This window comes from Mesorhizobium sp. M1338 (assembly GCF_040318045.1).
Classification (GTDB): domain Bacteria; phylum Pseudomonadota; class Alphaproteobacteria; order Rhizobiales; family Rhizobiaceae; genus Mesorhizobium.
Map to the genome: position 1 here is coordinate 1 of NZ_JAMYLL010000033.1, position 54,290 is coordinate 54,290.

General features: G+C 63.3%; 60 protein-coding genes, 1 tRNA gene and 1 pseudogene (1 of these 62 running past the window's edge). 34 read left to right on the top strand and 28 right to left on the bottom strand.

Features of this window, described 5'->3' with window-relative positions:
* Positions 1-228: 228 nt before the first annotated feature.
* The 3 genes from NKH19_RS23515 to NKH19_RS23525 all read right to left on the bottom strand — a co-directional run bounded on the left by NKH19_RS23515 (position 229) and on the right by NKH19_RS23525 (position 3,287).
* A complete protein-coding gene (locus NKH19_RS23515) occupies positions 229-879 on the bottom strand; it encodes a dihydrofolate reductase family protein (RefSeq protein ID WP_352863730.1) in 651 nt (216 codons plus the stop codon).
* Between the two features lie 110 nt (positions 880-989).
* Positions 990-1,832 (bottom strand): protein-L-isoaspartate O-methyltransferase family protein, encoded by an 843-nt coding sequence (locus NKH19_RS23520; protein WP_352863728.1) that lies wholly within the window; start codon positions 1,830-1,832, stop codon positions 990-992.
* A gap of 90 nt (positions 1,833-1,922) precedes the next feature.
* Positions 1,923-3,287: an Nramp family divalent metal transporter gene (locus NKH19_RS23525; RefSeq protein ID WP_352863726.1), complete on the bottom strand. Its 1,365-nt coding sequence runs from the start codon at positions 3,285-3,287 to the stop codon at positions 1,923-1,925.
* A 233-nt stretch (positions 3,288-3,520) separates the two neighbouring features.
* Between NKH19_RS23525 and mntR the strand changes: the two genes are divergently transcribed.
* Together mntR and NKH19_RS23535 are read left to right on the top strand one after the other, a co-directional pair.
* Positions 3,521-3,973: a manganese-binding transcriptional regulator MntR gene (gene mntR, locus NKH19_RS23530; RefSeq protein ID WP_352863724.1), complete on the top strand. Its 453-nt coding sequence runs from the start codon at positions 3,521-3,523 to the stop codon at positions 3,971-3,973.
* Between the two features lie 99 nt (positions 3,974-4,072).
* Positions 4,073-4,261, top strand: coding sequence for a hypothetical protein (locus tag NKH19_RS23535; RefSeq protein ID WP_109659990.1), 189 nt, complete (start codon positions 4,073-4,075; stop codon positions 4,259-4,261).
* A 105-nt stretch (positions 4,262-4,366) separates the two neighbouring features.
* Here NKH19_RS23535 and NKH19_RS23540 read toward each other — a convergent pair whose 3' ends face one another.
* The gene (locus NKH19_RS23540; protein ID WP_352863722.1) at positions 4,367-6,445 is read right to left on the bottom strand and encodes a hypothetical protein; all 2,079 of its coding nucleotides are present in this window, start codon (positions 6,443-6,445) and stop codon (positions 4,367-4,369) included.
* A 177-nt stretch (positions 6,446-6,622) separates the two neighbouring features.
* On the opposite strand from NKH19_RS23540, the gene ypfJ reads away from it, so the two are divergent.
* Together ypfJ and NKH19_RS23550 are read left to right on the top strand one after the other, a co-directional pair.
* The gene (ypfJ, locus tag NKH19_RS23545; RefSeq protein WP_352863720.1) at positions 6,623-7,537 is read left to right on the top strand and encodes a KPN_02809 family neutral zinc metallopeptidase; all 915 of its coding nucleotides are present in this window, start codon (positions 6,623-6,625) and stop codon (positions 7,535-7,537) included.
* Positions 7,538-7,693: 156 nt separating this feature from the next.
* Positions 7,694-8,959 carry a TCR/Tet family MFS transporter gene (locus NKH19_RS23550; protein WP_352863718.1) on the top strand — a complete coding sequence of 422 codons (1,266 nt, stop codon included), beginning with the start codon at positions 7,694-7,696 and terminating at the stop codon, positions 8,957-8,959.
* Positions 8,960-9,018: 59 nt separating this feature from the next.
* On the opposite strand, the gene carA is transcribed toward NKH19_RS23550, so the two are convergent.
* Positions 9,019-10,224 carry a glutamine-hydrolyzing carbamoyl-phosphate synthase small subunit gene (carA, locus tag NKH19_RS23555; protein ID WP_352863716.1) on the bottom strand — a complete coding sequence of 402 codons (1,206 nt, stop codon included), beginning with the start codon at positions 10,222-10,224 and terminating at the stop codon, positions 9,019-9,021.
* A gap of 276 nt (positions 10,225-10,500) precedes the next feature.
* Between carA and NKH19_RS23560 the strand changes: the two genes are divergently transcribed.
* From NKH19_RS23560 to NKH19_RS23570, 3 genes are all read left to right on the top strand, one after another.
* Positions 10,501-10,950, top strand: coding sequence for a GatB/YqeY domain-containing protein (locus tag NKH19_RS23560; RefSeq protein ID WP_352863714.1), 450 nt, complete (start codon positions 10,501-10,503; stop codon positions 10,948-10,950).
* A gap of 323 nt (positions 10,951-11,273) precedes the next feature.
* On the top strand, positions 11,274-11,573 hold the full coding sequence (locus tag NKH19_RS23565; protein ID WP_352863712.1) for a hypothetical protein: 300 nt from the start codon (positions 11,274-11,276) through the stop codon (positions 11,571-11,573).
* Between the two features lie 213 nt (positions 11,574-11,786).
* The gene (locus NKH19_RS23570; RefSeq protein ID WP_352863710.1) at positions 11,787-12,002 is read left to right on the top strand and encodes a hypothetical protein; all 216 of its coding nucleotides are present in this window, start codon (positions 11,787-11,789) and stop codon (positions 12,000-12,002) included.
* 56 nt (positions 12,003-12,058) lie between these two features.
* On the opposite strand, the gene NKH19_RS23575 is transcribed toward NKH19_RS23570, so the two are convergent.
* From NKH19_RS23575 to NKH19_RS23600, 6 genes are all read right to left on the bottom strand, one after another.
* Entirely contained in the window at positions 12,059-12,499 is a 441-nt protein-coding gene (locus NKH19_RS23575) for a DUF2267 domain-containing protein (protein WP_352863708.1), read from the bottom strand.
* A 60-nt stretch (positions 12,500-12,559) separates the two neighbouring features.
* Positions 12,560-12,829, bottom strand: a complete 270-nt coding sequence (locus tag NKH19_RS23580) for a hypothetical protein (RefSeq protein WP_352880198.1) — start codon at positions 12,827-12,829, stop codon at positions 12,560-12,562.
* Between the two features lie 7 nt (positions 12,830-12,836).
* Complete coding sequence (locus NKH19_RS23585) at positions 12,837-13,754, bottom strand: NADP-dependent oxidoreductase (RefSeq protein WP_352982885.1); 918 nt, start codon at positions 13,752-13,754, stop codon at positions 12,837-12,839.
* 154 nt (positions 13,755-13,908) lie between these two features.
* Entirely contained in the window at positions 13,909-14,265 is a 357-nt protein-coding gene (locus NKH19_RS23590; RefSeq protein WP_352863701.1) for an SPW repeat protein, read from the bottom strand.
* 200 nt (positions 14,266-14,465) lie between these two features.
* Complete coding sequence (locus NKH19_RS23595) at positions 14,466-15,335, bottom strand: hypothetical protein (protein ID WP_352880200.1); 870 nt, start codon at positions 15,333-15,335, stop codon at positions 14,466-14,468.
* A gap of 169 nt (positions 15,336-15,504) precedes the next feature.
* Entirely contained in the window at positions 15,505-15,939 is a 435-nt protein-coding gene (locus NKH19_RS23600; protein WP_352863697.1) for a CBS domain-containing protein, read from the bottom strand.
* Between the two features lie 200 nt (positions 15,940-16,139).
* Here NKH19_RS23600 and NKH19_RS23605 point away from each other — a divergent pair, with 200 nt between their 5' ends.
* Positions 16,140-16,292 carry a hypothetical protein gene (locus NKH19_RS23605; RefSeq protein WP_352863695.1) on the top strand — a complete coding sequence of 51 codons (153 nt, stop codon included), beginning with the start codon at positions 16,140-16,142 and terminating at the stop codon, positions 16,290-16,292.
* A 39-nt stretch (positions 16,293-16,331) separates the two neighbouring features.
* On the opposite strand, the gene NKH19_RS23610 is transcribed toward NKH19_RS23605, so the two are convergent.
* Positions 16,332-17,309, bottom strand: a complete 978-nt coding sequence (locus tag NKH19_RS23610) for a hypothetical protein (protein ID WP_352863693.1) — start codon at positions 17,307-17,309, stop codon at positions 16,332-16,334.
* A 138-nt stretch (positions 17,310-17,447) separates the two neighbouring features.
* Positions 17,448-18,401 (bottom strand): hydrogen peroxide-inducible genes activator, encoded by a 954-nt coding sequence (locus NKH19_RS23615; RefSeq protein WP_352863691.1) that lies wholly within the window; start codon positions 18,399-18,401, stop codon positions 17,448-17,450.
* Positions 18,402-18,655: 254 nt separating this feature from the next.
* On the opposite strand from NKH19_RS23615, the gene katG reads away from it, so the two are divergent.
* Both katG and NKH19_RS23625 read left to right on the top strand, forming a co-directional pair.
* Complete coding sequence (gene katG / locus NKH19_RS23620) at positions 18,656-20,851, top strand: catalase/peroxidase HPI (RefSeq protein ID WP_352863689.1); 2,196 nt, start codon at positions 18,656-18,658, stop codon at positions 20,849-20,851.
* 283 nt (positions 20,852-21,134) lie between these two features.
* Positions 21,135-21,692 carry a GNAT family N-acetyltransferase gene (locus NKH19_RS23625; protein ID WP_352863687.1) on the top strand — a complete coding sequence of 186 codons (558 nt, stop codon included), beginning with the start codon at positions 21,135-21,137 and terminating at the stop codon, positions 21,690-21,692.
* 280 nt (positions 21,693-21,972) lie between these two features.
* Here the strand turns inward: NKH19_RS23625 and NKH19_RS23630 are convergent.
* The 4 genes and pseudogenes from NKH19_RS23630 to NKH19_RS23645 form a co-directional block, all read right to left on the bottom strand.
* A pseudogene (locus tag NKH19_RS23630) lies at positions 21,973-22,215 on the bottom strand (MerR family DNA-binding protein); the annotation flags it as partial.
* A gap of 17 nt (positions 22,216-22,232) precedes the next feature.
* The gene (locus NKH19_RS23635) at positions 22,233-23,417 is read right to left on the bottom strand and encodes an MFS transporter (protein WP_352863685.1); all 1,185 of its coding nucleotides are present in this window, start codon (positions 23,415-23,417) and stop codon (positions 22,233-22,235) included.
* A 167-nt stretch (positions 23,418-23,584) separates the two neighbouring features.
* Entirely contained in the window at positions 23,585-23,794 is a 210-nt protein-coding gene (locus tag NKH19_RS23640) for a DUF2061 domain-containing protein (protein WP_352863683.1), read from the bottom strand.
* 106 nt (positions 23,795-23,900) lie between these two features.
* Positions 23,901-25,565, bottom strand: coding sequence for a Na/Pi cotransporter family protein (locus tag NKH19_RS23645; protein ID WP_352863681.1), 1,665 nt, complete (start codon positions 25,563-25,565; stop codon positions 23,901-23,903).
* A gap of 385 nt (positions 25,566-25,950) precedes the next feature.
* Here NKH19_RS23645 and NKH19_RS23650 point away from each other — a divergent pair, with 385 nt between their 5' ends.
* The 8 genes from NKH19_RS23650 (at position 25,951) to NKH19_RS23685 (ending at position 33,572) form a co-directional block, all read left to right on the top strand.
* Positions 25,951-26,319: an RcnB family protein gene (locus NKH19_RS23650; RefSeq protein WP_352863680.1), complete on the top strand. Its 369-nt coding sequence runs from the start codon at positions 25,951-25,953 to the stop codon at positions 26,317-26,319.
* A 91-nt stretch (positions 26,320-26,410) separates the two neighbouring features.
* The gene (locus NKH19_RS23655; protein WP_352863678.1) at positions 26,411-26,704 is read left to right on the top strand and encodes a type II toxin-antitoxin system RelE family toxin; all 294 of its coding nucleotides are present in this window, start codon (positions 26,411-26,413) and stop codon (positions 26,702-26,704) included.
* Between the two features lie 12 nt (positions 26,705-26,716).
* Entirely contained in the window at positions 26,717-27,082 is a 366-nt protein-coding gene (locus NKH19_RS23660; RefSeq protein ID WP_352863677.1) for a helix-turn-helix transcriptional regulator, read from the top strand.
* Positions 27,083-27,195: 113 nt separating this feature from the next.
* Positions 27,196-29,157 carry a DNA primase gene (gene dnaG / locus NKH19_RS23665; RefSeq protein ID WP_352863675.1) on the top strand — a complete coding sequence of 654 codons (1,962 nt, stop codon included), beginning with the start codon at positions 27,196-27,198 and terminating at the stop codon, positions 29,155-29,157.
* Between the two features lie 420 nt (positions 29,158-29,577).
* The gene (gene rpoD, locus NKH19_RS23670; RefSeq protein WP_352863673.1) at positions 29,578-31,599 is read left to right on the top strand and encodes an RNA polymerase sigma factor RpoD; all 2,022 of its coding nucleotides are present in this window, start codon (positions 29,578-29,580) and stop codon (positions 31,597-31,599) included.
* A 180-nt stretch (positions 31,600-31,779) separates the two neighbouring features.
* Positions 31,780-32,073, top strand: coding sequence for a GYD domain-containing protein (locus tag NKH19_RS23675; protein ID WP_352863672.1), 294 nt, complete (start codon positions 31,780-31,782; stop codon positions 32,071-32,073).
* 65 nt (positions 32,074-32,138) lie between these two features.
* Positions 32,139-33,203: a DMT family transporter gene (locus NKH19_RS23680; RefSeq protein WP_352863669.1), complete on the top strand. Its 1,065-nt coding sequence runs from the start codon at positions 32,139-32,141 to the stop codon at positions 33,201-33,203.
* Positions 33,204-33,572 carry a thiol-disulfide oxidoreductase DCC family protein gene (locus NKH19_RS23685; RefSeq protein ID WP_352863668.1) on the top strand — a complete coding sequence of 123 codons (369 nt, stop codon included), beginning with the start codon at positions 33,204-33,206 and terminating at the stop codon, positions 33,570-33,572.
* 66 nt (positions 33,573-33,638) lie between these two features.
* Here NKH19_RS23685 and NKH19_RS23690 read toward each other — a convergent pair whose 3' ends face one another.
* Positions 33,639-33,896 carry a DUF2798 domain-containing protein gene (locus NKH19_RS23690; protein WP_352863667.1) on the bottom strand — a complete coding sequence of 86 codons (258 nt, stop codon included), beginning with the start codon at positions 33,894-33,896 and terminating at the stop codon, positions 33,639-33,641.
* A gap of 272 nt (positions 33,897-34,168) precedes the next feature.
* Between NKH19_RS23690 and NKH19_RS23695 the strand changes: the two genes are divergently transcribed.
* From NKH19_RS23695 to NKH19_RS23710, 4 genes are all read left to right on the top strand, one after another.
* Positions 34,169-34,849: a PadR family transcriptional regulator gene (locus NKH19_RS23695; RefSeq protein ID WP_352863666.1), complete on the top strand. Its 681-nt coding sequence runs from the start codon at positions 34,169-34,171 to the stop codon at positions 34,847-34,849.
* 114 nt (positions 34,850-34,963) lie between these two features.
* The gene (locus tag NKH19_RS23700; RefSeq protein ID WP_352863664.1) at positions 34,964-35,260 is read left to right on the top strand and encodes an HlyU family transcriptional regulator; all 297 of its coding nucleotides are present in this window, start codon (positions 34,964-34,966) and stop codon (positions 35,258-35,260) included.
* Between the two features lie 105 nt (positions 35,261-35,365).
* Entirely contained in the window at positions 35,366-35,848 is a 483-nt protein-coding gene (gene greA, locus NKH19_RS23705) for a transcription elongation factor GreA (RefSeq protein ID WP_352863663.1), read from the top strand.
* Positions 35,849-35,981: 133 nt separating this feature from the next.
* A complete protein-coding gene (locus tag NKH19_RS23710) occupies positions 35,982-36,419 on the top strand; it encodes a hypothetical protein (protein WP_502911015.1) in 438 nt (145 codons plus the stop codon).
* A 55-nt stretch (positions 36,420-36,474) separates the two neighbouring features.
* Here NKH19_RS23710 and NKH19_RS23715 read toward each other — a convergent pair whose 3' ends face one another.
* The 3 genes from NKH19_RS23715 to NKH19_RS23725 all read right to left on the bottom strand — a co-directional run bounded on the left by NKH19_RS23715 (position 36,475) and on the right by NKH19_RS23725 (position 39,081).
* Complete coding sequence (locus NKH19_RS23715) at positions 36,475-36,996, bottom strand: hypothetical protein (RefSeq protein WP_352863662.1); 522 nt, start codon at positions 36,994-36,996, stop codon at positions 36,475-36,477.
* A gap of 296 nt (positions 36,997-37,292) precedes the next feature.
* On the bottom strand, positions 37,293-38,495 hold the full coding sequence (locus NKH19_RS23720; protein WP_352863661.1) for an MFS transporter: 1,203 nt from the start codon (positions 38,493-38,495) through the stop codon (positions 37,293-37,295).
* Positions 38,496-38,622: 127 nt separating this feature from the next.
* A complete protein-coding gene (locus NKH19_RS23725; RefSeq protein ID WP_352863660.1) occupies positions 38,623-39,081 on the bottom strand; it encodes an Lrp/AsnC family transcriptional regulator in 459 nt (152 codons plus the stop codon).
* A 169-nt stretch (positions 39,082-39,250) separates the two neighbouring features.
* Between NKH19_RS23725 and NKH19_RS23730 the strand changes: the two genes are divergently transcribed.
* Together NKH19_RS23730 and NKH19_RS23735 are read left to right on the top strand one after the other, a co-directional pair.
* Complete coding sequence (locus tag NKH19_RS23730; RefSeq protein WP_352863658.1) at positions 39,251-39,985, top strand: AzlC family ABC transporter permease; 735 nt, start codon at positions 39,251-39,253, stop codon at positions 39,983-39,985.
* A complete protein-coding gene (locus NKH19_RS23735) occupies positions 39,982-40,281 on the top strand; it encodes an AzlD family protein (protein ID WP_352863657.1) in 300 nt (99 codons plus the stop codon). Before NKH19_RS23730 ends, NKH19_RS23735 begins: the two co-directional genes overlap by 4 nt.
* 59 nt (positions 40,282-40,340) lie before the next feature.
* On the opposite strand, the gene NKH19_RS23740 is transcribed toward NKH19_RS23735, so the two are convergent.
* A complete protein-coding gene (locus tag NKH19_RS23740; protein WP_352863655.1) occupies positions 40,341-40,976 on the bottom strand; it encodes an FMN-dependent NADH-azoreductase in 636 nt (211 codons plus the stop codon).
* Between the two features lie 110 nt (positions 40,977-41,086).
* Here NKH19_RS23740 and NKH19_RS23745 point away from each other — a divergent pair, with 110 nt between their 5' ends.
* The gene (locus NKH19_RS23745) at positions 41,087-42,043 is read left to right on the top strand and encodes a LysR family transcriptional regulator (RefSeq protein ID WP_352863654.1); all 957 of its coding nucleotides are present in this window, start codon (positions 41,087-41,089) and stop codon (positions 42,041-42,043) included.
* Here NKH19_RS23745 and NKH19_RS23750 read toward each other — a convergent pair.
* Complete coding sequence (locus tag NKH19_RS23750; protein ID WP_352863653.1) at positions 41,976-42,602, bottom strand: TetR/AcrR family transcriptional regulator; 627 nt, start codon at positions 42,600-42,602, stop codon at positions 41,976-41,978. The genes NKH19_RS23745 and NKH19_RS23750 overlap by 68 nt on opposite strands.
* Positions 42,603-42,667: 65 nt before the next feature.
* On the opposite strand from NKH19_RS23750, the gene NKH19_RS23755 reads away from it, so the two are divergent.
* A complete protein-coding gene (locus NKH19_RS23755; RefSeq protein ID WP_352863652.1) occupies positions 42,668-43,093 on the top strand; it encodes a VOC family protein in 426 nt (141 codons plus the stop codon).
* 8 nt (positions 43,094-43,101) lie between these two features.
* Here NKH19_RS23755 and NKH19_RS23760 read toward each other — a convergent pair whose 3' ends face one another.
* Positions 43,102-44,067, bottom strand: coding sequence for a S1C family serine protease (locus NKH19_RS23760; RefSeq protein WP_352863651.1), 966 nt, complete (start codon positions 44,065-44,067; stop codon positions 43,102-43,104).
* Positions 44,068-44,235: 168 nt separating this feature from the next.
* Here NKH19_RS23760 and NKH19_RS23765 point away from each other — a divergent pair, with 168 nt between their 5' ends.
* Entirely contained in the window at positions 44,236-45,108 is an 873-nt protein-coding gene (locus NKH19_RS23765; protein WP_352863650.1) for a S1C family serine protease, read from the top strand.
* Positions 45,109-45,116: 8 nt separating this feature from the next.
* Entirely contained in the window at positions 45,117-45,752 is a 636-nt protein-coding gene (locus NKH19_RS23770) for a helix-turn-helix transcriptional regulator (RefSeq protein ID WP_352863648.1), read from the top strand.
* Positions 45,753-45,998: 246 nt separating this feature from the next.
* Here the strand turns inward: NKH19_RS23770 and NKH19_RS23775 are convergent, their stop codons facing one another.
* Entirely contained in the window at positions 45,999-46,265 is a 267-nt protein-coding gene (locus NKH19_RS23775) for a type II toxin-antitoxin system VapB family antitoxin (RefSeq protein WP_352863647.1), read from the bottom strand.
* 133 nt (positions 46,266-46,398) lie between these two features.
* On the opposite strand from NKH19_RS23775, the gene NKH19_RS23780 reads away from it, so the two are divergent.
* Positions 46,399-47,265: an SDR family oxidoreductase gene (locus tag NKH19_RS23780; protein ID WP_352863645.1), complete on the top strand. Its 867-nt coding sequence runs from the start codon at positions 46,399-46,401 to the stop codon at positions 47,263-47,265.
* 365 nt (positions 47,266-47,630) lie between these two features.
* Here NKH19_RS23780 and NKH19_RS23785 read toward each other — a convergent pair whose 3' ends face one another.
* Complete coding sequence (locus NKH19_RS23785; RefSeq protein ID WP_352863644.1) at positions 47,631-49,826, bottom strand: OmpA family protein; 2,196 nt, start codon at positions 49,824-49,826, stop codon at positions 47,631-47,633.
* Between the two features lie 197 nt (positions 49,827-50,023).
* Between NKH19_RS23785 and NKH19_RS23790 the strand changes: the two genes are divergently transcribed.
* The 3 genes from NKH19_RS23790 (at position 50,024) to NKH19_RS23800 (ending at position 51,354) form a co-directional block, all read left to right on the top strand.
* Positions 50,024-50,470, top strand: a complete 447-nt coding sequence (locus NKH19_RS23790; RefSeq protein WP_352863966.1) for a YcgN family cysteine cluster protein — start codon at positions 50,024-50,026, stop codon at positions 50,468-50,470.
* 285 nt (positions 50,471-50,755) lie between these two features.
* Complete coding sequence (locus tag NKH19_RS23795) at positions 50,756-51,136, top strand: hypothetical protein (protein WP_352863643.1); 381 nt, start codon at positions 50,756-50,758, stop codon at positions 51,134-51,136.
* An 80-nt stretch (positions 51,137-51,216) separates the two neighbouring features.
* Entirely contained in the window at positions 51,217-51,354 is a 138-nt protein-coding gene (locus NKH19_RS23800) for a hypothetical protein (RefSeq protein ID WP_352863641.1), read from the top strand.
* A gap of 97 nt (positions 51,355-51,451) precedes the next feature.
* Here the strand turns inward: NKH19_RS23800 and NKH19_RS23805 are convergent, their stop codons facing one another.
* Positions 51,452-52,165 (bottom strand): SIMPL domain-containing protein, encoded by a 714-nt coding sequence (locus tag NKH19_RS23805; RefSeq protein ID WP_352863639.1) that lies wholly within the window; start codon positions 52,163-52,165, stop codon positions 51,452-51,454.
* A 134-nt stretch (positions 52,166-52,299) separates the two neighbouring features.
* Between NKH19_RS23805 and NKH19_RS23810 the strand changes: the two genes are divergently transcribed.
* Positions 52,300-52,375: transfer RNA gene (locus tag NKH19_RS23810), tRNA-Ile, on the top strand.
* 401 nt (positions 52,376-52,776) lie between these two features.
* Here the strand turns inward: NKH19_RS23810 and NKH19_RS23815 are convergent.
* On the bottom strand, positions 52,777-53,898 hold the full coding sequence (locus NKH19_RS23815) for an NAD(P)/FAD-dependent oxidoreductase (RefSeq protein WP_352863638.1): 1,122 nt from the start codon (positions 53,896-53,898) through the stop codon (positions 52,777-52,779).
* 111 nt (positions 53,899-54,009) lie between these two features.
* On the opposite strand from NKH19_RS23815, the gene NKH19_RS23820 reads away from it, so the two are divergent.
* Positions 54,010-54,290 carry the 5' portion of a LysR family transcriptional regulator gene (locus tag NKH19_RS23820; RefSeq protein ID WP_352863637.1) on the top strand. It continues 625 nt past the right edge of the window, so 281 of the gene's 906 nt are visible here — the first part of the coding sequence; its start codon is at positions 54,010-54,012; its stop codon lies off the right edge, out of view.

The following is a 54,290-nucleotide window of genomic DNA, read 5'->3' on the forward strand; positions in this document are numbered from 1 at the left end:
GCAACCATCCGGGCCACGATGAAGAGCCGATCGCGATCTTGCTTCTCCTTAACCCCACGGGTTCGGGTGGCCCGCGATCCGACGAGGGGCGCAACCGGCCGGGGGGCCACCGGGCCTTTGGCGTCCCTTACGAGACGACCACTTCATACAACGTCGCTTATGCAAGGTGGCCGAGCGAAGCTCGGTCGGATGAGGGGTGGTCCAGCTTGGCGCCATGTTCCGGCTCTGCTACTTCCAGTTCTTGCGCCGCTCGATCTCGGCCTCGGACGGCTTCTCCGTCGCAAACGACCCGACCTTGATTTCGCCCGCGCGCTCGTAGGTCGCCATGATGACGCCGGTGCTGGAGACCTGCGACTTGGCAAGCCTGAAGGCGGCCGGCATCGCGTCATCGCCGAACAGCCGCTTGCCCTTGCCCAGCAATAGCGGGAAGATCATCAGCCTGATCTCGTCGATCAGCCCGTTGGCGAGCAAGGTCTGGATCAGATTGGCCGATCCCTGGATGAGCAGGTCGGGTCCATCCTCCTGCTTGAGGCGGCGCAACGTCGCGACGATATCCGGCCCAAGCGATTGCGTGTTCCGCCAGGTGAGCGAATCCGGCCGATGCGTCGCCACATATTTGGTCGCGGGGTTGAAGGCATCCGCGATCGAATCTTTCTGATACGGCCAGTACGCGGCGAAGATGTCGTAGGTTCTGCGGCCGAGCAGCAGGGCGAAGGGTTTGGAGAATAATTCATCTATTGCCGCGCCCGCCACGTCGTCGAAGTAATGGAACGTCCAGCCGCCGAACTTGAAGCCGCCGACAGGATCCTCTTCCGGACCGCCCGGTGCCTGCATGACGCCGTCGAGGCTGACGAATGTCGCGGCGATGATCTTTCTCATTCCAATGCTCCCTTTAACTCAATCCACGCCGTCGCGGCGGGACTTCAGCCCAAGGACGGGCGAGCGCTAATCGGTCCGACAGGACATGTGAAAATTTTGGCAGACCACCGTCATTTGCGCGGTCCGGCGTCGAGATTTTTCGATGAGAACCAGACATCGCCGAAGATCGCGGTGGCAGTGCGGTCCGGCGTTTTGTCCCGCACCAGCCAGATCGAGCGGCTGCGCGCGGCCTGCTCGCGCGTCGGGATCGTCGCCGCGGGGCCCGCAACCGAGGCGCCGACACAGGGAATGAACCACGATCGCATAAACGGATCGCAAGCGAAGCCCTTTTCGGTGCGGGTCACCATCACCGCCAGAGGGACACGCTCGGCCGGGCGCCAGGGAAAGATCATGCGGCCGCCTGGGCGCAGCGCCTTCAGCCATCCGGCTGGCGGGGCGACGACGCCGGCATTGACATAGATGATGTCGGACGACGGCAAGGGCATCGTCACCGCATTGCCATGGACGACGGTTACATTGCCATAGGCTTCGAGATTTCGTTGCGCGAGGTTGGCTAGATTTTCATCGAGTTCGAAAGCGGTGGCGGTGCCGCCTGGTGAAACCAGCCTGGCCAGCACAGCGGTGTAGTAGCCGGTGCCGGCGCCGATATGGCAAACGGCTTCGCCGGGTCTCGGTGCAAGCTTTCCGATCCACATGGCGTGCAGGAACGGCTCGCCATTGTTGATGCCCTTGTCGTCGTCGAGCGCCACCAGCACGTTTTGGTAGATGTGGGCCGGATCGGCGCTCGGCGTCGTGATCTTGCCGTTACCGGCGATGATCGTCCACGGCCCGGGACCGAGAAACGTTTCGCGCGGCACCTCGGTGAAAACCGCCTCCAGGCGCGGGTCGGGCGAGCCGGCATTGGCGGCCATCAGCCGCGCGTAGAACTTCCTGATGTCTTCGATCCGCGTCATGATGCCGGAGAAGATAGCGCGGATCGCCGATTTGTCGCTGGACTACCCTTTGCGCGGAGCTGGTATTCGATGTCCCGGCGAGGCGGAAGCTCAGCCGATCCCGAACATGGTATCGTAGAGCAGCTTGAAGTTGAGCGACAGGATGACCGCCGCGACCACCCAGGCAAGGGCCGCGACGCCGCGCGGAATGGCGAGATTGCCCATCTTCTTCTTGTCGGACACGAACTGCACCAGCGGAATGACCGCGAAGGGCAGCTGCATCGACAGGATCACCTGGCTGAACACCAGCAGCTGGCCGGTGCCCTTTTCGCCATAGAGCGCGGTGACGATCACCACCGGGACGATGGCGAGGCCGCGCGTCAGAAGCCGGCGCGCCCAGTTGGGGATGCGCAGGCGCAGAAAGCCTTCCATGACGATCTGGCCGGCCAGCGTCGCCGTCACCGTCGAGTTCAGGCCGGAAGCCAACAGCGCCACCGCGAACAGGATCGAGGCTATGCCGAGGCCGAGCAGCGGCGACAACAGCTCGAAGGCCTGGCTGATCTCGGCGACGTCATGGTGACCGGTGTTATGGAAAGCGACCGCGGATACGATCAAGATCGAGGCGTTGACGAACAGGGCCAGCATCAGGGCGATGGTCGAGTCGGTCGTTGCCCATTTGATGGCGTCGCGCTTGCCCTTGTCGGTGCGTTCATAGGCGCGGGTCTGCACGATCGAGGAGTGCAGGTAGAGATTGTGCGGCATGACGGTGGCGCCGATGATGCCGATGGCGATGTAAAGCATCGCCGGATTGGTGACGATTTCCGACGACGGCACGAACATCGCATGCAGGATTGAGCCGGCCGGCGGGGCGGCAACGAAGATCTGGATGGCAAAGCAGCTGAAGATGATGATCAGAAGCGCGATGACGAAGGCTTCGAGATAGCGGAAGCCCTTGTTCATCAAGAGAAGCACGAGGAAGGCGTCGAGCGCCGTCAGTATCGCGCCGCCGATCAGCGGAATGCCGAACAGAAGCTGCAGCGCGATCGCGGTGCCGATGACCTCGGCCAGGTCGCAAGCGATGATGGCCAGTTCACAGGCGATCCACAGCACGAAGTTGACCGGACGGGGATAGTAGGCGCGGCAGGCCTGGGCAAGGTCGCGGCCGGTGGCGATGCCGAGCCGTGCCGCCAGCGCCTGCAGCAGGATTGCCATCAGGTTGGACAGCATGATGATGAACAGCAGCGTGTAGCCGAACTGCGCGCCGCCGGCGAGGTCGGTCGCCCAGTTGCCGGGATCCATGTAGCCGACCGAGACCATGTAGCCGGGGCCCATGAAGGCGAACAGGCGACGGAACCAGATACCCGAATTCGGCACGGCGATCGAGGAATTGACTTCGCGCAGGCTGGGCTGTTCGTCTTCCTCGGGCCTGGCGAAGCGCCATGAGGAGCGGGGAACTGTGGCTTCGACGTTGGACATGAGGGAGGGCTTTCCGCGAAACTGTACGATGTTGCCTTAAGCTATGCCATGGCTCAACATTATGCAATATGCTATATTTCATTGTTCGTGCTTTTTATATGACGGCCATCAGCGCGCGAAGGGGCAATCGCAAACGCCGGTTGCACCTGTGGCGGAATGCAAATAAACGGCCTGAAGAATCAGAGCCTGTGCTATAAATGCATGGACAGCAAAAGCCTCGGGAGGAGCGCGTATTGGCGCCGAAGAACAGATCAGTCCCGCGTGAGCCGCTGCTCGACGCCGACGTTCATTCGGAGGGCTTCCGGCAGACGCGCGAAGCGCGCCGCAGCGCGCTGGTCGAGGATTATGTCGAGTTGATCGCAGACCTGATCGAGGACGGCAACGAGGCGCGCCAGGTCGATATCGCCGCACGGCTTGGCGTCGCCCAGCCGACAGTGGCCAAGATGCTGACCAGGCTGTGCGCCGACGGGCTGGTGTCGAGAAAGCCCTATCGCGGTGTGTTCCTGACCGATGCCGGCCGCAAGGTCGCGGAGCAAAGCCGCATCCGCCACCAGACGGTGGAAGCCTTCCTGCGCTCGCTCGGCGTCAGCGCCGAGACCGCGCGCATCGATGCCGAGGGCATCGAGCACCATGTCAGCGCAGAGACGCTGGAAGCGTTTCGCAAAGCAATGACGGCGGCGCGCTGAACCGCGTTCGCCGCCGGATTTCCCGAGCCGCGGGAACCGCCGCGCGCTACGCACGTTGCTCCTGAAACCCGCGCAAGTCGCGCGGCAAGGGAGGAAGCGATGGGCGTTGAACAGGCACCGACCGCAAAGGGCAAGCAGGCAGCCAAGGGACTGAAACAGGCGGCGGCGAAGGACGAGCGCAAGACCGAGGCCGAGACCGGCCATCCCCTGAAAAAGGGCGCGGCGCGTTTCGAGGAACGTTCTAAGAGTTCCGACGGCAAGAGCGCCGGCGCCAAGCAGAAAGATTAGACTCGCTGAGGGCAGCACCGCTTGGCCCTCCGCTATGGCTCCGGGCGTTCGGGTCCTTTGAAAGGTCCACTGGACCTTTCAATTTGCCTGCGGCAAACCGGTCCCTCACTCCCTGACATCCTGCACCCAGCTGCGCGGGTGGCCGTCGACGCGGAACTGGAAGATGAAATAGGGCGGAATGCAGGTGCCCTTGCCGGCTTTCGCTTCCGCCAGATCGTCATAGCCGGCGGTGCAGATATAGTCCTCGCGGCAGGGATGGGCCTTGTCGCAAGCACGCAGGCCGGCGGTCTTGGTGAACTCCCTGGTGCAGAATTTGTGGTCCTTGCCCGAGGCGACGCAGTCGTTGAAGCCGGTCTTGGCGAGACGACCGCACGTCGCCTCGTCGGGAAGCTTGTCGCAGCCCGCCTTGCGAAGCATGCCGCCGGGAAAGCCGCCGGTCTTCTGTTCGGGATTGTCGTAGCGCTGGCGCGCCGCGCCATAGCCGGCGAGCTTGACCACCGGCTTCTTGTCCCGCGCCGGGTCGATGGCGCAGGCCTTGGCGGTGGCCGGCGACAGGCGGCAATACTGGTCGTTGCCCCAGGTCGACATCTTGATCTCGCCGAATTCGACGGGATCGCCGACCGCCGTGCCGGCCTCGCTGACGCAGGTGCCGAAGCCCGGATGGATGGCGCTTTCATGGACGCCGGCGCAGCGCAGGCCCGCGCCGCAGGTCCAGTCCTTGAAGCTCAGGTCCTCGCCGCGATAGCAGATCGAGCCCCAGCCATTGTAGAGGTCGGTGTCCTTCAGTGCCTCGGCATATTTCGCGTCCGGACGGGCGGCGAAGCCGCGCGTAAAGTCCGGGTGGCCGCCGGCGGCGAACTGCTCGACGATGGCGCGGCGGCGCGGCAGGTCGCCGAAGAAGACGGCCGAGCCCGGCACGAAGACGGCGTTGCGGCGCGGCTCGCTGGCCGGATCGGCGCCGGTGTAGTGGAAGCCGGCAATGCCATGCGTCTGGTGGCAGCCGGTGCAGCTCATCTCGTTGAGCCGCAAGTCGAAGCCGGCCACCGACTTGATGGTGGCGAGCGTGTTGCCCCTGGCGACATAGTCCTTCAGCGCCTTGTCGATATCGGCGTCGTCGACCAGCCCATGGGCGATGTTGTTCTGCGACCGGCTGAGGCCGCCGGGCGCGACGGAAACGGCGCTTTTGGCCAGGAATTTTTCGTCGATGACCAGCCGGCCATGATCGAGGTCGTAGATGTTTCGGTCGGTGAGCAGCCATTTGGCGAAGGACGGCCTGTCGGCCAGCACTGTGGTCCGATCGATCTGGTTTTCCATCTTCGCTTCATAGAAGCTGGACGTAGCCGGATCCCATTTGAAGATCTTCAGCAGGTACTCGGCGTGGCCGCCGAAATCGCGCCGTGTCGAGGCCGACAGCCGAAGCACCTGCATGTTGAGTTCCAGCCGCATGATCTGCGAGGAATTCAGCATGGCACCCGACAGCGGCCCCTCGTCGGAGCGCAGCCAGGCGGCAAGCTGATCGGGCGGCAGGTCCCGTTTCCCGGCAGCCAGCCAGCGCCGGGCGACATCGGCGCAGGACACATCGGTGGCGCTTGGCAAATCCTTCGAGGCGCGGGCTTGCGCCCGCCTGGGTTTGGCGTTGAACACCAGGCTCATGGTCAGCGGCAGGCGCGAGGAAATGCGCTGGCCAGCCTTTCCCTTGACCGGCTTTTCCGCGACCGAATAGTGGAAGCGGTAGATCAGCCGGATCTCGCCGCATTCGGTGCGCCCGAGATAGCCGCGATCCATGCGGTTGACGACGCCGGTCAGGTCGAGCGTCGAGCCGTCGTCGTCGATGTATTTTGGATTGAATTTCTGGCTGGTGTCCTTCGATTTCGCCATGGCCGCAACATAAGGGTCCGGGCTGGTCTTCGGCTCGTCGGTGATCTCAAGCTTGACGGTGTCGCGCACCGTGGCCAGCGCCGGCACCGAAAACAGGCCGCGATTGTCGACCTCGCGGGTGAGGCCGAGCGCGGGTCCGAGCAGGCGGCTGATCGACAGACCGCCGCGATCCAGCGCCTGCAAGGTGGCGGGATCGGTGACGGCGACACTGGAATCGAGCGTCACCGCGCCGGCGGCCGGCGTGCCGAGACAAAACAACGCCGCAATCAGCGACAGAAACGAACCGATCGTCCTCAAGCCCAACACATCCCCATTGCGGGCAATGCTACAGGCCTTGCGCACTCTCGGCCAGAGTGGTGAGGGCCGCCATGCCAGCACCGCCGCAGTCTGGAAAAATGCTGTGACTTGCCGCAACCATTGGGATAATTGTTTGTTGGGTTGAGCCCCGGAACAGCGGGGAAATTCGCAGCACGAGGAGTTGCCATGCTCTGGAAGGGCCGTCGTCAGAGTGACAATGTCGAGGACGACCGCAGCGACAGCGGCGGCGGGCTCGGCGGCGGCAGCCCCGGCCAGTTCCGCATTCCGATTGGCGGTCGCGCCGGCGGCGGCGGCAGCATCTTCCTCGTCATCCTGGTGGTGCTGGCCGGATGGTATTTCGGCTTCGATCCATCGACGATCCTGGGCGGTGGCGACGGCGGCGGTGGCCTGATCACCGACAACAGCGGCGGTGGCCAGGACAGCGGCGCGGGTACGCCCGCCAATGACGAGATGAAGCAGTTCGTGGCGACCGTGCTGGCCGAGACCGAGGACACCTGGACCGGCATCTTCAAATCGCAGGGCCTGACCTATGAGGATCCGAAGCTGGTGCTGTTCAGCGGCCAGGTCCGCTCGGCCTGCGGCTTTGCCTCCGCGGCGGCCGGACCGTTCTACTGCCCCGGCGACCACAAGGTCTATCTCGACATGACGTTCTTCCAGCAGCTCGATCAGCAATTCGGCGCCTCTGGCGAATTCGCCCGCGCCTATGTGATCGCGCATGAGATCGGCCACCACGTGCAGAACCTGACCGGCATCATGTCCAAGTTCAACCAGATGCGGCAAAGCATGGGCGAGGTCGAGGCCAACCAGATGTCGGTGCGCATCGAGCTTCAGGCAGACTGCTTCGCCGGCGTGTGGGCGCATTACACCGACCAGAAAGGCATATTGGAGCAGGGCGACATCGAAAGCGCGCTGAACGCCGCCAAGCAGATCGGCGACGACACGCTGCAGAAGAAGGCGCAAGGCTATGTCGTGCCGGAAAGCTTCAACCACGGCACCTCGCAGCAGCGGCAGACCTGGCTGGCGCGCGGCTACAAAAGCGGCAAGCTTTCGGATTGCAACACGCTGAGCGGGCCAATTTGAATAGCCGCTTCCGGGCGCTGACCTGACGGCCAAGGCGCCGTCAGGGGCTGTCAGGATGAAAGAATCCGATCTGTTCCCGCATTGTTCCTTACGGCGGACTCGCCTATAAGGTGCGTCCGCCTGCGCCCCAGGGCGACCACGGGAGCCTGAGCCGTCATGATCGACCCCAAAACCGCCAGACGGGGCCTTGCGCTCGTCTTCACCACGCTGCTGCTCGACATCATCGGCTTCGGCATGATCATGCCGGTGCTGCCGGCCTATCTCAGGGAATTGACCGGGGTCAGCATCAGCGAAGCGGCGATCGAAGGCGGCTGGCTGTTCTTCGTCTATGCGGCCATGCAGTTCTTCTTCGCGCCCATCATGGGCGGGTTGAGTGACCGGTTCGGGCGGCGGCCGATCCTGCTTGCCTCGGTGCTGACCTTTTCCATAGACAATTTGATCTGCGCCGTGGCTTGGTCCTACCCGATGCTGTTCATCGGCCGTGTGCTGGCCGGCATTTCGGGCGCCAGCTATTCGACGACATCCGCCTTCGTCGCCGACATTTCGAACGATGAGAACCGGGCGAAGAATTTCGGCCTGCTCGGCATCGCCTTCGGCGTCGGCTTCGTCATCGGGCCGGTCCTGGGCGGGTTGCTCGGCACGTTCGGGCCGCGCGTGCCGTTCTATTTCGCTGCCGGACTCGCCTTCGTGAATTTCCTGATCGCGCTGTTCCTGTTGCCGGAAACGCTCGACGACAAGCATCGCCGCCGCTTCGAGTGGAAGCGCGCCAATCCGGTCGGCACGCTCCTCCAGATGCGCCAATATCAGGGCATCGGCTGGATCGGGCTCGCCTTTTTTCTGATGACGCTCGGGCACATGATGTATCCGGCGGTCTGGTCGTTCGTTTCCAATTACCGTTATGGCTGGAGCGAGCAGCAGATCGGCTTCTCGCTCGGCGCCTTCGGCCTGTGCGGCGCGATCGTCATGGCGACGGTGCTGCCGCGCGTGATCCCCCGGCTTGGCGAGTGGAGGACGGCGGTCATCGGCCTTACCTTCACGGCACTCAGCGCGTTCGGCTACGCGTTCGCGTCGCAGGGCTGGATGATCTATGCGGTGATCGTCGTCGGCTGTCTGGAAGCGCTGGCCGACCCGCCGCTGAGGAGCCTCGCCGCAGCCAAGGTGCCGCCTTCGGCGCAGGGCGAATTGCAGGGCGCGATGACCTCGATCTTCTCGATCACCTCGATCATCACGCCACTGCTCTATACGGCGATCTTTTCCTGGTTCACCGGGCCGAACGCGCCCGTGACCTTCGGCGGCGCGCCCTATTTGCTCGGAGCGTGCTTCCTGACGCTGGCGCTCATCGTCTTCGTCACGAAAGTGGCCAGGCCGGCGGCGCGCACAAATGTCACTACCGGCGTCGCCGAAGATGGAGCACAGATATGAGGCCCCGTCTCAGAAGGAAGTGCCCGGCAGGGCGTTGGGGGCAGCGCTGACGGGTCAAGTCAGGCCCGCTCGGCCAGCAATTCCTCGCCTCGCTTTTCGCGGATCAGGTTGACGAAGCGGCGGAACAGATAGTGCGAATCCTGCGGGCCGGGCGATGCCTCGGGGTGATGCTGGACCGAGAACACCGGCCGGCCGGTGAGCGTGATGCCGCAGTTCGAACCGTCGAACAGCGAGACGTGGGTTTCCTCGACGCCTGACGGTAGCGAGTCGGCATCGACGGCAAAGCCGTGGTTCATCGAGACGATCTCGACCTTGCCGGTGGTGTGGTCCTTGACCGGATGGTTGGCGCCGTGATGGCCCTGATGCATCTTGGCGGTCTTGCCGCCCAGCGCCAGCGCCAGCATCTGGTGGCCGAGGCAAATGCCGAACACCGGAATGTCGGTCTTCAACAGGTCCTGGATAACCGGGACGGCATAGTCGCCTGTGGCCTCCGGGTCGCCGGGACCGTTGGAGAGAAAAATGCCGTCCGGTTGCATGGCGAGGATTTCTTCGGCGCCGGTCTTGGCTGGCACGACTGTGACCCTGGCGCCGAGGCCGGCGAGCAGGCGCAAGATGTTGCGCTTGACGCCGTAGTCGATGGCGACGACGTGCATCGAAGGCTCGGTCTGTTCGCCAAAGCCTTCGTTCCACACCCATGGCGTCTCGCGCCAGACCGAGGACTGGCCCGACGTGACCTCCTTGGCGAGATCGAGCCCGATCAGGCCGGACCACGCGGCGGCGCGACGCTTCAGATCGTCGAGGTCGAACACGCCATCGGGCGCATGGGCGATGACGGCGTTGGGCATGCCCTTTTCGCGGATCAGCGCGGTCAGCGCGCGGGTGTCGATGCCCGACAGGGCGACGATGCCGCGCTTCTTCAGCCACTGGTCGAGTCCGGTACCGGCGCGATAGTTGGACGGGTTGGTGACATCGGCCTTGAACACGGCGCCGACGGCGCCGGCGCGGGCGACCGGATTGAGGTCCTCGATGTCCTCGTCATTGGTGCCGATGTTGCCGATATGCGGGAAGGTGAAGGTGACGATCTGGCCGGCATAGGACGGGTCGGTGAGGATTTCCTGGTAGCCGGTAAGCGCTGTGTTGAAGCAGACTTCGGCGACGGCGGAGCCGGTGGCGCCGAGGCCGCGACCCTCGATGACGGTGCCGTCGGCCAGCACCAGCAGGGCGGTCGGCTTTTCGATTGCCCAGGCGGGCGTCATCTCGGCCATGGCGGCACTCCTATCAAGCTGCGTGGCTCAACGGCCCGGCGGGCCGTCCGCGCAGCAAACGGCGCCAAGCAGCGATTTCGCGGCTTCCACGCAGTCAAGCTTCAGTTCATGCAAGGCCCAGTACATAGGGGAAGGGGGCAGGGCGGTCAATGATCATGCGAAATGCGGCTTCGATTTATTTCATCTAGCAATATCAGAGGCTTGCCCTGGCATTTCTGGGTTTGCGTTGGCTCGCCCCCGACGCTATTGTCCGCGCCGATCGAAGGAGAATGCACCATGCGCGGCAAAATCGCCGAATCCCTGAAGAGCGCGATGAAGGCGCAGGACAAGCACCGGCTGCCGACTTTGCGGCTGATCCAGGCCGCCATTCATGACCGCGACATTGCCAATCGCGGTTCGGGCAAGGAGCCGGCCAGCGACGAGGAAATCCTGCAGATCCTGGCCAAGATGGTGAAGCAGCGCGAGGAATCGGCAAAGGCATTCGACGACGGCAAACGGCCCGAACTGGCCGCGCAGGAGCGCGGCGAGATTGAGATCATCCGCACCTTCCTGCCGGCGCAGCTTGACGATGCCGCCATCCAGGCAGCGGCGCGCGAGGCGATCGCGGCGACAGGCGCGGCCAGCCAGAAGGACATGGGCAAGGTGATCGCCGCGCTGAAGCAGAAATATTCCGGCCAGATGGATTTCGGCAAGGCGAGCGGCATCGTCAAGGGGTTGCTGCAGTAAGGGTTGCTGCCCATCTCGTCGCTGGGGCGGGAAAAATCGGCTGCCCTGCGCCTGTCCGGCTGGCGGTGCGAGGGCAACGGGAATCGCAGATCGGTCTGCTTGTCCTTGGACGGGCGGCGTTTCAGTGGTGAGTTCCGATCCCCTCTGGACGGCAACGCCCTTTGCCGGGTTGGAATTGCCACAAGGCACAAGGTCCGTGGTTCTGTTCCGTTATGCCGAAGGTGAAGAGCCTCATTCGACTGGGCGCTTCCCGAATCCAAGGCCAGGAGCTGGAACTCGGATACCGCCGGGATGTTTATCCGCCATGCAACCGGAGAGATGTCATGGCTGAGAACAAAACCCACTACGAAACCGGTGCGACGAAGTATCCGGCAAAGACCGATGCCGACGCATCCGATGAATTCTCCCAGGATGCGGCCGGCAACAAGAAGCCTGCCGGCGGAGTGGGGCTCACCCGTCGGATGGGCGAAGTGGAAGACCGAACCCACCAGTCGGACGGACAGAACCCGCCGAGGCAAGCCACGCCGGGTACCGCGACGGAAAAAGCATCCGGCGCCAGTCCGGCGGTCGCCGGGCGTTCGAAGGGCACCAAGGCTCCGAAGATCAGGCGGCAGCAGCGCTAAGCCGAACCGAGCCACTTGGCGAGAAGACTATTCGACGCCTTTCGGAACGATCCCGTCGCTTTGCCATTATCAGCACGAGGGCAGGCCCGGACAGGCAAACGCCGTGACACGGCGGCGACGCACCACTTCCTCATCCGGGCGACAACACGAACAAGACCGTGCTGACGACTAGGCACCATCGTGAGACGTTTTGGCATAGATTGGAGGCAGCCCATGGCACGCGGCAGCAAGAAACACATCGGAGCAGGTTCGCAGGGAAAGGGCTCTGGCGCAGGCGCCATGACCGTGACGCCAAAGGATAAGCTCGAAGAAAACAAGGTTCTATCCAATCGCGACAAGGCACAGCATTCCCGAGAACGCGGCTTGGATTCTAGAGAGGTCGCGACCGAGCAGCGCCAGGATCACGTCGCCAACCGGTTGCGGGATTGACGCCCGACAGGGCACCACCTTGGCACGGCTGGGAATCGCCAGAATCGTTGCCGTCGCTACTTGACGCCGACGCTTTCGGGCCAGAGCGCCTGGATTTCCCTCGGCAGCGCATCGCGAACCTTGGCCGATTGGCCAAGATCAATATGCCGTGTAAGAACGCGGAAGACCGTGCGGGCTGCATCCTCGGGATCGACGGGGCGGATTGATTTTAATTCCTCGTCGATGTGCTGCGAGAAGTCTTCCAGCGAGCGCGTTTTGTCTGGCTCAGCTGCGGGCCGGTAGTGATCGTAGTAAGCGCCGCGCACCAGCAGCGGCAATTCCGCCCCAAGCTTCGCCGCAAGTCCGATCTGCAGCCTGTCCCTTACGGCCCGCAAGACCGCGCCCAATATGTGCCATGCAATCCGCCGATCCGGGCCATGATCGGCCATGATCTCATCGAGCCAGATGTTCGTTGTCTGCAGCGTCCTGTCGAAAACGTCCAAACCGGTAGCGCTCATTATCGCCTCCTCATTTATTCGTGCCTGGTTTCGAAACGATGCTCGGGGGCAATCGTTTCGCTATCCGTCGAGAAAATCTCTCCGGCGGCTCGAGATCTGCTTGTCGGCGGAATCCGGGAACGCTCTCGATTGCGCCGGAACCCGCCCGACGTTCCTCAACTGGCGCCCAATGGTCGAGCGGCTGGGCAAAGCGCGGAACACAAACTGAGGCTGCTGTTTCCAAATGCGCGGAATGGCGGCGACCGCGCAGGCGAGGCGCGCATCAGATAAACCGATCGAGAGCGATGGCAGGACCACTGTCCCGTCGGAGAGATCCGCGATCGCTGCCACCAGGTCGCTAGGCCGAGACCTCAAGCACGATCTTGCCGCGCACATGCTCGTTTTCCAGCCGTTCCTCCGCCCTGGCGACCTCTCCAAGAGGATAGGTAGCTTGCACGAAGGGGATGACCTTGCCGGCGTCGATGAGATGGCCGATCTTCGCGAGATGTGCCGCATTCGGCTCGGCCAGATAGGAGACGCCACGCGCCCGACGCACGTTTGCCTTTTCCTGCGAAGGTTGGGAAAGCGTGGAAACGAGCGTCCCGCCTGGCTTGAGCACATCCCAGGAGCGGTCCTGCGTGTCGCCCGCGACAAGGTCGAACACCAGATCGACCTTGTCGACGACCTCTTCGAAACGCTGGTCCTTGTAGTCGATCGTCTGATCCGCGCCGAGCTCGCGGACAAAAACGATGTCCTCGGCGGAAACGGTTGTCGCGACGAACGCGCCCGCGGCCTTGGCCAACTGGATCGCCAGATGACCGACGCCGCCGGCGCCGCCATGGATGAGAACCCTTTGCCCGGATTTGAGGCCGCCATGCTCAAACAGGCCCTGCCACGCAGGAATGCCTGCGAGTGGAACGGCAGCGGCTTCCACATGGCTTAGACGGTCCGGCTTCGCAGCCGCCTCCGTCGCCTTGACCACGACATATTCGGCATTGCCGCCGCGGTCATGCCCAAGCATGGCAAATAGCGGGTCGCCCTTCTTCAACGTATGCGCTCGCGTGCCGCATGTTTCCACCGTGCCGGACACGTCACGACCGAGCGTGACCGGCAGGGGCTGGCTCGTCGAACCTTCGCGGGTCTTGTAGTCGATCGGATTGACGCTCGCCGCGCGAACCCTGAGCAGAACCTCGTCGTCAAGTGGCTGAGGCAAGGGGACTTGATCGATCGAAAGAACCTCGGGTCCGCCAAACGCATGGATGCGGACTGCTTTCATGTCGATACCTCCTCTTGGTTCGGCTGTCGGCGACGCTGTCTGCGGGTCGACGTTAGCGGCTGTGCGGCCCCGATTGCTGTGGCGCCCGCATGTTCATTTGCTCGCGCGGGCCACCCGCCAGATCACAATCGGCGCCGCAAGGACGCCAGTCCTGCTAGGCTGCGGATTGCGTTGGAGGGTTCTGATACATCATCCACAGCTCGATCGCAGCAAGGACCGCGACCAGAACGCCGATTACAACATGCACGCCCATTGCCGTGGTTGCCTGGAATCCAAGCACCCAGGGAGACACGAGTACCCAAAGACCCACAACGAGGTTCAACCACTCCTCCCAAACAGCAAAGGCGGAGAGGGCGGCAACCGAAAGCAAGAAAATCACGATGCCGCTGCCCATGGCGTTCTGGGACTGTGTCCCCGCCGCGAAGGCGAAGATCCACGGAGAGAAGAAGAGAACTGCTCCAAGGATCAGATTTGCCACGTCACAAAGCTTGGCGTTTGACCACTGGTTCATGATTTTTCTCCATCAAGCGTGCTTTCCACGCTTCCGAAGCTCAGTCGGCTGGCCTTGAAACCGCCGATCCACATGGCGGCAGGGCTACAACCGGACTTGCTGGCTCTCTAACTGCGTTGCAGGCCATTGGTTCCAATCAACAAATCTGGAGCACCATCGGCTGTGCGTGGCGCCGAGCCATTTTCCCCGGCTGGAAGCATTCAGCCACTCTTGATCCGTCCGCGGGTTATAAACGCAGCGGGAAGGTGCGAGGCGCAGGCCATCACCCATGTGATCGCCTCTCGATCATATTGGTCACCGGAGCGCCAGTCCTCGAAGTAGGCGTTCAACGTGTCGACACGCTCGGGCCAGACGTCGCTGGCCTGCAGCCCCAGTGACACGCCGAAATTGGTGAAAGCGAACTTCGTGTCGCGCAGCCACGGCGCGCGGCTGAAATAACCCGGCGGGTCGACCCACATTGTTTCCAGGGTTCCAAGCGATCGCCTCGTCTGGGTCTCGGCCCATGGCTCCGCGGGGAAGAAGTGGGCGAGCCACAGCATCATGCCGAGACCGAGATCCTGTTCGATATCGAGCGCTTGCCAATCGCGCTCGATCAGGTCACGCATCTGCGCGATTTCGGGCGCCAGCCCGTCTTCATCGAGCATCCGGTAGGAGACATAGCCATCATAGGCGTCCATGCTGCCGAGGCCATAGCCGGGATAAGGATTGCTCAAGTCCTCCTGCATCTTCCAGATCACACCGCGGCCCGGGATCACAAAAGCCGGGTGAATGTCACGCGCCAGCACGATACCGCGCGCGCGGTATCGCGGCTTCAGATCGCCGAGACGCGCCAAGGCAAACAGCCACATCGCCAGGTAGTGGAAATACTGACCGTCACGATCAGCTGCTTCCCCGATTCTCAGTCCGCGCCGACGGCCGAGCACACGCTCAACATCGGCCACAAGCCGCTCAGCCTCGTCCAGCCAGCGCGCCTCGCCAGTTTCCGTATAGAGTGAGACGTAGAGCACGACCCCGAACGCATCGGTCCAGAGGTAACGCAAGCCGTTAGGCCAGATGCGTTCGGCGCGCATCCAATCGAGTTTTCGCAGCACATAGTCGACGTCACGCAACATTGGCACCAAACCCGAACGGATAGACCATGCGGTTGCGGCATACCAAGCAACATCCGCCTCTGTCTGGGTCGATTATCGCAATCTGGTCGGCAGCGCGCAGCCCGACGCCGGCCTTGTTAAGCCGACCTCAATGCATCTGCGAATGCTGTCCGCCTTGCTGCGAGATGCCGCTCAATGCCTCACCCGCCCTTGCCGATTCGCCATTCATGGCGAGGTCGCCAAGCGAAACAATGCCGATCAGTCGCTTGTCGCGGTTCAACACCGGCAGGCGCCTCACTTGAAGCTCACCCATTTTGTGAAGGACGTCGTCTGCGTCTTCGTCGTCGAAACAATATTCGACGTCAGGGCTCATTACCTCGCGAATTTTGGCGTCGGGTCCTTTGCCCTGGGCGATGCCCCGGATCGCGATATCCCGGTCCGTTATCATGCCGACAAGCCGGTCGTTCTCACCCACCGGCATGACGCCGGCGTCGAGACGGCCCATGGTTCGGGCGGCTTCGCGTATGGTTTGCTCCGGATTGGCGATCTGGACGTCTTTCGTCATACAATCGGCAATTCTCATCGTAACCTCCTCTCGTTCCGCGGCCCCGCGCCACCAGATGCTTGAATGAGCGCCCTTGGAAAACGTTCCATGGTTTCGGTCTTCGCGAGCAAATAGCCTGCCGGCATCTTTGGTACTCTTTTCATGGGCGAACCGCCGTCGGCGGCCGTCGAAGGAGAATGCGCCATGCGCGGCGAAATCGCCGAATCCTGAAGAGCATTATGAAGGCGCAGCACAAGCACCGGCTGCCGACATCGCGGCTGATCCATTCCCGACCGAGGCAGCCGCAGCATCAGGCAAGCGCCGTGGAGGTCGCTTGCTGGCTGGAGTATCCAGCCGAGTTCATGCAGGCCGTGCTCGGTTTTCTACGCTGAGCCTCGGCGTGGTTGAGTGAAGTCCGCAGAGAGCGAACTTCATGGCCCTTTGCAAATCGGCACCGGCTGCGGCGCCGGTGCCGGGTGATCCTTGCTGTACTGAGCGATGATCGGCTCGAGGGTCTTTCTCGGCCAGAATTTCGGAGTGCCGATTTCTTTCAGGCAGGATGCGTTCCAGTAAGCGCCCGACTGCGAACGGCTGGACGCTACAGCGGCGATGTCGCGTGATTCAGGGTAGATGTAGAGCGTCGTCGGGTTGTCCTTGACCATTGGGATGATCTGCTTGGCATCCGCCGGCGACCAGCTGGTGCACCCATTGCTGCGGCCGCTTGCGTAGTCCACCAGCTTGCCGAACGGCACGTAGCCATCATGGTCGGCGTGCGAGCTGTTGGGATTTTTGCGCAGGCACATGCCGTGCAGCACCTGGGCAGCGTGGCCGCCGATCACCCGTTGCCTGGCGTTCGCGGCTTCGCCTTCACCGTCGAACTGTATGAAGGTGCGCTGGAAAACCGCATCCTGTTTCGCGCCGGTACGGTAGTAGCCCTTGAACGAGGTTTTCGCCTCGCTGGTCATATAGGCGCCGCCGGCGGTCAACGATGAATCCATCGCATTGCCGAAGTTCTTCGCGCAGCGTCTGCCGTTGGCGAAATCGACGACGCCTTTCAAATTCCGGCCGCTGCCGTGGCCCGACGAAATCGCGCGAAACGACTGGCTGGCTTCGCAAACGACATAATAGCGGTGTCCGGGCTTGCCATTGCCCAGATCGCTGGGGCGCGTCGCGTCCATGGCGAAGTAGCAGGGGTTTTTGACCGCACCTTGCGCCACCTTCTTGAGGTAGAGCGCGCGCGCCCGTTCCAGCACCACCTGTGATATCTGCCCGTCGCTGTCGCCGACATGGGGCTGTAGCCAGGCCGGAACGTCAGATGGTGCGGCAAAGGATCGGGCCGACACCGCCACGGCGATGACCATGACAAGAAGGCAGGCGACGACACCCAGAGAGACAGATCTCAACCGCACCGGATCAATTCTCCTGTCGAAGCGCTTTGCAATTCCTTGCGGTGTTGCCGCCGAGAATCAATCATAAATGGTCCCGCATCAATCTGCGAAACACATCTTGTTTAGCGCACCCACTAGGACGGATCTGTCAAGCAGCCTTCATTGGGCGGCTGCCGCCAGGTTCAGGAGGTGTGCAACCGATGGTGGATTGTGTTGCGCGCGCAGCGCGTCGGCTGACTGACGAACGACTTCGGAAATCCGCAGCAGCTGTTTGGCGATGGGACTGGTGTTGCGCCAGACCATGCCGATCGTGCGCGAGGGCTGGGGATTTCTGAAGCGCGCGATGGAAACCGGTGCCGAGCGCGTCTCCACCGCCACGGCCATTTCCGGAATCAAGGTGACGCCGATGCCGGCGCCGACCATCTGCACCAAGGTCGACAGCGAGCTACCGTCCAGCAACTCGCGTGGCCGCGCCGAATGCATGCTGCAGAACGACAGCGCCTGGTCGCGAAAGCAATGGCCTTCTTCCAGGAGAAGCAGCCGCATCTCGCGCAGCATTTCGCGATTGGGCACCGGCTTTCCCTCGTCCTCGCCGGGCCGGACCAACACGAAGTTCTCGGCAAACAGCACGACCTCCGTCAACGATGGTTCGGACACCGGCAGCGCGACAATAGCCGCGTCGAGCCGGCCGTCCGCCAGTTCCTGGATCAGCTTCTGCGTCAGCGTCTCGCGCACATGGATATCGAGGCCGTCATGCATGCGCGAGAGATTGCCGATGATGGTCGGCAAAAGGTATGGCGCGACCGTCGGGATGACGCCGATGCGGAGCCGGCCGACCAGCCGGTCACGCGAGGAGCGGGCGAGATCAGTCAGTTCGTCCACCGAACGCAGGATGTCGCGCACGCGCAAGGCAAACTCCTCGCCGAAATTGGTCAGACGGACTTGCCGCGGACCTCTTTCGAACAGCTCGGTGCCGAGCGTCGCCTCCAATTCCTTGATCTGCACCGAGATAGCGGGCTGGGAGATCGCGCATGCATCGGCCGCGCGGCCGAAATGGTTGTGTCGGGCCAGCGCCTCGAAATAACGCAGCTGCTTCAGCGTCAGGTTTGTCATAGTGTGATCTTATCGCTGCAATCAGGAAATCCAACTTAAATTAATCACACGGCTTTGCTATAGGAACTGTAAGGAGGAGCAGCCAGGACCGCCTGGTCCAGGCGCCCGCAGTGACGGGACTTCCAAGATATTCGGTCGCGTATCGGGCACAGGTCATCGCGCCTGCCATGAAACGGACCACCTCCAGGGACATCCAGTGTCCTTGCTCACGCAGCCGTTGAAGCAGCACAACACAGCCACGATCGGAGAAAAACATGGACGCCAACACAGACGACAACAGCAAGGGCAAATGCCCGGTTGCGCATGGGTCCTCCCGCAGGAGCAACCGTGACTGGTGGCCAAACCAACTTGACCTCGGCGTTCTGCATCAGCAATCGAACCTCTCCGACCCGATGGGCGAGGCGTTCGACTATGCCGAGGAATTCAAGTCGCTCGATCTCGATGCGGTGATCAAGGATCTGCACCATGTGATGACGGATTCGCAGGATTGGTGGCCCGCCGATTTCGGCCACTACGGACCGCTGTTCATCCGCATGGCCTGGCACAGTGCCGGCACCTATCGCATCGGCGACGGCCGTGGCGGCGCCGGCGCCGGCCAGCAGCGTTTCGCGCCGCTCAACAGCTGGCCGGACAATGCCAATCTCGACAAGGCGCGCCGGCTGCTGTGGCCGGTCAAGCAGAAATACGGCAGGAAGATCTCCTGGGCCGACCTGTTGATCCTCGCCGGCAATGTCGCGCTCGAATCGATGGGCTTCAAGACCTTCGGCTTCGCCGGCGGCCGTGCCGACGTCTGGGAGCCCGAGCAGGACGTGGACTGGGGTTCGGAAACCAAGTGGCTCGACGACGAGCGCTACTCCGGCGATCGTGAACTCCAAGGCCATCTCGGCGCCGTGCAGATGGGTCTGATCTACGTCAATCCGGAAGGGCCGAACGGCAAGCCGGATCCGCTGGCTTCGGCACGCGACATCCGCGAAACCTTCGGCCGCATGGCGATGAACGACGAGGAGACCGTGGCGCTGATCGCCGGCGGCCACACCTTCGGCAAGACGCACGGCGCCGGCGATGCCTCGTTGGTGGGAGCCGAGCCGGAAGGCGCCGGCATCGAAGCGCAGGGCCTCGGCTGGTCGAGCAAGCATGCCACCGGCATTGCAGGCGACGCGATCACCTCGGGCCTCGAGGTGACCTGGACCACGACGCCGACCAAGTGGAGCAACAACTTCTTCGACAATCTGTTCAACTACGAATGGGAGCTGACGAAGAGCCCGGCGGGCGCCCATCAATGGACGCCGAAGGGCGGCGCCGGTGCCGGCACCGTGCCGGATGCCCACGATCCGTCAAAGCGCCGCGCGCCGTCCATGCTGACCACCGATCTCGCGCTGAGGGTCGATCCGGCCTACGAAAAGATCTCGCGGCGTTTCCACGAGCATCCCGACCAGTTCGCCGACGCGTTTGCCCGCGCCTGGTACAAGCTGACCCACCGCGACATGGGCCCGATCGCTCGCTATCTCGGCCCGCTCGTGCCGAAGGAAGTGCTGATCTGGCAGGATCCGATCCCGGCGGTCGACCACGAATTGGTCAGCGAGCAGGATATCGCATCCCTGAAGTCGAAGATCCTGGCATCGGGCCTGTCGGTCTCCGAGTTGGTTTCGACCGCTTGGGCGTCGGCCTCGACATTCCGCAATTCCGACAAGCGCGGCGGCGCCAACGGTGCCCGCATCCGGCTCGCGCCGCAGAAGGACTGGGAGGTCAACCAGCCGGCCGAACTGTCGAAGGTGTTTGCCAGGCTTGAAGGCATCCAGAACGAGTTCAACGCGGCACAGACCGGCGGCAAGAAGGTCTCACTTGCCGACCTCATCGTGCTCGGCGGCGTCGCCGCGGTCGAAAAAGCCGCGAAAGATGGGGGCCATGAGGTGAAGGTGCCATTCACGCCAGGCCGCATGGACGCCTCTCAGGAACAGACGGATGTTCATTCCTTTGCGCCGCTCGAGCCGAAAGTCGATGGCTTCCGCAACTATGCCAGGGGCAAGCAGCCGATGTCGACCGAAGCCATGCTGGTCGATCGGGCGCAATTGCTGTCGCTGACGGCGCCGGAGATGACGGTGCTGGTCGGCGGCTTGCGGGTGCTTGGCGCCAACACGGCCAAGTCGAAGCACGGCGTGTTCACCGACCGGCCGGGGACGCTGACCAACGACTTCTTCGTCAACCTGCTCAGCATGAACACGGTCTGGGATCCGGCCGCCGGCTCCGACGAAGTCTACGAAGCGCGCGACCGTAAGACCAAGGCGGTCAAGTGGACCGGCACGCGCGCAGATCTGATCTTCGGTTCGCACGCGCAATTGCGTGCACTTGCCGAGGTCTATGGCTCCGCCGACGCCGGGCAGAAATTCGCCAGGGATTTCGTGGCGGCATGGACCAAGGTGATGAACGCCGACCGCTTCGACATCGCCTGAGATCGCTAGAGCGGGATGCATTTGAATTGAACCTGGCATCCCGCTCTAACTGTTTGTTTTAGCCGCATTTCTGCGACGCCAAGCGATTCCGCTTGGCTGCAAAATGCTCTAGTGGCGATCCAGTGCGACCGTGCCGTTGCGCCAGTCCTCCCAAGGACTTGGATCAGGGCCGCGTTTCCAGCGATGGGAACGCGGCCCTGTCGCAAGAGGCTGCCCCTTGGTGGACCGTGCCTCGCCGGGCGATGCTGCTATCTTATCGCCGTAGCGTCTCCGCCGGTGCACCATGGTCGAAATCGTCAAACCCGCGCTTGAACATCTGCCGTCCTATAAGGCGGCGCTTGAGCGCGGCTGGTCGCCGGACAATGTGCGGCTGATGGAAGCGACGCGCGAGCAGCTTGCGGCAATCGAAAAAGATCCAGTGGCCTTTCTCGCCGACCTCGACGATCCCCAAGCCAGGGGCGGCCCGATCACCTTGCCGGATGGCAGGCAAGTACCGCGCCTGCCGGGCTTCCGCCGCTGGATATGGGACGGCGAGGCGTCGGGCTCGATCGGCTTCCGCTGGCAGCCAGGAACGGCGGAGCTGCCGCCACATGTGCTTGGCCATATCGGCTATGCGGTGGTGCCGTGGAAGCGGCGGCGCGGCTACGCCACCGAGGCGCTGCGGCTGATGCTGGACGAGGCGAGGGCGGTCGGGCTGCCCTATGTCGAGATCACCGCCAAGCCGGGCAATCCGGCATCGCACAAGGTGATCCTTGCCAATGGCGGCAAGCTCGTCGAGCGCTTCTTCGAGGACGCCGCCTATGGCGGGGCGGAGAGTTTGCGGTTTCGGATCGAGCTGTAGGTGGGGCGGGGTTGAATCTGCTCGCTCCCTCTCTTCGAGCGTTGCGCCGCCCCTCATCCGCCTGCCGGCACCTTCTCCCCGTATAGCGACGGGGTGAAGGGGGCTGCCGCGACCTCGGCGCCTTTTCTGCAGCGCTGGTGATTGGCGAAACCATTGATGAGGGCGTCCTTCGCCCCGTTTACGGGGAGAAGATGGCGGCAGCCAGATGAGGGGCGGCGCCGACGTAGACATGGGAGCGGTATAGCAACTGCCCGACACGCAAGCTGCCCCGTCGAACCTCTCAATCATGCTCGTCAGCGCACAGCGCGTGGTCGGATAGCGCGCGGATGACGTAGCAGTCGCCGACCTTCTCGCCATTGCAGCAGGTGGCGATGCGTTCGAGTTCGGCCTCCAGCCGCTTCAGCCGGGCGATCTTCTCCCGCACCGAGATCAGTTGTTGCTCGGCGATCCGGTCGGCGTGGCCGCTCAATTCGATCAGCGAGCGGATGTCCTCGACAGCGAAACCGAGGTCGCGGGCGTGGCGGAAAACCGGCGTCCACTCTACTCCGCTGGGGCCGTCAGTGGCGGCGTGGCGTTGCTGCGCCCTTCCCAGACATAAGAGGCGAGCGCCACCGCGACGGCGACCAGCATGGCGATAGCACCGAGCAGCGGCAGGCTGCGGTAGCCATAGCCGGCATTTAGCATGGCGGCGCCCAGCGACGCGGCCAGCGCGATGCCGACATTGAAGCCGGACGGAATGAGCGACGAAGCGAGGTTCGAGGCGTCTGCCGTCCAGGCCAGGATCCGGGTTTGGATCGGTGTGCCGATGGCGAAGTTGAGACCGCCCCAGATGACGATGGCGATAATCAGCAGCAGGGGATAGGGGCTCACGGCATGGATGATGGCTAGCGTCACCGCCTGCAGGGCCAGCATGGTGATCAATGACGGCATCAGCTTCCAGTCGGAGAGCTTGCCGCCGAGAAAGACACCGAGCGTTGCGCCGACGCCGTTGAGCAGCAGCACCCACGGCACCAGGTTCTCGTCGAGCCCGGTGACCTCCAGCAAAGTCGGCGTGATGTAGGTGAACAGGCCGAACTGGCCGATCATCAGCATCAACATCAGGATCAGCGAGGTCCAGACCTGCTGGCGGGCCAGCACGCGAACCTCGCGGGCGAGGCCGGCGGGCTTGACCTGATATCCCGTCGCGCGCGGCAACAGCGCCGCCATGGCAAGCGTTGCCGCCACGCCGAGCGCGCACATCACCCAGAAGGTGGCGCGCCAGCCCCAGATGTTGCCGATCGCGGTGCCGGCGGGCACGCCTATGACGTTGGAGACGGTGAGGCCGGACAGGATGACGGCAACCGCCATGCCGCGCTGGTCCTCGCGCACAAGTCCGACGGCGACGACCATGGCGACGCCGAAATAGGCGCCATGCGCGACCGCGACGGCAATGCGCAACAAAAGCATCGAGGTGAAGTCGGGCGCCAGCGCGCAGGCCGCCTGGCCGATGGTGAAGGCGATGGCGAGGCCGAGCAGCAAGCTCTTGCGCGACAGCGACTTGGTGGCTAGCGCCAGCAGCGGACCGCCGACGGCTATGCCGCAGGCATAGCCGGAGACGAGATAGCCGGCCGAGGGAACCGAAACGCCAAGCCCTTGCGCCACTTGCGGCAGCACGCCGGCAATGACGAATTCGGTGGTGCCGAAGGCAAAGGCGGCGATGAACAAGGCGATGAGCGGAAGCGACATAGCGGGAATTGGATCCTCGAACGCAGGCCTCAAACCACGGATGAGCGTCGCGGGCAATCCAGAAATTGTTGGCGCCGCTTTAGCTTTTCTTGATCGAGTTTCCGCGCGTCACTTGTTCGCGCGACGGCCGGCGAGGGCACGCGAACTCGGTCGTGCACCGAGGGCCGCTATGCCACGGTTTTGCGCCCGTAAGGAATTTTCAGCCACGTCCGCTCGTGAAAATAGTAGAGCAGCGATTTGGTGACGACCTCGGTCAGGCCGATTGCCGCGGCGAGCTTGATGCTTCCGGTCACGACCAGCGAGATGATCATCGTGTCGATGGTGCCGGTCACCCGCCAGGAGAGCGCCTTGGCGAAGCTGCGCGAATGGGTGTCCATCGATTTCCTCCGAAAGGCTGGGCTAATGAACCCTTATCCCGACTGGAGGAAACAGGGCAAAGGTATTTTGCCGCCGAAGCGAGTACGGTGCTTGACGGTGTCGTGATCAGCTCGCCTTCAGCCGCGACCCGGTGAGCAGGCCGCGCTCTTCGAGCACCGGATAGGCCATCGAGGCCAGCAGCGAGTTGATCTGCTTCAGGTCGCGGATGGTGTCGAGATGGATCGAGCTGGTCTCGACGCTCTTGGCGGTGCCATCGCGCAGGCGCTCGAAATGGCTGGTGCTGGTTTCCTTCTCGCGGTCGCGCAGCTGGTCCTTTTCCAGCACCAGCTGGCGGGCGGTTTCGGGATCGCGCGACACCAGCACGTTGAAGGCAAGCCGCGCGTTGGCGAGCACCGAACTGTGGAAGGCGAACAACTCGCTCCAGCCCTCGTCGGTGAATTCCAGTCCGCGCTCGAACTTCTTCTTCACATGCACCAGCATGTTGCGCACGATGATGTCGCCGACCTGCTCGAGCTTGACGCAGGCGCCGATCAACTCCTGGCAGCGCAGCGCCTCGTCCTCGGTCAGCGGGTTCCTGGTCAGCTTGGCCAGATAGAGCTTGATCGCGGCATGCTTCCTGTCGACGCGGTCGTCGAGTGCAGCCAGCGCCATGATCTTGTCGGCGTCGGCACTTTCATAGAGCTCGATGATGCGCTTGAGCATGATCTCGACCGTCTCGCAGACGCGCACCACCTCGCGCGTGGCATTGGCCAGCGCCTGGCTTGGCACGTCGAGCGCGCTCTCGTTGAGCGCGGACAGCTCGACGACGTCGAGCGAGGCGGCCGGCACGGGCCTAGTGCCGAGCGCCACGATCTTCTCCGAGGCGCGGTAGACGAACCCGGCCAGCGGCAGCCCGGCGAGCAGGATCAGCACATTGAACAGGATGTGGGCGTTGACGATCTGGTCCGCGGCCGTCGAACCGAGGAAGGCGAAGTGCGGCCTGAAGATCATGACCAGGATCAGCATGACCAGCGAGCCAAGCCCGCGCATCAGGAGATTGCCGATCGGCACGACGCGCACTTCGGGGCTCGACGAGCGTGTCAGCATCGGCGCGATAATCGAGGAGCCGAGATTGACGCCGAGGATGAGGACGACGCCGAGTTCCGGCGTGATCAGGCCACGACCGGCCAGCGTCGCCATCAAGAGAACCGCCGCGATGCTCGACTGGAACAGCCAGGTGATCAGCGCCGCCAGCAGATAGGCGGTGATGGAATCGGTGGAGAAGTAGTTGATGATGACCGGCAGGAGCTGGCTGTTGCGCAGCGGTTCCGATGCCTGGCCGATCATTTCCAGCGACAGGATCAACAGGCCGATGCCGACCAGGATGCGGCCGGACTGGCGCCAGTCGCGCCGCTCGGTGGCCATGAACATCACCGTGCCGGTGATCAGGCAAAGCGGCACCAGCAGGGTGAGATCGAAGGTCAGCAGCTTGACCACCAGCGCCGAGCCGATCTCGGCCCCACGCACGGCAAGTTGGCCCGCGGCGCCCGAGACGATGCCGGAGCCGGCGAAGGAGCCGACCAGCAGCGTGACGGCGGTGGAACTCTGCAGGGCGATGGCGAGGCCGGTGCCGGCCAGCACCGCCATGATCGGATTGCGCATGGTGGCGCGCAGACGATGGCGCAACACGTCGCCATAGGCACGCTCGACGCCGGTCTTCACCATGCGGGTGGCAAACAGCATCAGCGCCACGGCGCCGGCCAGATGCAGAAGGACGACGGAGCCGCTCATCTTGTCGCCCGCGTGCGAACAGGGCGCGCGACGCGGCCAGCGTGGCGAGCGGGATGAAAAGCGGGGTTACGAATCATGTTCATGGCAGTGGCCGATAATAACTCGAATATTTTAGCCGGATAATAAAATCTTGTGGATTTCAAAGGGCCGTTGCCGCGCGACAGGCAGTGTCGGAAAATGGATTGAGGCGCAAAAGGTTGCATTGCCGGGCTACCGTGGCACGGCGGATTCGCGCGGGTTGCCGCGCTTGTCTCCTACCTTTGCGAGGATGTTCAACTCCCTCGATTAAATGAAGGAATTCATTACACAATTGTAATGCCGGCGTTCAGTTTCGGTTCATCAGTGCCGCGCTATTCCCCTGATGTCGACAACCAGGAGACTTCTGATGAAACGCATTGTCCTTTCCGCCCTCGCTTTCTCGATGCTGGCCGCCACGTCGTTCACCAGCCAGGCCGCACCGCTGACTGCGCAGGTCGCACCACAGTCGAACTATAGCCAGGTCGACTGGCAGAAGCCCGGCCACCATACCGATGTGAAGAAGCGCGTCTTCAAGAAGACGGTCGTCGTGAAGCGCAGCCATTGGCGCAATGGCCAGAAATATTCCAGCTGGAAGCGTCACCAACCGATCCGCGATTATGGCCGCTATGGCCTGCATCGTCCCGGCCGTGGCCAGGAATGGATCCGCGTCGGCAACGACTATGTGCTGGTCGGCATCCTCTCCGGCGTCATCTTCGGCGCGCTTGCCGCTCATTAACCGGCACTTAGCCGGACATTTGAAGGGAGGCGGCCCGCCATGGCCGCTTTTCTGCCGTCCGCGACCAACTCCTCACCAACATTAAGAAGTTTTGAAACAGCTTGCCGAAAATATCACGATGTGCGATATTTTCGAGGTGAAGCGGGTCATTCTCCTTCCTCTGGCTGCCAAGGCGCTGCGAAAGCATCGGGCGGATGCCGAGAGAATTCTGTCGAAGATAGAAGCATATGCCAATGACCCGAGCAGCCTTGCAAACATGGTCAAGGCGTTGCAAGGCTCGACCGCTCTGCGTTTGAGGGTGGGTGACTATCGTGTGATGTTCGAGGAAACGGATCAGGAGATCATCGTCACCAGGATCGGACCGCGCGGGTCGGTTTATGATTGAAGGGATGCCAAGGTGAACAACGTTGCCTATGTCACGACGCCAGGTGGCGAGGAACTGGCCATCTTACCACGCAGCGAACTGGATGCGTTGCGGGAATCGCTGGACCACGCACAGGCGCTGGGCAGCTTTCGCGCAGGCCAGATTCCAGGACTTACTCCGGACGAGGCACGGGCTCTTGTCGCAGCGGTCTCTCCGCTTGCTTTCTGGCGCAGGTATCGCAAGCTTACCCAAGCTGTGCTCTCCGCGTCCGTCGGAGTGACGCAGAACTATCTTTCTGAAATCGAGAACGGAAAGCGTGGAGGGGATGTCGCGCTTTGGCTGCGGCTGGCTCGCGCGCTCGAACTGCCGGTTGAAAGTCTCGTCGACGAAGGCGATTGATCGACAGGCTATAGGCAAGGCCGCCTTTTGCCCTGTGGAAACCGGGTATGGCCCGCATTAGGGGTCGTCGGATTTCGCGGGCATGATTATATGGTGGGGAAACGAGTTCCCCGATGCGCTTTCCGCCTGCTTTCCTCGACGAGATACGCGACCGCGTGCCGATTTCATCGGTTATCGGCCAGCGCGTTGCGTGGGACCGGAAGAAGACCAACGCGCCGCGCGGCGACTATTGGGCCTGCTGCCCGTTCCATGGCGAGAAGAGCCCGTCCTTCCACTGCGAGGACAAGAAGGGCCGCTACCATTGTTTCGGCTGCTCGGTCTCGGGCGATCATTTCAAGTTCCTGACCGAACTCGACGGGATGAGCTTTCCCGAAGCGGTCGAAAAGATCGCCGACATGGCCGGCGTGCAGATGCCGGTTCGCGATGCCCAGGAGGAGCGGCGCGAAAAGGAACGCGCCAGCCTGACCGACGTCATGGAGATGGCGACCACCTTCTTCCAGGAACGGCTGCAGGGACCGGAAGGCGCGAAAGCCCGCGCCTATCTGCGCGATCGTGGACTGACACCGGCGACGCAGCAATCGTTCCGGCTCGGCTTCGCGCCCGATAGCCGCAATGCGCTCAAGGAGCATCTCGCCGCCAAGGGTGTTCCCAAGGCCGATATCGAGGCCTGCGGGCTGGTGCGCCACGGCGACGACATCCCGGTTTCCTATGACTGGTTCCGCGACCGCATCATGTTCCCGATCCCGGATTCGCGCGGCAAGATCATCGCCTTCGGCGGGCGCGCGCTGCAGCCGGATGCGCTGGCCAAATACATGAACTCGCCCGATACCGAGCTCTTCCACAAGGGCAATGTGCTCTATAATTTCGCCCGCGCCCGCCAAGCAATGGGAAAGGGGGCCCTGGCCAAGGGCGGCACGGTCATCGCCGTCGAGGGCTATATGGACGTCATCGCGCTGGCGCAGGCCGGCTTCGAGAATGTCGTGGCGCCGCTCGGCACCGCGCTCACCGAAAACCAGCTTGAATTGCTTTGGCGCATGGCGCCGGAGCCGATGTTGTGTTTCGACGGCGACAAGGCTGGGCTGAAGGCGGCGTGGCGCGCGGCCGACATGGCACTGCCGTCGGTGCAGGCCGGGCGTTCGGCGCGCTTCGCGCTGCTGCCGGAAGGCAAGGATCCCGACGATCTGGTCAAGGCCGAAGGACCGGATGCTTTCCGTCGCGTACTGGCCGACGCACGGCCGCTGGTCGATCTGCTGTGGATGCGTGAGACGGCGGGCGGCGTCTTCGATACGCCGGAGCGGCGGGCCGAGCTTGAGAAGACGCTGCGCGAGCTGACCAGCCGTATCCGCGACGAAAGCCTGCGCTACCATTATCAGCAGGAGATGCGCGAACGCGTGCTGAGCTTCTTCGGCTCGCAGCGCAGTGCGCGCCAAGGGCGTCAAGATGGCGGCCGGCCAGGCGAGCGCGGCCAGGGCAAGACGCCCGCACCCGGCGGACAGTTCGCCAAGAGTGGCGGCGGCCGCATCGCGATCACTGAAAGCCTCGGCCAGTCAGCTTTGGTCAAGCGTGGCAGCGAGGGGATGTCGGTGCGCGAGGCGACGATCATTGTCGCGCTGATCAACCATCCAGCGTTGATCGACGAGAATTTCGCGCATATCGAGTTTCTCGATCTCGCCAACTCCGATCTGCGACGGCTGCATGCGGCGATCCTCGATGCGATGGCGCATGACATGGCCAATGACCGTCATGCCGTTATCGCCACGATCGAACGCGCCGGCTGCGCCGAGATCTGGGAGCGGGCCGTCGGCTTGATCCGGCGTATGCGTCAATGGCCGGCGCTGGAGACCGCTGCCCTTGACGATGCCCGCGACGCTTTCAGCCAGGCACTGCACTTGCAGCGCAGCGCGCGCACCTTACATAAGGAGCTGAAACAGGCGGAAGCGGCGCTCGCCACCGATCCCACGGACGAAAACTACCGGCACCTGATCGAAATTCAGGCGCAATTTCAGGATGTACAGGCAACGGAAGCGCTGATCGAAGGATTCGGCGTGTCCTCGGGCAGGGCCGGGCGGGCTTAGTTTGAAGCGAGTGAAATGTGAAGGCGTTGTTGCGCGTCGAAATGGCGTGCGGCGGGCTAAGTCGGGTAATTGATTCGCTTTTTTAAGGCGAATCATGCGAGAGGCGCTTGACCTTCTGGCAGAATGACGGAATCAGGACGATTCGAAACGTTAACCCGAACCCGCGTCGACGGGAAATAAGCGATGTGAGGGTACTGGTCACTGGACAGGCAGCCTGCCTGCCACAGATACCAGGGTTAATCTGGACTTAATGCATGTTGCCCAAAAGGAAACCGGTTTTGGGGCAACGACATGCACCAAACGATGAGTTGATGCAGTTACTGGCCCGGTGAAGCGCGTTCATAAGCGAGCGCATCCGATTTGACTGGTCCGACAGCTTACGCGGCTTTGATGTTCGGCCGCTAGGAGAAGATAAAGACTATGGCGACAAAGGAAAAGGAAGAGGTCGAAACCGAACGCGAAGGCGCCACCGATGGCCCTCTGCTCGACCTTTCCGATGATGCTGTCAAGAAGATGATCAAGGCCGCCAAGAAGCGCGGCTATGTCACCATGGACGAGCTGAATTCGGTGCTGCCCTCCGAGGAAGTCACCTCCGAGCAGATCGAGGACACGATGGCGATGCTGTCCGACATGGGCATCAACGTGGTCGAGGACGACGAGCAGGGCGAGGAGCCCGAAGCCGCCGACACCGCGGCCGATGCCGAGGAAGACGCCAACGAACTGGCCGAGCAGACCGGCACCGCCGTTGCCGCCACCACGACGAAGAAAGAGCCGACCGACCGCACCGACGATCCGGTGCGCATGTATCTGCGCGAGATGGGCTCGGTCGAGTTGCTGTCGCGCGAGGGCGAAATCGCCATCGCCAAGCGCATCGAGGCCGGCCGCGAGACGATGATCGCGGGCCTGTGCGAAAGTCCGCTGACTTTCCAGGCCATCATCATCTGGCGCGACGAACTCAACGAATCCAAGATCCTGCTGCGCGAGATCATCGACCTCGAAGCCACCTATGCCGGACCGGAAGCCAAGCAGGCGCCGGTCGTCGAGCGCATCGAGGAAGCCAAGGTCGAGGATAAGCCGCGCCGTTCGCGCGACGAGGAAGACGACATCACCAATGTCGCCGCCGATACGCGCGGGCTGGTGGATGACGACGAGGAAGACGAGGACGAAGCGAGCCTTTCGCTGGCGGCCATGGAAGCGGAACTCCGCCCGCAGGTGATGGAGACGCTCGACGTCATCGCCGACACTTACAAGAAGCTGCGCAAGCTGCAGGACCAGCAGGTCGAGAACCGTCTGGCCGCCGCCGGCACGCTGTCGCCCAGCCAGGACCGCCGGCTGAAGGAGCTGAAGGACCAGCTGATCAAGGCGGTGAAGTCGCTGTCGCTCAACACGGCGCGCATCGAGGCGCTGGTCGAGCAGCTCTACGACATCAACAAGCGCCTGGTGCAGAACGAGGGCAAGTTGCTCAGGCTCGCCGAAAGCTATGGCGTGCGCCGCGAGGAGTTCCTGAAGGAATATCAGGGTTCCGAGCTCGACCCGAACTGGACGCGCGCGATCGGCAACCTGACCTCGCGCGGCTGGAAGGAATTCACCAAGAACGAGAAGGACGCGATCAAGGACCTGCGCGCCGAGATCCAGAACCTCGCCACCGAAACGGCGATCTCGATCCTGGAATTCCGCAAGATCGTCAACCAGGTGCAGAAGGGCGAGCGCGAAGCGGCGATCGCCAAGAAGGAAATGGTCGAGGCCAATCTGCGCCTCGTCATCTCCATCGCCAAGAAATACACCAATCGCGGCCTGCAGTTCCTCGACCTGATCCAGGAAGGCAATATCGGCCTGATGAAGGCGGTGGACAAATTCGAATACCGCCGTGGCTACAAGTTCTCGACCTACGCGACATGGTGGATCAGGCAGGCGATCACCCGTTCGATCGCCGATCAGGCGCGCACCATCCGCATTCCGGTGCACATGATCGAAACGATCAACAAGATCGTGCGCACCTCGCGCCAGATGCTGCACGAGATCGGCCGCGAGCCGACGCCGGAAGAACTGGCCGAAAAGCTCGCCATGCCGCTCGAAAAAGTGCGCAAGGTGCTGAAGATCGCCAAGGAGCCGATCTCGCTCGAAACGCCGGTCGGCGACGAGGAGGATTCGCATCTGGGCGATTTCATCGAGGACAAGATGGCGATCCTGCCGATCGACGCGGCGATCCAGGCCAATTTGCGCGAGACCACCACGCGCGTGCTGGCCTCGCTGACGCCGCGCGAGGAGCGCGTTCTGCGCATGCGCTTCGGCATCGGCATGAACACCGACCATACGCTTGAAGAGGTCGGCCAGCAGTTCTCGGTCACCCGCGAACGTATCCGCCAGATCGAGGCCAAGGCGTTGCGCAAGCTGAAGCACCCGAGCCGCAGCCGCAAGCTCAGGAGCTTCCTGGATAGCTAGGACCTCCGACATCAAAGAGTTCAAGGGCGCCACTGGCGCCCTTTTTCGGTTTCGGGGCATGCTCTTGCGGCTCGGACGCTTCGGGAGGATAATTTCGTATCGGATGCATTTTCTGGGCGACAACCCGGATGCCCGCCCCGGCGAAGCCGCCGTGCTCCGTGGCCCCGGAGGAGGTGTGCCATGACAAGCTACATCGTGCTGATGAACTGGACCGAGCAGGGCGCCAAAAACGTGCGCGATTCACCGAAGCGGCTCGACGCCGCCAGGAAGCAGCTGGGAGATATGGGCGGATCGTTCAAGGCGTTCTACCTGACCATGGGCGAGTACGACATGGTGGCGCTGGTCGAAGCCCCCGACGACGCGGTCCTGGCGCGTTTCTCGCTGATGCTGGCGGCGGCCGGCAACGTCAGGACGCGAACGTTGAAGGCCTTCCCCGAATTCGCCTACCGCGAGATCATCACCTCGCTCGGATAGAGCCGTGACGAGACAGCGCGTAAAGCGCGTCGCCACTTTTGGGTAACGTGCGTTAGGATGTGGCCATGTCCGAACCGCATTCCCATTCGCATCTGTGGCCCGGCGTGCCGCTCGCGCTTGGCTCCGCCGCCTTGTTCGGGGCGACGCCGCCGCTCAGCAAGCTGCTGCTCGACGGCGTCAATCCCTTCATGCTGGCCGGACTGCTCTATCTCGGTGCCGGTCTCGGCCTCGCCTTGTATCGTTTGCTTCGGGGCAGGCAGGCCGCAGCCGAGGAAGCGCAGCTGACCGCTGGGGATATTCCCTGGTTGACGTTGGCAATCGGCATGGGCGGCATCATCGCGCCGGTGCTGCTGATGTTCGGTTTGACCCTCAACACGGCGTCCAGTTCGGCGCTGCTGCTCAATCTGGAAGGGCTGTCGACGATGACGATCGCCTGGCTCGTCTATCGCGAGAATGTCGACCGGCGTCTGCTTTTTGGCGCCTTCGCCATTCTGGCCGGCGCCGTTCTGCTGTCCTGGCAAGGTGACGGCATCGCCTTCAACCGTGGCGCCCTGCTGGTGGCGGGGGCTTGTGTGGCCTGGGGGCTCGACAACAATTTCACGCGCAGGATCTCGGCCACCGACCCGGTGATGATCGCCATGCTGAAGGGTCTGGTGGCGGGCGTCGTCAATGTCGGGCTGGCGCTTGCCGGCGGGGCTTCGTTTCCCCCAGCATCAATCGTCGCGGCCACCGCGGCCGTCGGCTTCTTCGGCATCGGCGTCAGCCTAGTGATGTTCATCGTGGCACTGCGTCATCTGGGCACCGCACGGACGGGAGCCTATTACTCGCTCGCCCCTTTTATCGGCGCGTTGCTGGCAATCGCCATCCTGGGTGACGCCGTCACGCTCAAGCTGGCGGTCGCAGGGCTTCTGATGGGCATCGGCCTCTGGCTGCATCTGTCGGAACGCCATGAGCACGAGCACGAACACGAGGAACTTGAACACGAGCACAGCCATGTGCATGACGAGCACCACCAGCACCATCATGACGAGCCGGTGAGCGAACCGCATTCGCACTGGCACCGGCATGCGCCGATGCGCCACCGGCATCCGCATTATCCCGACCTGCACCATAGGCATGGCCACGGGTAAATGCTCACCGTCTGGTACAACACGCGCTGCCCGGTTTGCGATACCGGCATCAGCAGGCAGAAGCGGCGGTTGATCGAAGCGGTCAAGGCCGGACGGATCGAGTTTCGCGACATCAACCTTGAACCGGCAGCGCTTGCCGGATTTGGCGCGTCCCTTGAGGATATCCGCCGCCGGCTGCACGCCACCGACGCGGGTGGCCAACTGCTGGTCGGCGCCGACGTGGCGATTGCCGTGTGGAAGGTCACGCCGGGCGAGGGCTGGCTGGCGACTTTGTTCGGCAATCCGGTTGTCTTGCCGCTGACACGCTTTGCCTATGATCGTTTCGCCGACCTGCTCTATGCCTGGAACCGACGCAAGGGTCGCTGGTAGCAGCTCGTCATTGATGGCCAGGAGCGCGAAGGTCCGGAGGACATCTCCGGACCTTTTTCGTGCGAGCTATCGGCTGGCCGGTTCGCACAGCGTGCCGACAATGCGGCGTACCATCGGCAGCACCAGCAGCAGCGTCGGAAACGCCACCAGCCAGGACAGGCCCCAGGCGGTCAACCAGATGGAAGCCAGGCCGGGATGGAAACCGAGGCTTTTCAGCGTCGAGATGAACGAGACGATGAAGGTCATCAACAGCGACAGCACCAGCGGGCTGAGAACAGCGGCATAGTGCGCAGGCAGCTTCCTGCGCTGATGTCTTGCAGTCATTTTGGGAGTTTCCCTGAATTGTCCGGTCCGTCGCATTGGCATCCATTCGCCGGTGACCGGCTGAATTGCCCGGAAAGGCCGGGGTTGGATGCGTTGCTTGACGTCAGACGCTTACGGAGCAGCCGAGGCGCTCGCGGGCCTTCTAGCGGCACGTTCCGGTGAAAGCAAGCCTCTTGGCATCGTTTCGAGATACATCGTAAGATATATCTTGACTCCAGCGATTGGCTTGCCTAATTAAGATATATCGTAAGATAGAACTCAAGGAGCAATCAATGCACAAGCAATTCGGGCACAATCATTTCGGCGAGCGCATGTTCATGCACATGGCCGGCAAATTTGGTGGCAGAGGAGGCGGCGGTTTCGGCCCGTTCGGGCATGGTGGTCGTGGCGGTGGACGCGGCGGCCCGGGCGACATGTTCCGCGCAGGCCGCATGCTGGCCGACGGCGACCTCAAGCTGATCACGCTGTCGCTGCTGGCCGAGGCACCGCGCCACGGCTACGACATCATCAAGGCACTGGAAGAGCGCACCAGCGGCATCTACAGCCCGAGCCCGGGCGTGGTCTACCCGACCCTGACCTTCCTGGAAGAGGCCGGCTACGCCGCCTCCGCCGCCGACGGCAACAAGAAGGTGTTCTCGATCACCGAGGCGGGCCAAGCGCATCTTGCCGACAATCGCGAGATGATCGACGGCGTGCTCGACCATCTCGAGCGTTTCGGCCGCAAGATGGCCAAGGCGCGCGACTGGTTCGGCTGGAACGACGAGAGCGAAGAGGGCGGTCGTCGTGGCGGTCGTGGTGGCCGTTCGGAAGCACGCGACGAGTTCCGTGCCGTGCGCCACCGGCTGCGCGCGGCTCTGGGCGACTTCGTCGATGCCCCGGCCGACAAGCAGGCCGAGGCGATCGCCATCCTCGAAGCCGCCGCCGAGGCGCTGGAAGCGCTGTCGCACAAGTAAGGTCTTCCGGCACGGCCGGACGCAGCCCTTGCCCGCCGGGCCAAGGACCGATAGTGAAATTCATCCCGCGCCACGCTACATGGTGTGGGATGAATGCTGTTGGAGGAAGCCCCGATGTCTTTTCTGAAGCGTCTTTTCGGCGGTGGTGGCGGCAATGAAGCGGCCGAGCCAAAAAACGCGGCACCAGCCAAGCAGGTCGAGCACAAGGGCTTTCTGATCAGCGCCACGCCCTACAAGGCGGACGGCCAATACCAGACCTGCGGCGTCGTCTCCAAGGAGATCGACGGTGTGGTGAAGGAACACAAATTCATCCGCGCCGACCGCTTCGCCGGGCTCGATGACGCCGTCGACATCTCGATCAAGAAGGGCATTCAGCTGGTCGACGAGCAGGGCGAGCGGATTTTCGGTTAGGCAGGACTGGTCGAGGCAACGAAATGTCGGCCCTCCGCAGGAAGCAGTTATTCGCCGCCAGTTTCTCGAACAACGGCCGTGGGCCGCAAGCAGAGAGTCTCGACAATGAGCGTAGCATTTGCCAAGGAGGAAAGTGCTGAGGCAGCATCGGAAACCATCCTGCCGGCTCGCCCTGTCTCCGACCGGATCAACCTCGTCACGGAGGCGGGCCTCAAGATGCTGCAGGATGAATTGGCTGGCGCTCAGCAGGCTCTCGAGGCCGCCAACATGCTGGAGGATGTCAACGAGAGGCGACGGCAGTCGGCGGTTCCGGTTCGAGATATGCGCTATTATGCCGAGCGCGTCCGTACGGCTCAGCTTATGTCGGCGCCCACGTCCAATGATGTGATCGCCTTCGGGCACAGCGTCACTTTCAAGCGTGATGATGGACGCATTCAGACCTTCCGTATCGTCGGCGAGGATGAGGCCAACCCGTCTCAAGCTTCGATATCGCATGGTTCGCCGGTTGCTATCGTGCTGACTGGCAAAACCGTTGGCGACTTTGTCCAGCTAGGGCAGCGCGAGCTTGAGATCCTGTCCATTTCTTAGTTGGACATCGGTATGATGCACGACCGGGGCGAGTGCCTGGAACCAATGACGGGTGAGACTGTTCAGTTGTAACTTTGAACCACGCTGACGAGCCCAGCCTTTGGGCAAGCGGCCACCTCAAGGAGCTCTCATCATGACGATTTCCAGAATTCGTTCACTCGCGGTTGCCGTCATCGCGGCAGGGGCAGTCAGCGTTGCCGGCGCCGCGCATGCCGACAGCGGCACGATTCGCTTTGCCATCTACAAGGCGGCCTTTTTCGTTGGTGGATCCGGGGGCGAGGGCACGCTGACCTTCCATGGTCGTCGCTATCCCATCTCGGTCGCCGGCGTCTCGGGCGGCCTCGCCTTCGGGGTCTCCAAGACCTATTTCCACGGGACCGTGCGCCACATCAGGCGCGCCCGGGATGTGACGGGGGTCTACGGTGCGGCGGGCGGTGGTGGCACGCTCGGCAAAGGGGCTCAGGTGATCGTCATGACCAATGACAAGGGCGCCCAACTCGAACTGTCAGGCAAGCAGGTAGGCCTGCAAGTCAACGCCGATCTCAGCGGTATGTCCATCACGGTGAAGTAAGAGGTTCGTCAGTCCTGGAAATGGACCTGGCCGTGGCGCCGCCGCGTGCCCCGGCTTAAACGCGCGCAATCGCCAAAAGCCAAGCCAGGATATCGAGCAACAGTAAGAGCAGCGCAATCTGCAACGCCACCCGAAGCCGCTGGATAATTCGCCAGTTGCTGGCCATGTCCGCCTTGATGCGCAGGGCAAGCGCGCGGCGCATCGCCGACATCGTCGTCGGCTTCTCGCCGTCGACATATTGATAGAGCAGCTCTTCGGGATCGAAGCGGAATGTATATTGGTGATAGGGCCAAAGCATGAAGACGATCAGTCCGCCGATGCCGAACAGCAGGGCCACCGCCGTCCAGTCCCAAGGCCCAAGACCGTTGGCAAGGGCCGCGCCGCCGAGCAACGAGTTGGCGAATGCGGTGGCAAAGATAAGGCTGCCGGCGCGGGTGCTCATGTTCTCCACAAGGGTCTGCTGTTGCGTGAGACCTCTCACCGCCTCCTGATAAATGAACGCAAGACGCGGATCGTCGTCGGCAACACCGCTTTCGACAATTCGGTTGCTTTCTCTTCCACTCGGACGTTCGGCCATAAGGGCGCCTCTCTGGTGTGGCGGGGACGCGCGAGCTTAGCCCCGATCCCTCGTCGCAGAAAATATGCTGGCCGTGGACCACTACACTTCGGCAAGGCCTGGGACGGCTGTAAAGCCGGCAGAACCAGTTGATCCGAACGGGCCAGACTCACACGTGCCTAGCCCGCATGGCTCGGATTCGATCCGGCCGAGGACCATGGCAGTTCACCGTTTCCATGAAACGGTGAACTGCTCTAGCTCTTTATTTTGACACAATTCCGGACGGAAAACCGTTTCACACTTTTCCTGGAATTGCTCTAAGCCGCCTGCAACTCCCGGCGGGGCAGCGGCGGGAAGGCGATGGCGATGCCGACCGCGCCAAGCCCGATGAGGGCCGAGCCGATGAACAGCCAGGAATAGTTGGCGTAGGCATCGAACACCATGCCGCCGGCCAGCGGTCCCAACGCCATGCCGAGGCTGGACAGCATCGTGGCGGCGCCGAACACGGTGCCGAGGATGGGCTGGCCGAAATATTCGCGCGCCAGCACCGCGTAGAGCGGCATGACGCCGCCATAGGTGGCGCCGAAGATGACGGCCAGCATGTAGAACTGCTCGAGCCGGCTGATCGAGAGATAGGCGGCAATGACGATCGCCTGGATCGCTAGGCCCGCGATCAGCACCGGCTTGACGCCAAGCCTGTCGGCCAGCACGCCGTAGAAAAGTCGGCCGCCGAGGCCGGCAAGGCCCTCGACGCTGTAGATCGAGACGGCTGCCATGGGCGCGACGCCGCACAGCATGGCATAGCTGACCATATGGAAGATCGGCCCGGAATGCGCCGCGCAGCAGGCAAAGAAGGTGAGGCCCAGTACGATGAATTGCGGCGAGCGCAGCGCCTGGCCGACCGTCAGGCCGGCGCCCTCGGTAGCCGGCGCTGGACTCGCAGCCGCCGTTGCTGGCTTTGGCGGCTGACGGACCAGCAGCACGGCCGGCAACAGCAGCACCCAGGCGGTGATGCCGATGTCGAACATGGCGGTGCGCCAGTCGTAGGCTGAGATCAGCCAGCGGGCGAAGGGCGAGATCGTCATCGGCGCCACGCCCATGCCGGCCGAGACCAGCGAGACGGCAAGGCCGCGGTTTGTCTCGAACCAGCCCGTGGTCAGCGCGATCATCGGCGCGAAGAAGGCGCTGGCGGCGAGGCCGACCAGCACGCCATAGGTGATCTGGAAGCTGAGCAGCGAACCGGCGCGGCTGGCCAGCACCAGCGCCGACCCGAGCAGCACCGCGCCGATCGTGACGACGATGCGGGCTCCAAAACGGTCCGAAATGGCGCCCCAGGCGAAGCCGCCAAGGCCCATCACCAGGAAGTTAAGGGTCATGGCGCTCGAAATGCCGGCGCGCGACCAGTTGGTGTCGATCGCCATCGGCTCAAGGAAGATCGCCAGCGAAAACATCGTGCCGATGGCGACACAGGACATCAGCGCGCCAGCCGCGACGATGACCCAACGATAGGAAAGGTTCATTCAAATCTCCCATGCCAGAGGGCAGCGCTGCGCGCTGCTTGCCTCCGAAGGACGCTGGCACCGAGGCCGATCCTACAATCCGGTTGCATTTTTTATCCAGTCTGAAATGACGGGGTTTTTCGTTGGCTCAGATCGGCAGTTCCGACGTGTATTTGATCGTCTGGCTGGGAACGTCGGTCTTGACGTTCTGCACGCCCTTGATGCGGCTCAGATGCTCCGACTGGAAGCGGCGGTAGTCGTCGATGCCGGCCGCCACCACGCGCACCATGGCATCGCAGTCGCCGAGCATCAGGTAGCACTCCATCACCTGCGGCAGCTTGGCCACTTCGGTGGCGAAATGCTCGATCGTGTCCTCGTCCTGTGCCTTCAGCCAGATGCGGGTGAAGAAGGTCAGGCCCTTGCCGATGCTGGCCGGGTTGAGCACGGCGACATAGCGGTCGATGATACCGGCTTCCTCCAGCAGCTTCACGCGCCGCAGGCAAGGCGAGGGCGACAGCCCGACTTCATTGGCCAGATCGGTGTTGGCCATGCGGCCGTCGCGTTGCAGCGCTCGCAGGATCCGCTTGTCGATCTCGTCCAGCTTCATGGTTTTGGATTCCATCTATTCGGCAATTTGTGACACTCAATGCCGAAATTCGGTGAAATACAACAATCTTTGCAACCAAATTGCGGACCGATATCGGTATGTTTGCCCCGACATCAGTTGATTTCAAATGCAGGGAAGCGGTGGCCGTGAGGTCAGCCGATGGATAACCATGAGTATTTCACAGGCAGTCGAGACGGCGGGCGACGGTTCGAGATCCGAATTCCGTCGTGGCGTGGCGTCATGCGCACCGGTGCTGTTCGGTACCATCCCCTATGCGCTGGTGCTCGGCGCCCAGGCAACCCAGAAAGGGCTGAGCACGGTCGAACTGTCCGCGATGACCGGGCTGAACTTTGCCGGTGGCTCGGAATTCGCGGCGGTCCAGTTGTGGACGTCGCCGCCGCATATCGCGCTCATCGTTGCCATCACCTTCCTGGTCAACAGCCGTCATTTGCTGATGGGAGCGGCACTGGCGCCGTTCCTGCGCGATCTGCCGAAGCGCAAGGTCTTTCCGGCGCTGTTTTTTATGTGCGATGAAAGCTGGGCACTTGGACTTGCCGATGCCAGGCAGCGTGCCGTTGCAGGCATCACGCCGGCCTTCAGCCCGCACTATTATATGGGCGCCGCACTCGCGATTTATCTCACCTGGGTGGCTTTCACCACGCTGGGTGCCTTGCTCGGCCCGATGCTGGGCCGTGTGGAGACCTACGGTTTCGACATGGCGTTCCCGGCCGTCTTCCTGGTGCTGATGCGCGGCATGTGGACGGACATGGCGGCGGCGCGGCTCTGGCTGATCAGCCTCGTCGTCGCGGCGCTGTTCTATCTCTTCGTCCCGGGCGCCTGGTATGTCGCCGCCGGCGCGGTGTCAGGGCTGGTCGCGGCCTGGCTGATGGCAGGTGATGCATGATCGACGCAACGACCCTTCTCACCATCGTGCTGATGGCCTGCGTTACCTACCTGACCCGGATCGGCGGCTATGTCGTGCTGCGTAATCGCACGCTCGGTGCCCGCGCCACGGCGGTGATGGAGGCGGCACCTGGTTGCGTGCTGATCTCGGTGATCGCGCCGGCCTTCGTGTCGAGGAATCCGGCCGACCTTCTGGCGCTGGGGATCACTCTCGCCGCCGCAACGCGGCTGTCCATGCTGCCAACTGTGTTGATCGGGATCTCTTCGGCGGGGCTGTTGCGGCATCTGATTGGCTAAAACGAAAAAGGCCAGGCGCCGAGGCGTCTGCCTTTTTCAATCCAGATGGTCGGTGTGACTTACGCTGCCGCCGCGACATCGCGGGTAGCTGCAACCACGGCGTCGACCTTGGCGGTCGCCTTGGCGAGCGCTGTGGCTACCGCGTCGGGTCCCATGCCGACGCCTTCGATGCGGATGACGTCTACATCGGTCATGCCGAGGAAGCCGAGCACGCCGCGCAAGTACGGAATGGCGTGATCGAACTGCACGGCGGCGCCCTCCGAATAGATGCCGCCGGAAGCGAGCACGATATAGACCTTCTTGCCGGTGACGAGGCCCTTGGGGCCGTTTTCGCCGTAGGCAAAGCTCTTGCCGGAGCGGGCGATGTGATCGACCCACGACTTCAGCGTCGAGGAAATGTTGAAATTGATGAAGCCGGTGGCGAGGATCACCGTGTCGGCGGCGAACAGTTCGTCGAGCACGACATCGGAGACACCGACGACTTCCGCCTGGCGCGGGGTGCGGGCCTCGACCGGCGTATAGATGCCGGTCGCGTAGTCGGCATCGATGTGCGGCAGCGGGTTGGCGACCAGATCACGCACCACGAGCGTGTTGGACGGATCGGCGGCGAGCAGCTTCTCGGCGAATTCGGTGGCGATACGGGTCGAGTGCGAAGCGGCGCCACGCGGGCTTGAGGTGACAAGAAGAATGGACATTTTGGGCTCTCCAGTGGTTGGAATGATTTGTCCCACCACATATGGGCTATCGATCCATTGGATAAACCAGTATAATTCCTATACGATCCATCAATAAAATAGATACAGCGATGCAACCCAATCCGACGCTCGACCAACTTCAGATCCTGGTGACGGTCGCCGAAACCGGCAGTTTCTCGGCTGCCGGGCGCAAGCTCAACCGGGCGCAGTCCGTGATCAGCTACGGGATCGCCAATCTCGAGGCGCAGCTCGGGCTGAAACTGTTCGAGCGCGAGGGCACGCGCGAGCCGCAGCTGACCGAGATAGGCCGGGCGATGCTGGAAGATGCGCGTCGTATGATCGGCGTGCTGCAGCGCATGCGCTCGCGCGTCGACAGCCATCATCAGGGGCTTGAGGCCGAAGTTGCGCTGTCGGTCGATGCGACGCTGCCGTCACCGGTGCTGGTTCGGGTGCTGAAGGCGTTCGAGGCACAGTTTCCGACCGTGATGTTACGCCTGCACATCGGCACGCTTGGGCTGATCCCCGATCATGTCGTCAGCGGGCAGGCCGACCTTGGCATTGGCGGCCTGCTGGGCGAGGTCGATGTGCATCTCGTGCGTATCGGCTTCATGTCGATCGTGCTGGCAGCCGCGCCCACCCACCCGCTGGCGTTGCTGCCAAAACCAGTGGCGATCGAGGATGCCCGCGAACACACCCAGCTTGTCGTCACCGACCAGTCGGAGCGCACCAAGGGGCGCGACTTTGGCGTCTACGCCTACCGCACCTGGCGGCTGACGGACGTGCGTACCAAGCATACGCTGATGCGCGAGGGGTTGGGCTGGGGCGGGCTGCCGCGCTGGCTGATCGCCGACGATCTGGCGAGCGGCCGGCTGGTGGAACTCGACCTTGAGTCCTTCAGGGAGGTCAGTTCGCCCCTGTTTGCCATGCATCGCAAGGATCGCAGCCCGAAGCCGGCGGCGGCCTGGCTGATCGACCAATTCAAGCGCCAGCTCGGCTGCTTCAACGAGTTCGAGCCTGGCGAGGTGCCCGAGGAAGAGCCGGAGACAGTCCCTCGATCAGCGCCATGAGAACGGCCCGGTAATCCTCGGCCGAGGCGCCGCCCTCGATGGCCAGGGCGGCGCGGTCGAAGGCTGCGCCGAGCAGCGCGGTCAGCGCCTCCGCCGGCAATCTCGTCATCGTCTGCGCCCGCATTGCCGCGACCAGCCCCTCGCGCAGCGAGCGGTTGCCGTGGCGGTTGTCGATCGCATCCATGGCGGCGCGGCCAAGTACGGCGGGACCATCGAGCAGCAGCAGCCGCGTGCGGCCGGGTGCGCGCATGGCGGCGAGATAGGCATCCGAACCGGCAATCAGCGCGTCGCGGGCATCGAGCGATGGCGGCGAGGCGCGCTCGATCTCGTCGGCCACCGCCGCCGCCTCCTGCTCGACGACGGCGGCAAAGAGCGCCTGCTTGTCGGCGAAATGGTGATAGAGCGCGCCGCGCGTGACGCCGGCGGCGGCGACAATCTCGGGCGTGCCGGTCTCGGCATAGGATTTTTCGGTGAACAGCTTTCGCGCCGCGGCGATCAGATCGGCGCGCGTCGCCTCGGTGCGGTCGCGGTTGGAGCGGCGCGCGGAGTCCCGTTGCATACATGCAGCCTGTATGTTAAACAATTTACATACAGATTGTATGTTATCTGAAGGGAGAAAGGAAGATGAGGACCACGAGCTATTACCCGGTCCTGATGACCGGTGACGTTGCCGGTACGGCGGCTTTCTATGTCAGGCATTTCGGCTTCCGGCCGCTGTTCGAGATCGACTGGTACGTGCACCTGCAATCGGTGGACACCAAACGTGTCAATCTCGGCGTTGTCCAGGGCGACCACGAGACGATCCCTGAGGAGGGGCGGGGCCGCACATCGGGCCTGTTGATCAATTTCGAGGTCCGCGACCCGGACGCGGTCTATGAGCGGATCCTTGCCGCCGGCCTGCCGATTCTGTGCTCTCTGCGCGACGAACCCTTCGGTCAGCGCCACTTCATCACCAAGGATCCCAATGGCGTGCTGATCGACGTCATAAAGCCGATACCGCCGAGTGGGGAGTTTCTGGCGCAATATGCGGACGGTGCGGCGGGAGCCTGAACGTCGGCTCAACTCGCCCTCGCCACCGGCGTCACCGTCACCTGGCTGACGCCGGTGCGGCGCACGACGGTGCACAGCGTCTCGCGGCCGATGCGCTCGGCGTCGAGCATACGCACGAGGTCGTCGACGCCGGTGACCGGGCGGCCATCGATGGCGGCGATGATGTCGCCTTCCTTGAAGCCCGCCTTGGCTGCCGGACCGTCCTTTTCGACGCCGCGCAGCCGCACCGCCGTACTGGTCGAGACTTGCGACAAAAGGGCGGCGCGGCGCGGCAAATTGACAGTGTCGGCCGAGACACCAATGAAGGCGCGGCGCACGCGGCCGAAGCGGATGATCTCCGAAATGACGAAATTGGCGGTGTTGGAAGCGACCGCGAAGGCGATGCCTTGCGCGCCATGGATCATGGCGGTGTTGACGCCGATGACCTCGCCGGCCGACGAAACCAGCGGACCGCCGGAATTGCCCGGGTTGAGCGCCGCATCGGTCTGGATGACATCGTCGATCAGCCGGCCGGTGGAGGCGCGCATCGAGCGCCCCAGCGCCGACACAACGCCGGAGGTGACGGTCCATTCGAAGCCCAGAGGGTTGCCGATGGCAATGGCGATCTGGCCGCGCCGCAGCCGCTTGGAATCGCCCAGCGGCGCGACATCGGCAAAGCTGCCGTCGGCCCGCACCAGCGCGATGTCGGTGTCCGGGTCGCGACCGAGCACGTGGCCTTCTCGCGAGGCGCCGTCCGGCATCGAGACGCGCACCGTTCTTGCATCACCCACGACGTGAAAATTGGTGACGACCAGCCCGTCCTGCGCGATGACGAAGCCCGAGCCATGGCCGCCCTGACCGCTGACGCGCTCGATGCGGCAGACGGCAGGGCCAATGCGGTCGACCGCGTCGGCAACCGTCGTCGAATAGGCGTCGAGCAGCGTGTCGTCGGCTAATCTATCGTCAGTTTGGAATTTCGGGGCGAGGAAGGCCATCGGCGGGGTTCCGTGTTGTCGGGCGCAAGGATGACTATATGTGCGGAGCAGTCCGACCGGCCGCGACCTGACCAGATGGCCAGTCAACCGGCAACTAGCCGTCAGGCGAGTACCTCTAGGCGCGCTATCGAGCGATATCTGGGGCATGGATGAACCCAGGAGACCAATATGAGCGATTTCAATCTGAGTGCGTTTTCGGAAGCCATCGCCGATCTCGCCGCCAAGGCGGCGCCGGCTACGGCAAGTTTCGCCACGCATCACCACCGCACGGCAAGCGCCTTCCACTGGCGTGACGGCTATTTCGTCACCGCCGAAGAGGCTGTCGAGGCCGGCGAGGAGATCGAGCTGACGCTGGCCTCCGGCGAGACGGTGAAGACCGAACTCGTCGGCCGCGATCCTTCGACGGGAGTCGCCCTGCTGAAGCCGGCTGCCGCCGTCAGCGCCGCGTCGTTGGCCAAGGCCGATGCGGTGCGGCCGGGCAATGTCGCCATCGCCATCGGCAACAGCGACGGTTCCGCTCTGGCCGTGTCGGGCTCGGTCGGCGAGGTCGGTCCGGCCTGGCGCTCGATGCGCGGAGGCACCATCGACCGGCGCATCAATCTTGCGGTCGGCGCCGGCGGCCGTTTCGAGGGCGGCCCGGTGCTCGACGCCAAGGGCGCTCTGATCGGCATGCTCTTGTTCGGGCCGCGACACCGGGCGCTGGTGATGCCTTACGAGACGATCGAGCGGGCGGTCGCGACCCTGCGCGAAAAGGGTCATGTCGCGCGCGGCTATCTCGGCGCCGGCCTGCATCCGGTGCGCGACCGTGACGCGCATGGCGCGATGGTGATGAGCCTCGACGGGGATGGCCCGGCCAAGGCCGCCGGTCTCTCTCTCGGCGACATCATCGTGGCGTGGAACGGCGAGGCCGTGCATGGTCCGCGCGACCTGATCCGCAGGCTCGGGCCCGACAGCGCCGGCGCTTCGGTGACGCTTGGCGTCGTGCGCGGCGGCGAACAGCGCGATGTCGCGCTGACCGTCGGCGAAAAGCCGCTTTCCTGAGAGGAGTGATGGATACGCTCACCAGCGACCGGATCATGACTGACGGTGCCGTCTCGCGGCGGCTGGTGGTGCTGATTGCGCTTGGCGACGCGTCGCGCGCCGAGCGCCTGGCGGCCGCGCTTGCCGCGAGCGATGACCTGCTGCCGGTCGTGGCCGGTGATGGCAAACCCGATGTCGCCATCGTCGACGACAGGAGCGGCGACGCCGTGCCGGCGTCCACGCCTCGGGTGCTGCTGTCGGGACGCGCCAATGGCGGGCGACCCGCTGGCGAGGTATTGGCCGTCATGCCTGCGGACGCGGATGATTTGTTGATCGCTGCGGCGGCACGGCTGGCCGCGGCGGGCTATCGCGTATCGGGCGGCGGTAGAAGCGGGCGCCTTGAGGACTTCCATGCCGGCGACGGCGAGCCGTTCGAGGACGAAGCCTCCGACGAGCATGCGATCCGCCCAACACTGTCGCCGCGCGAGGCGGAAGTCCTGGCGCTGCTGGCCGAGGGAGCACCCAACAAGGTGATCGCACGGCGGCTGAACATTTCCGTGCACACGGCGAAGTTCCATGTCGCAGCGATCCTGATCAAGCTGGGTGCGGCCAACCGCACCGACGCCATTGCCATCGCGATGCGGCAGGGGCTGGTGCTGGTTTAGGCGACGACGTCTCAGGCAGATCTTGCGATCATCGTCAAAGTCAGTGCTGCCCCTCATCCGCCTGCCGGCACCTTCTCCTCGTATAGTGACGGAGAGAAGGGAGTTTGCCGCGACCTCGGCGCTCTTCCTGCAACGTTGGCGATTGGCGAAAGCGGTGGTGACGGCGTCTTTCTCCCCGTCACCATACGGGGAGAAATGCCCGGCAGGGCAATGAGGGGCAGCGCGGCGCTACGGACGGAACATGCATTATCTGGTCGGGATTCCGAACTCGTCGTAACCGAGTATCTCGTCTTCCCTCCTCGGGTGGTCGCGCTTTGGTATTCGACCTGCTCGCTCAGAAATTTCCCGAAGCTTGACGATCAGCTCAGATTCTCCCGACCGAGACACCATGCTTTCGCGAGCAATCTGGTTTTCGAGGTTCTGCCGGATCGCCTCGGTCGCCGACACGCCGCGGCTGCTGGCGAGTTGACGTGCCAGTTGCGAGATCTCCGCATTCTTAATCGACAAAGCCATTTGATGGTCTACCATTCTGTACGGAATATATACCCAACCCTCCGCAGCGTCACCATGGCTCCCCGCCTAAGCTCTTGTATCCCGTCGTGGCACAGGCAAGGATCGCACACGAGATAATGCAGGCGGAGGAAAAATGTCGCTCAAGGGAAAGACGCTGTTCATCTCCGGCGGGTCGCGCGGTATCGGGCTGGCGATCGCGCTGCGTGCCGCGCGTGACGGCGCCAATGTGACGATCGCGGCCAAGACCGCTGAGCCGCATCCCAAGCTGCCGGGCACGATCCATACGGCGGCCGAAGAGATCGAGCAGGCCGGAGGCAAGGCGCTGCCTGTGCTGTGCGATATCCGTGAAGAGGCGCAGGTGGCCGAGGCGGTCGCCAGAACCGTGGAAAAGTTCGGCGGTATCGATATCTGTGTCAACAATGCCAGCGCCATCCAGCTCACCGGCACGCTGGAGACCGACATGAAACGCTACGACCTGATGCACCAGATCAACACGCGGGGCACCTTCCTGGTGTCCAAAATGTGCATTCCACACCTGAAGTTAGCCAGCAATCCTCATATCCTGAATCTGGCGCCGCCGCTCGACATGAAGGCCAAATGGTTCAAGAACCACGTCGCCTACACGATGGCCAAGTTCGGCATGTCGATGTGCACGCTGGGGATGAGCGCCGAATTCGCCAGGGACGGCATTGCGATAAATTCACTGTGGCCGATCTCGACCATCGACACGGCGGCGGTGCGCAATCTGCTCGGCGGCGCGACGGTGGCGGCGATGAGCCGTTTGCCCGACATCATGGCCGATGCCGCGCATGCCATTTTCATGCGGCCGGCGCGCGAGACCACGGGCAATTTCTACATCGACGAAGAGGTGCTGCGCGCCGAGGGCGTCAGCGATTTCTCGGTCTATTCACCTGATGCGACCGGGCCTCTGGCCGGCGACTTTTTTGTGCCGGACGAGGTGTTCGCTAATTCGAGCACGGAGATAAGAGGGATCTACTAGGCCGGAGAACTCGGAAGCGCGGAGCTATCAGCTGATCTGCGATGGCGTGGCTTGGAACTCAGCAAGCTCCGCGTGATACGGCCAGCAGAGCCGTATTTCGGTCGGGTCGCTCCGGTTTGCAGTCGGCAAGACAAAAGCCCCGCCGGAGAGGGTCCGACGGGGCTCAATGCGTCCCGCTGGAGTCGGGACGGGCCAGGGAACGCCCACTTCTGAATCTGGGGTAGGTACGTCTTCGATTCAATGAGCCCGGCGGCGTACCAGTACAATTCTTGTTGAATCCCGGCACGTCGAGCCATCCCCGGCAGGGCCGGGGATGGCTTCTCGTACCGATTCCACAAACCAGGTCATGGTCTTGAAATCATGACCTAATTGTTGCTGGCCACAGGCGCCACCAGTGGGGTGATCCGGCGGATCGCAACGCGTCGGTTCTCGCGGTTGGGCCCCGCCGTGTTGACCTTCAGATACTCCTCGCCATAGCCCTGTGTCGTCAGGTTTTCCGGCGGGATGCCGAACGCGTTGGTCAGCGCCTCCGCCACCGCTTCCGCGCGGCGATCGGACAGAGCCAGGTTTGCCTCCGGCGTGCCGACGGCGTCGGTGTGGCCCTCGATCAGAAAGGTCTCGGCCGGGTTCTTCTTCAACAGCTTTTCCATGGCGTTGGCGACGCCCTCAAGCTTTTGCACTTCGGTATCGGAGATAGAGGCCGACCCGAATTCGAAGTTGAGTGTGTCGAGATCGACGCGGCGTGCGATGTCGCGCACGCGGGCCGAACGCTTGACCTCGTCGATCGAGTAGAGGCGCTGGACCCGTTCCACCGGCGGCTGTTCGAGGAAGGTGTAATAGTCGTCCGGATCCTCTACATCCTCGGAGTCCAGGATGTATTCCTCGCGCGAAATGGTGAGCCGCATCGGAGGCAGGTCGTCGCCCGGATCGCGCCAGTCGCCGTCATCCTCATAGTGCCGCTCGTCGACATAGCTCAGCACATACTCGCGTCCATCCGGCGCGATCCGCGAACGCTGGATGACGTCGCCATAGCGGTTGCGGATGGTGACGATCCGGACACCGTTGTCACGCTCGACAATTTCCCGGGTGCGATCGCCCGACAGATCCTCATAGTATACGTTCCTGGCGCCGCGGTGCATGCGCGGAGCGTCATTGCTTTCCACGATCGTCTGGTTGTTGAACTGGAGGATGACGCGGTCACCGAACTCCCTGACGACGTCGACGCCTTTCGGACGCCGGCGGTCGCGGACGTTCTCATCGGGTGCACGCTCGACGCGTTTGCCCTTTTCCTCCGTCACAGGGGCGATCTTTTCAGGCTGGATTGCCTGCTGGGCCGACTTGTCGTCGGTGGGTGGTGGTCCCTGGTCGACCGGGGCAGGCTTTGGAGCCTGCGCCTGCTCGCCAGTCGGCTGGGCGGGCTGGGTGGCCTGCTCGCCATTCGCATTCTCGCCTCCGTGCGGGCCGTTCTTGCCCTTGCGCTTGCGCAGGACATCCTTCTGGCTGTCGAGGATGGGGGCTGCATTCTTGTCGGCCGGGGCTTCACCCTGGGCCGCACTTTCGCCCTGGGCCGGCTGTTCGCCGGTCACGGGTTGCCGGCCATTGGCTGGTTGTTCGGCCGTCGACGGTTGTTCTCCCGTCACCGGCTGCTCGCCGACAGGCTTCTTGCCGCGCTTCTTCTTTTCCCTAGGCTGTTCGCCCTCGGCGGGCGCCGCCTGCTGCTCGGGTTGAAGCGGTTCGGCCTGCGGAACCGGCTCGCCGGCGGGCGCTTGCTTCCTGGCCGGCGCCTGTTCTGCGGGCGCGGCTTCAATCTGCTGGTCCTGCTTGTGCTTCTTGCGCAGGGGCTGTGGGTTGTTGTCGTTTGCCGGGGCCGCCTGCTCGGCAGGCTGTTCGGCCGGCGCCTGCTCGGTCTGCTGCCGCTGATCGCGCTTCTTCCTGCGCGGCTGCTGTTCCTCGGCGGGTGCGGCCTGCTCGGCCGGCGCCTGCTCGGTCTGCTGCTGCTGATTGCGCTTCTTCCTGCGCGGCTGCTGTTCCTCGGCGGGCGCGGCCTGCTCGGCCGGTGCCTGCTCGGTTTGCTGCTGATCGCGCTTCTTCCTGCGCGGCTGCTGTTCCTCGGCCGGTGCGGCCTGTTCGGCCGGCGCCTGCTCGGTCTGCTGCTGCTGATCGCGCTTCTTCCTGCGCGGCAGTTGTTCCTCGGCGGGTGCGGCCTGTTCGGCCGGTGCCTGCTCGGTCTGTTGCTGCTGATCACGCTTCTTCCTGCGTGGCTGCTGCTCCTCGGCGGGCTGCTCGCTTTGGGCCGGCGCCGCCTGCTGTTCAGGCTCGGCCTTCTTGCGCTCGGCCTTCTTGCGCTCGGGCTTTTGTTCCGGTTCCGTCTGCTGCTTCTGCGCGCAGGCTTCGGCCGATTCGCCCTCGGCGCATGCTGCTTGCGCCAAATTGAATGGGACCGACGTGCGCTGGGTAGGGCCGAACGCGGCACTTTCCGGAAGCGGGAACGCGCCCAAAGGCGTGGATGCCATCAGCAGGCCAAGTGCGGTGCCGGCCAGAATCCGTGGTTGGCGTTTCATCGAAAACTCTCCTTGTGGGGTCCCATCCTTGCCGAAACCGATCTTGCATCAATTGGTTCCGGTTTGGCGTGAATAGAGACCGTGCAGGGCTATTGGCCGGCCTTTTGAAGGCAACTTCGTGTCTTTCGACTGGCGAACGCCGCATTCCGCCCGTTGCCACGCTTGACGTTGCCGGCGGCTGGGGCCACATGCCGGCAATGGAAACGCCATTCTGGAAAACCAAGACGCTGGAGGCGATGAGCCAGAGCGAGTGGGAATCGCTCTGCGACGGCTGCGGCAAATGCTGCCTGTCGAAGCTCGAGGACGAGGACACCGGCGAAATCTACTGGACCAGCGTCGGCTGCCGGCTGTTCGACGCGCAGACCTGCCGCTGTTCGGACTACGCCAACCGGCTGGCGCGCGTTCCCGACTGCGTCGGGCTGACGCCGCAAAATGTGCGCACCATCAGCTGGCTGCCCAGCACCTGCGCCTACCGGCTGGTGGCCGAGGGCCGCGACCTCTACTGGTGGCACTGGCTGGTGTCGGGCAGCGCCGAGACCGTGCATGAAGCCGGCATCTCGATGCGCGGCCGGGTCAAGGCGAGCGAAACCGATCTTGCCGAGCCGGAAGACTATTTTGATTACATGCTCGACGAGGAGCCGTAGGGCCCGCGGCGCGACGACGAGCCAGGGGCTCGCGCTGGGAACGGCCAACCGCAGGGATCGCGCCGGTGACGCCTGCTCCTCAGCCAATCGGCCGGATCGGAAACCGGCGGCGTTCCTGGCGTTCACCGGGGTGCGTGACGGGATGAATGGCGGGCAATTTCCTTTTTCCCGCCACATGAACCGGAGATGAACATCAGGTTCGTAAAGAGTTCAGACAGGCAAGTGCATTCTCCCACCATCGGTTCACGAGGACGGGTGAAAGCCCGCAAAAAAGGAGAAAAAACGATGTTCAACACCATCAGGACGGCAGCCCTTTCGGCTCTGGTCGGTCTCGGCGCGCTGACGGCCATCCCCGCTCAGGCCGACAGCCTCTACCTCGGCTTCGGCAACAACAACGACCCGCGTTTTGGCGTCTATACCGGCGACGATGGCTATCGCCATCGCCGTGATGAACGCCGTAGCGACTGGCGTGATGAACGCCGCGGCGGCTGGCGTCGTGGCTGTTCGCCGGACCGCGCCCTCGACAAGGCCGAACGCATGGGCCTCTACCGTGCCCGCATCGTCGACGTAAGCCGTCGTACGGTGAAGGTGATGGGCCGCCAGGACGGCGACCGTGTCGTGGTCGTATTCGCCAATGAGCGCGGCTGCCCGGTTATCTATCGCTGAGGCCGGGTTCGGCTTGATTGCAGGGGCATGATCTTCCCGAACCTGCGGTTCGGAAAAGATCAGCCCGGGAGCTTAGAGGCATGATCTACGAAGATCAGCCAGGCAGCATGATCTTTTGCGAAGATCAGCCGGGCAGCATGATCCTCTGCGAGGATCAGCCGGGAGACACGACCTTCTGCGAAGGTCGGTCCGGACTAGCCGAGCCCCTTGCCATTTAAGGGTGTGGCTCGAAAAAACCCCGCGGGAGCGATCCCGCGGGGTTTTTCATGCACGCTGTTGGCTGGTCGGATCCTCAGTCACGGATCGTCAAGGCCGCTACTTCAGCTCGAAGGTGACGGTGACCTGCACATTGTAGGAATTCTCGCCGGCCTGCACGGGAGCCGCGGCACCCGCCGCGGCGTCGAAGGCCTTGGCGTTGATCGGCATCGGCGCCGGCGCGATGTTCTGGTCGGTGATCTCGATCACCCGGCCAAGGCTGACCCCGGCGGCCGCGGCCAGCGTCTTGGCCTTGGCCATGGCGTTGGCGACCGCCTTCCTGCGCGCTTCGGTGACCGTTGCCGCCGGGTTGTCATTGGTAAAGGCGATGCCGCCGCCCTGGTTGACGCCGAGCGACACCGCCTTGTCGAGGATCTCGCCGGTCTTGTCGACATCGCGCACCCGCACCGAAAGCGTGTTGGTCACCTGATAGGCGACGAGTTCGGCTTCCTGACTGCCATCCGGCTTGTTGGTGTAGTTGTAGCGCGGGTTGATCTGGATGCCCGCGGTCTGCAGGTCGCGGTCGTTGATGCCGGCCGACTTCATCGCCGCGATTACGGCGGCCATGGCGTCATTGTTGGCGTCGAGCGCGGCGCGCGCGGTCTTGGCCTCGCGCATGACGCTCAGCGTCAGGACCGCCAGATCGGGGGCTACGGTTGCTTCGCCTTCGCCTGACACGATGATGCGGGGCGGCGGCGTCAAATCGGTGGCTCCAGCCATCGCCGGAAAAGCGATTGCAGCGGCGAGCGCGAGAGGCAAAAGATGTCTGGTCATGAAAATCTCCTTGGTCCGCGATCAAGTCGCAAAGGTCGCGTAGATCGCGATTATGGGTTGATTTGGGCGATCTGCGGAAGCCCGTCGGGAAAGCCTTGTGCCGCGACGGGAAAAACATTAATCCAGCCGGCGTGGGGCCCGTAGCTCAATGGTTAGAGCCGGCGGCTCATAACCGCTTGGTTGGGGGTTCGAGTCCCTCCGGGCCCACCAACTTATTATAAATCAGAGGCTTACGCTTAATTCTTTGAGCTTGAATTGAGTGTTGTCGAGTAAGTCTCTGCCTTTCGGGTGAAATGGTTTTGGGCCCGTTTGTCAATTTTCTCCGTCTCGTTGATGGCACCCCGTCACAGGTAGCTCAACATTCCAGGCGTCGAAAGATCTATCTGCAATGGATGCGGTAATCGGCGGCAACGAAGTGCAATTAGGCGGGTTCTGACTTCGGTCGTGCACGCCCTCCGGTGCGAGGACTGGCCGCTGGTGGCCAAGATCATAGAGAAATCTTCGTGCCTAGATCGGCCCGCTCGCTTGAGACCGAAGGCGCATGCGAGAGTGATCCCCCGCCTTTCGCGGCCAAAGGAGCCATCGTTGCGTGGATGTCGTCAGTTGCTTCTTCAGGCAGCAGCGCGGCTAAAGCGATCGATCCTGAAATCATCGAGCGGCGTTTCGCAACGGTCGGTCGTGATGAGTTCGGCCATGGCGTCGCCCACGCCCGGACCGAGCTGGAAGCCGTGTCCGCTGAAGCCGAAAGCGTGGAACAGGCCTGGCGTCGTCGCCGAGCGTCCCATGACCGGCAGCATGTCCCTGACATAGCCCTCGCAACCGGACCAGGTACGGATGGCCGTAGCCTGCGCGATCGCCGGCAGCAGCCGCGCGACGGCGCGCAGCTGCGTCGGCAGGCGCATGGGGTCGGCGGCCGCGTGGCCTGGATCGAGGTCCACCGCTACCCTTTCGGCCGCTCCGCCGAAGACGATGTTGCCTCGCTCGACCTGACGCAGATAGGCGCCATGGTCCTTGTTGCGCGTCCAGATGCCGACCACCGGCAGGATCCGATGCGGCAGCGGCTCGGTCACACCCATCTGCGGGCCGCGGGCGTCGAGCGGGACCGCTTCGCCGAACTGCGCGGCGATGCGCGCGCCCCAGGCGCCGGCGGTGTTGAGCAGACAGTCGGCGGCGAATGCACCTTTTGAACTTGCGACAAGGAAGCTGGAGCTCGCGTGGGTGATCTTCTCGACCTCAGCTCCCTCAATGATTTCCGCGCCGAGCTTGCGGGCCGCCTCGGCAAAGGCCGGTGCGATCAGCCGCGGATTGCCGCTGCCATCCTGCGGCGAGAACGACGCCGCAACAGCATCAGGACCGAGAGCGGGAAAACGGGCGCGAATCTCGCACGGGCTGAGCTCTTCCAGCTCAAGCCCCCAGGGCAGCGCCGCCTTGGCGTAGGCCCGCATGTCGGCGCGGCTATCTTCATCGAAGATCAGCCGGATATGGCCGGTTGCGCGGAATTCCACGTCGCGGCCAAGCATTTTTTCGGCCTCGCCCCACAGCCTGAGCGAGCGATGGGCCAGCGGAAGCTGGGACAGATGACGCCCCGTACGCCGGATGTTGCCGAAGGAAGCAACCGTTGCTCCAGTGCCGATCCGGTTGCGCTCGATCAACGTCACGCGCGCGCCGCGCCGGGCCAGGAAATAGGCCGAAGCCGTCCCCATAAGCCCGCCGCCCAGCACGATCACATCCATAGCGGCCTCCTGCTAAAAGCAACCGAATTTCTTGCCGATCTTGTCCGGGCGGCGGCATTGCGTCAAAGATGCGTTTGGACAGAAGCCATAAGCTTACCCTATGGAGTGGCAATGCGGGCCCGGCAGCTCGAAGTGTTCATCGCCGTCATGCGCGCGGGCACCGTGACCGCCGCGGCGCGGATGCTGAACATCTCCCAGCCTGCTTTGAGCCAGATCCTGCTCCGCGCCGAGGATGACCTCGGCTTCACCCTGTTCGAGCGGGTGAAGGGCCGGTTGCGACCGACCCCGGAGGCGCTCGAGATCTTTCCTGATGCCGAGAGGTTGTCGGCCGGGCTTGAAGGCTTGCGCCGCAAGACCACCGATCTACGCCTGGGTCGGGCAGGGCTGGTGCG

Excerpts from the sequence above, each read along its gene's own strand:
- NKH19_RS23805 (WP_352863639.1), bottom strand. The coding sequence starts at position 52,165 with ATGACCAGACATCTTTTGCCTCTCGCGCTCGCCGCTGCAATCGCTTTT.
- NKH19_RS23760 (WP_352863651.1), bottom strand. The coding sequence starts at position 44,067 with ATGGCCTTCCTCGCCCCGAAATTCCAAACTGACGATAGATTAGCCGAC.
- NKH19_RS23800 (WP_352863641.1), top strand. The coding sequence starts at position 51,217 with ATGATCTACGAAGATCAGCCAGGCAGCATGATCTTTTGCGAAGATCAG.
- NKH19_RS23650 (WP_352863680.1), top strand. The coding sequence starts at position 25,951 with ATGAAACGCATTGTCCTTTCCGCCCTCGCTTTCTCGATGCTGGCCGCC.
- katG (WP_352863689.1), top strand. The coding sequence starts at position 18,656 with ATGGACGCCAACACAGACGACAACAGCAAGGGCAAATGCCCGGTTGCG.
- NKH19_RS23790 (WP_352863966.1), top strand. The coding sequence starts at position 50,024 with ATGGAAACGCCATTCTGGAAAACCAAGACGCTGGAGGCGATGAGCCAG.
- NKH19_RS23645 (WP_352863681.1), bottom strand. The coding sequence starts at position 25,565 with ATGAGCGGCTCCGTCGTCCTTCTGCATCTGGCCGGCGCCGTGGCGCTG.
- NKH19_RS23735 (WP_352863657.1), top strand. The coding sequence starts at position 39,982 with ATGATCGACGCAACGACCCTTCTCACCATCGTGCTGATGGCCTGCGTT.
- NKH19_RS23815 (WP_352863638.1), bottom strand. The coding sequence starts at position 53,898 with ATGGATGTGATCGTGCTGGGCGGCGGGCTTATGGGGACGGCTTCGGCC.
- NKH19_RS23515 (WP_352863730.1), bottom strand. The coding sequence starts at position 879 with ATGAGAAAGATCATCGCCGCGACATTCGTCAGCCTCGACGGCGTCATG.
- NKH19_RS23680 (WP_352863669.1), top strand. The coding sequence starts at position 32,139 with ATGTCCGAACCGCATTCCCATTCGCATCTGTGGCCCGGCGTGCCGCTC.
- rpoD (WP_352863673.1), top strand. The coding sequence starts at position 29,578 with ATGGCGACAAAGGAAAAGGAAGAGGTCGAAACCGAACGCGAAGGCGCC.
- NKH19_RS23525 (WP_352863726.1), bottom strand. The coding sequence starts at position 3,287 with ATGTCCAACGTCGAAGCCACAGTTCCCCGCTCCTCATGGCGCTTCGCC.
- NKH19_RS23710 (WP_502911015.1), top strand. The coding sequence starts at position 35,982 with ATGACGATTTCCAGAATTCGTTCACTCGCGGTTGCCGTCATCGCGGCA.
- NKH19_RS23695 (WP_352863666.1), top strand. The coding sequence starts at position 34,169 with ATGCACAAGCAATTCGGGCACAATCATTTCGGCGAGCGCATGTTCATG.
- NKH19_RS23795 (WP_352863643.1), top strand. The coding sequence starts at position 50,756 with ATGTTCAACACCATCAGGACGGCAGCCCTTTCGGCTCTGGTCGGTCTC.
- NKH19_RS23565 (WP_352863712.1), top strand. The coding sequence starts at position 11,274 with ATGGCTGAGAACAAAACCCACTACGAAACCGGTGCGACGAAGTATCCG.
- NKH19_RS23765 (WP_352863650.1), top strand. The coding sequence starts at position 44,236 with ATGAGCGATTTCAATCTGAGTGCGTTTTCGGAAGCCATCGCCGATCTC.
- carA (WP_352863716.1), bottom strand. The coding sequence starts at position 10,224 with ATGGCCGAGATGACGCCCGCCTGGGCAATCGAAAAGCCGACCGCCCTG.
- NKH19_RS23755 (WP_352863652.1), top strand. The coding sequence starts at position 42,668 with ATGAGGACCACGAGCTATTACCCGGTCCTGATGACCGGTGACGTTGCC.
- NKH19_RS23635 (WP_352863685.1), bottom strand. The coding sequence starts at position 23,417 with ATGTCGCTTCCGCTCATCGCCTTGTTCATCGCCGCCTTTGCCTTCGGC.
- NKH19_RS23570 (WP_352863710.1), top strand. The coding sequence starts at position 11,787 with ATGGCACGCGGCAGCAAGAAACACATCGGAGCAGGTTCGCAGGGAAAG.
- NKH19_RS23685 (WP_352863668.1), top strand. The coding sequence starts at position 33,204 with ATGCTCACCGTCTGGTACAACACGCGCTGCCCGGTTTGCGATACCGGC.
- NKH19_RS23590 (WP_352863701.1), bottom strand. The coding sequence starts at position 14,265 with ATGAACCAGTGGTCAAACGCCAAGCTTTGTGACGTGGCAAATCTGATC.
- NKH19_RS23520 (WP_352863728.1), bottom strand. The coding sequence starts at position 1,832 with ATGACGCGGATCGAAGACATCAGGAAGTTCTACGCGCGGCTGATGGCC.
- NKH19_RS23640 (WP_352863683.1), bottom strand. The coding sequence starts at position 23,794 with ATGGACACCCATTCGCGCAGCTTCGCCAAGGCGCTCTCCTGGCGGGTG.
- NKH19_RS23675 (WP_352863672.1), top strand. The coding sequence starts at position 31,780 with ATGACAAGCTACATCGTGCTGATGAACTGGACCGAGCAGGGCGCCAAA.
- NKH19_RS23745 (WP_352863654.1), top strand. The coding sequence starts at position 41,087 with ATGCAACCCAATCCGACGCTCGACCAACTTCAGATCCTGGTGACGGTC.
- NKH19_RS23715 (WP_352863662.1), bottom strand. The coding sequence starts at position 36,996 with ATGGCCGAACGTCCGAGTGGAAGAGAAAGCAACCGAATTGTCGAAAGC.
- greA (WP_352863663.1), top strand. The coding sequence starts at position 35,366 with ATGAGCGTAGCATTTGCCAAGGAGGAAAGTGCTGAGGCAGCATCGGAA.
- NKH19_RS23550 (WP_352863718.1), top strand. The coding sequence starts at position 7,694 with ATGATCGACCCCAAAACCGCCAGACGGGGCCTTGCGCTCGTCTTCACC.
- NKH19_RS23575 (WP_352863708.1), bottom strand. The coding sequence starts at position 12,499 with ATGAGCGCTACCGGTTTGGACGTTTTCGACAGGACGCTGCAGACAACG.
- NKH19_RS23730 (WP_352863658.1), top strand. The coding sequence starts at position 39,251 with ATGAGTATTTCACAGGCAGTCGAGACGGCGGGCGACGGTTCGAGATCC.
- NKH19_RS23600 (WP_352863697.1), bottom strand. The coding sequence starts at position 15,939 with ATGAGAATTGCCGATTGTATGACGAAAGACGTCCAGATCGCCAATCCG.
- NKH19_RS23780 (WP_352863645.1), top strand. The coding sequence starts at position 46,399 with ATGTCGCTCAAGGGAAAGACGCTGTTCATCTCCGGCGGGTCGCGCGGT.
- NKH19_RS23700 (WP_352863664.1), top strand. The coding sequence starts at position 34,964 with ATGTCTTTTCTGAAGCGTCTTTTCGGCGGTGGTGGCGGCAATGAAGCG.
- dnaG (WP_352863675.1), top strand. The coding sequence starts at position 27,196 with ATGCGCTTTCCGCCTGCTTTCCTCGACGAGATACGCGACCGCGTGCCG.
- NKH19_RS23720 (WP_352863661.1), bottom strand. The coding sequence starts at position 38,495 with ATGAACCTTTCCTATCGTTGGGTCATCGTCGCGGCTGGCGCGCTGATG.
- NKH19_RS23535 (WP_109659990.1), top strand. The coding sequence starts at position 4,073 with ATGGGCGTTGAACAGGCACCGACCGCAAAGGGCAAGCAGGCAGCCAAG.
- NKH19_RS23585 (WP_352982885.1), bottom strand. The coding sequence starts at position 13,754 with ATGAAAGCAGTCCGCATCCATGCGTTTGGCGGACCCGAGGTTCTTTCG.
- NKH19_RS23560 (WP_352863714.1), top strand. The coding sequence starts at position 10,501 with ATGCGCGGCAAAATCGCCGAATCCCTGAAGAGCGCGATGAAGGCGCAG.
- NKH19_RS23740 (WP_352863655.1), bottom strand. The coding sequence starts at position 40,976 with ATGTCCATTCTTCTTGTCACCTCAAGCCCGCGTGGCGCCGCTTCGCAC.
- NKH19_RS23595 (WP_352880200.1), bottom strand. The coding sequence starts at position 15,335 with ATGCGCGCCGAACGCATCTGGCCTAACGGCTTGCGTTACCTCTGGACC.
- NKH19_RS23615 (WP_352863691.1), bottom strand. The coding sequence starts at position 18,401 with ATGACAAACCTGACGCTGAAGCAGCTGCGTTATTTCGAGGCGCTGGCC.
- NKH19_RS23690 (WP_352863667.1), bottom strand. The coding sequence starts at position 33,896 with ATGACTGCAAGACATCAGCGCAGGAAGCTGCCTGCGCACTATGCCGCT.
- NKH19_RS23625 (WP_352863687.1), top strand. The coding sequence starts at position 21,135 with ATGGTCGAAATCGTCAAACCCGCGCTTGAACATCTGCCGTCCTATAAG.
- NKH19_RS23605 (WP_352863695.1), top strand. The coding sequence starts at position 16,140 with ATGAAGGCGCAGCACAAGCACCGGCTGCCGACATCGCGGCTGATCCAT.
- ypfJ (WP_352863720.1), top strand. The coding sequence starts at position 6,623 with ATGCTCTGGAAGGGCCGTCGTCAGAGTGACAATGTCGAGGACGACCGC.
- NKH19_RS23785 (WP_352863644.1), bottom strand. The coding sequence starts at position 49,826 with ATGAAACGCCAACCACGGATTCTGGCCGGCACCGCACTTGGCCTGCTG.
- NKH19_RS23775 (WP_352863647.1), bottom strand. The coding sequence starts at position 46,265 with ATGGCTTTGTCGATTAAGAATGCGGAGATCTCGCAACTGGCACGTCAA.
- NKH19_RS23725 (WP_352863660.1), bottom strand. The coding sequence starts at position 39,081 with ATGAAGCTGGACGAGATCGACAAGCGGATCCTGCGAGCGCTGCAACGC.
- NKH19_RS23750 (WP_352863653.1), bottom strand. The coding sequence starts at position 42,602 with ATGCAACGGGACTCCGCGCGCCGCTCCAACCGCGACCGCACCGAGGCG.
- NKH19_RS23770 (WP_352863648.1), top strand. The coding sequence starts at position 45,117 with ATGGATACGCTCACCAGCGACCGGATCATGACTGACGGTGCCGTCTCG.